49 protein-coding genes, 2 tRNA genes, 2 pseudogenes and 1 CRISPR repeat array (2 of these 54 running past the window's edge) are annotated in these 57,487 nt (G+C 66.8%); of the genes and pseudogenes, 9 read left to right on the top strand and 44 right to left on the bottom strand.

What is annotated here, in order from left to right:
* The 6 genes from CWT10_RS05190 to CWT10_RS05165 all read right to left on the bottom strand — a co-directional run.
* A protein-coding gene (locus CWT10_RS05190) for an ABC transporter ATP-binding protein/permease (protein ID WP_103063889.1) crosses the window boundary here: on the bottom strand, positions 1–1,541 show its 5' portion. Its footprint begins 343 nt before the window's first position; 1,541 of the gene's 1,884 nt are visible here — the first part of the coding sequence; the start codon lies at positions 1,539–1,541; the stop codon falls past the left edge of the window.
* Entirely contained in the window at positions 1,534–2,754 is a 1,221-nt protein-coding gene (locus tag CWT10_RS05185) for a peptidoglycan-binding domain-containing protein (protein ID WP_128683295.1), read from the bottom strand. The genes CWT10_RS05190 and CWT10_RS05185 overlap by 8 nt, the downstream gene beginning before the upstream one ends.
* Positions 2,751–3,617, bottom strand: a complete 867-nt coding sequence (locus CWT10_RS05180; protein ID WP_128683294.1) for a hypothetical protein — start codon at positions 3,615–3,617, stop codon at positions 2,751–2,753. The genes CWT10_RS05185 and CWT10_RS05180 overlap by 4 nt, the downstream gene beginning before the upstream one ends.
* A gap of 153 nt (positions 3,618–3,770) precedes the next feature.
* Complete coding sequence (locus CWT10_RS17900; protein WP_103063892.1) at positions 3,771–4,229, bottom strand: peptidoglycan-binding domain-containing protein; 459 nt, start codon at positions 4,227–4,229, stop codon at positions 3,771–3,773.
* A gap of 184 nt (positions 4,230–4,413) precedes the next feature.
* Positions 4,414–5,463, bottom strand: coding sequence for an ornithine carbamoyltransferase (gene argF / locus CWT10_RS05170; RefSeq protein WP_103063893.1), 1,050 nt, complete (start codon positions 5,461–5,463; stop codon positions 4,414–4,416).
* A gap of 310 nt (positions 5,464–5,773) precedes the next feature.
* Positions 5,774–7,162, bottom strand: coding sequence for an arginine deiminase (locus tag CWT10_RS05165; protein WP_103063894.1), 1,389 nt, complete (start codon positions 7,160–7,162; stop codon positions 5,774–5,776).
* A 394-nt stretch (positions 7,163–7,556) separates the two neighbouring features.
* Between CWT10_RS05165 and CWT10_RS05160 the strand changes: the two genes are divergently transcribed.
* Genes CWT10_RS05160 through CWT10_RS05150 form a run of 3 tightly spaced genes read left to right on the top strand, consistent with a single transcriptional unit; the run spans position 7,557 to position 10,231 of the window.
* On the top strand, positions 7,557–8,462 hold the full coding sequence (locus tag CWT10_RS05160) for a sensor histidine kinase (protein ID WP_128683293.1): 906 nt from the start codon (positions 7,557–7,559) through the stop codon (positions 8,460–8,462).
* Positions 8,455–9,123, top strand: a complete 669-nt coding sequence (locus CWT10_RS05155; RefSeq protein ID WP_103063896.1) for a response regulator — start codon at positions 8,455–8,457, stop codon at positions 9,121–9,123. The genes CWT10_RS05160 and CWT10_RS05155 overlap by 8 nt, the downstream gene beginning before the upstream one ends.
* A 34-nt stretch (positions 9,124–9,157) precedes the next feature.
* Positions 9,158–10,231, top strand: a complete 1,074-nt coding sequence (locus CWT10_RS05150; RefSeq protein ID WP_233188283.1) for a 1,4-dihydroxy-2-naphthoyl-CoA synthase — start codon at positions 9,158–9,160, stop codon at positions 10,229–10,231.
* Here the strand turns inward: CWT10_RS05150 and CWT10_RS05145 are convergent.
* Entirely contained in the window at positions 10,222–10,767 is a 546-nt protein-coding gene (locus CWT10_RS05145; protein ID WP_103063898.1) for a hypothetical protein, read from the bottom strand. The two genes, CWT10_RS05150 and CWT10_RS05145, sit on opposite strands and share 10 nt — an antisense overlap.
* A gap of 181 nt (positions 10,768–10,948) precedes the next feature.
* On the opposite strand from CWT10_RS05145, the gene CWT10_RS05140 reads away from it, so the two are divergent.
* The gene (locus CWT10_RS05140) at positions 10,949–11,536 is read left to right on the top strand and encodes a YagU family protein (protein ID WP_103063899.1); all 588 of its coding nucleotides are present in this window, start codon (positions 10,949–10,951) and stop codon (positions 11,534–11,536) included.
* Positions 11,537–11,611: 75 nt separating this feature from the next.
* Here CWT10_RS05140 and CWT10_RS05135 read toward each other — a convergent pair whose 3' ends face one another.
* The 4 genes from CWT10_RS05135 to CWT10_RS05120 all read right to left on the bottom strand — a co-directional run bounded on the left by CWT10_RS05135 (position 11,612) and on the right by CWT10_RS05120 (position 16,158).
* Complete coding sequence (locus CWT10_RS05135; RefSeq protein ID WP_103063900.1) at positions 11,612–12,526, bottom strand: ABC transporter ATP-binding protein; 915 nt, start codon at positions 12,524–12,526, stop codon at positions 11,612–11,614.
* 2 nt (positions 12,527–12,528) lie between these two features.
* Complete coding sequence (locus CWT10_RS05130) at positions 12,529–13,620, bottom strand: ABC transporter permease (RefSeq protein WP_174721937.1); 1,092 nt, start codon at positions 13,618–13,620, stop codon at positions 12,529–12,531.
* Positions 13,617–14,828: an ABC transporter substrate-binding protein gene (locus CWT10_RS05125; protein ID WP_103063901.1), complete on the bottom strand. Its 1,212-nt coding sequence runs from the start codon at positions 14,826–14,828 to the stop codon at positions 13,617–13,619. The genes CWT10_RS05130 and CWT10_RS05125 overlap by 4 nt, the downstream gene beginning before the upstream one ends.
* Positions 14,829–15,249: 421 nt before the next feature.
* Complete coding sequence (locus CWT10_RS05120; RefSeq protein WP_233188293.1) at positions 15,250–16,158, bottom strand: 1,4-dihydroxy-2-naphthoate polyprenyltransferase; 909 nt, start codon at positions 16,156–16,158, stop codon at positions 15,250–15,252.
* Between the two features lie 459 nt (positions 16,159–16,617).
* Between CWT10_RS05120 and CWT10_RS05115 the strand changes: the two genes are divergently transcribed.
* Together CWT10_RS05115 and CWT10_RS05110 are read left to right on the top strand one after the other, a co-directional pair.
* On the top strand, positions 16,618–17,178 hold the full coding sequence (locus CWT10_RS05115) for a zinc ribbon domain-containing protein (RefSeq protein WP_174721936.1): 561 nt from the start codon (positions 16,618–16,620) through the stop codon (positions 17,176–17,178).
* A gap of 144 nt (positions 17,179–17,322) precedes the next feature.
* The gene (locus CWT10_RS05110; protein WP_103063903.1) at positions 17,323–17,880 is read left to right on the top strand and encodes a mycothiol transferase; all 558 of its coding nucleotides are present in this window, start codon (positions 17,323–17,325) and stop codon (positions 17,878–17,880) included.
* Between the two features lie 48 nt (positions 17,881–17,928).
* On the opposite strand, the gene CWT10_RS05105 is transcribed toward CWT10_RS05110, so the two are convergent.
* The 20 genes from CWT10_RS05105 to CWT10_RS05010 all read right to left on the bottom strand — a co-directional run bounded on the left by CWT10_RS05105 (position 17,929) and on the right by CWT10_RS05010 (position 38,640).
* Positions 17,929–19,095, bottom strand: coding sequence for an N-acetylglucosamine-6-phosphate deacetylase (locus tag CWT10_RS05105; RefSeq protein ID WP_233188295.1), 1,167 nt, complete (start codon positions 19,093–19,095; stop codon positions 17,929–17,931).
* A gap of 203 nt (positions 19,096–19,298) precedes the next feature.
* On the bottom strand, positions 19,299–20,546 hold the full coding sequence (locus CWT10_RS05100) for a DNA glycosylase AlkZ-like family protein (protein ID WP_103063905.1): 1,248 nt from the start codon (positions 20,544–20,546) through the stop codon (positions 19,299–19,301).
* A gap of 65 nt (positions 20,547–20,611) precedes the next feature.
* The gene (nucS, locus tag CWT10_RS05095) at positions 20,612–21,307 is read right to left on the bottom strand and encodes an endonuclease NucS (protein WP_103063906.1); all 696 of its coding nucleotides are present in this window, start codon (positions 21,305–21,307) and stop codon (positions 20,612–20,614) included.
* Positions 21,308–21,426: 119 nt separating this feature from the next.
* The gene (locus CWT10_RS05090; protein ID WP_103063907.1) at positions 21,427–22,299 is read right to left on the bottom strand and encodes an SDR family oxidoreductase; all 873 of its coding nucleotides are present in this window, start codon (positions 22,297–22,299) and stop codon (positions 21,427–21,429) included.
* A 1,139-nt stretch (positions 22,300–23,438) separates the two neighbouring features.
* On the bottom strand, positions 23,439–23,840 hold the full coding sequence (locus tag CWT10_RS05085) for a DUF2550 family protein (protein WP_103063909.1): 402 nt from the start codon (positions 23,838–23,840) through the stop codon (positions 23,439–23,441).
* A gap of 9 nt (positions 23,841–23,849) precedes the next feature.
* Complete coding sequence (locus tag CWT10_RS05080; protein WP_103063910.1) at positions 23,850–24,200, bottom strand: F0F1 ATP synthase subunit delta/epsilon; 351 nt, start codon at positions 24,198–24,200, stop codon at positions 23,850–23,852.
* Positions 24,200–25,654, bottom strand: a complete 1,455-nt coding sequence (atpD, locus tag CWT10_RS05075; RefSeq protein WP_103063911.1) for a F0F1 ATP synthase subunit beta — start codon at positions 25,652–25,654, stop codon at positions 24,200–24,202. The genes CWT10_RS05080 and atpD overlap by 1 nt, the downstream gene beginning before the upstream one ends.
* A 75-nt stretch (positions 25,655–25,729) precedes the next feature.
* Positions 25,730–26,674: a F0F1 ATP synthase subunit gamma gene (locus CWT10_RS05070; RefSeq protein WP_103063912.1), complete on the bottom strand. Its 945-nt coding sequence runs from the start codon at positions 26,672–26,674 to the stop codon at positions 25,730–25,732.
* A 5-nt stretch (positions 26,675–26,679) separates the two neighbouring features.
* Positions 26,680–28,311 (bottom strand): F0F1 ATP synthase subunit alpha, encoded by a 1,632-nt coding sequence (gene atpA, locus CWT10_RS05065; RefSeq protein WP_103063913.1) that lies wholly within the window; start codon positions 28,309–28,311, stop codon positions 26,680–26,682.
* Between the two features lie 85 nt (positions 28,312–28,396).
* Positions 28,397–29,221, bottom strand: coding sequence for a F0F1 ATP synthase subunit delta (locus CWT10_RS05060; RefSeq protein ID WP_103063914.1), 825 nt, complete (start codon positions 29,219–29,221; stop codon positions 28,397–28,399).
* Entirely contained in the window at positions 29,218–29,802 is a 585-nt protein-coding gene (locus CWT10_RS05055; protein ID WP_103063915.1) for a F0F1 ATP synthase subunit B, read from the bottom strand. Before CWT10_RS05055 ends, CWT10_RS05060 begins: the two co-directional genes overlap by 4 nt.
* A 14-nt stretch (positions 29,803–29,816) precedes the next feature.
* On the bottom strand, positions 29,817–30,023 hold the full coding sequence (atpE, locus tag CWT10_RS05050; RefSeq protein ID WP_103063935.1) for an ATP synthase F0 subunit C: 207 nt from the start codon (positions 30,021–30,023) through the stop codon (positions 29,817–29,819).
* A gap of 65 nt (positions 30,024–30,088) precedes the next feature.
* Positions 30,089–30,916: a F0F1 ATP synthase subunit A gene (atpB, locus tag CWT10_RS05045; RefSeq protein ID WP_103063916.1), complete on the bottom strand. Its 828-nt coding sequence runs from the start codon at positions 30,914–30,916 to the stop codon at positions 30,089–30,091.
* A 324-nt stretch (positions 30,917–31,240) separates the two neighbouring features.
* Positions 31,241–31,687: a hypothetical protein gene (locus CWT10_RS05040; RefSeq protein WP_174721935.1), complete on the bottom strand. Its 447-nt coding sequence runs from the start codon at positions 31,685–31,687 to the stop codon at positions 31,241–31,243.
* A 44-nt stretch (positions 31,688–31,731) separates the two neighbouring features.
* Positions 31,732–32,898 (bottom strand): MraY family glycosyltransferase, encoded by a 1,167-nt coding sequence (locus tag CWT10_RS05035; RefSeq protein WP_103063917.1) that lies wholly within the window; start codon positions 32,896–32,898, stop codon positions 31,732–31,734.
* Positions 32,895–33,578, bottom strand: a complete 684-nt coding sequence (locus CWT10_RS05030) for an L-threonylcarbamoyladenylate synthase (protein ID WP_103063918.1) — start codon at positions 33,576–33,578, stop codon at positions 32,895–32,897. The genes CWT10_RS05035 and CWT10_RS05030 overlap by 4 nt, the downstream gene beginning before the upstream one ends.
* A gap of 162 nt (positions 33,579–33,740) precedes the next feature.
* The gene (locus CWT10_RS05025) at positions 33,741–35,096 is read right to left on the bottom strand and encodes an AAA family ATPase (protein WP_103063919.1); all 1,356 of its coding nucleotides are present in this window, start codon (positions 35,094–35,096) and stop codon (positions 33,741–33,743) included.
* A 202-nt stretch (positions 35,097–35,298) separates the two neighbouring features.
* On the bottom strand, positions 35,299–36,330 hold the full coding sequence (ilvC, locus tag CWT10_RS05020; protein WP_103063920.1) for a ketol-acid reductoisomerase: 1,032 nt from the start codon (positions 36,328–36,330) through the stop codon (positions 35,299–35,301).
* An 8-nt stretch (positions 36,331–36,338) separates the two neighbouring features.
* On the bottom strand, positions 36,339–36,851 hold the full coding sequence (ilvN, locus tag CWT10_RS05015) for an acetolactate synthase small subunit (RefSeq protein ID WP_103063921.1): 513 nt from the start codon (positions 36,849–36,851) through the stop codon (positions 36,339–36,341).
* 4 nt (positions 36,852–36,855) lie between these two features.
* Positions 36,856–38,640, bottom strand: coding sequence for an acetolactate synthase large subunit (locus CWT10_RS05010; RefSeq protein WP_103063936.1), 1,785 nt, complete (start codon positions 38,638–38,640; stop codon positions 36,856–36,858).
* A 371-nt stretch (positions 38,641–39,011) separates the two neighbouring features.
* Here CWT10_RS05010 and CWT10_RS05005 point away from each other — a divergent pair, with 371 nt between their 5' ends.
* Positions 39,012–40,625, top strand: a complete 1,614-nt coding sequence (locus tag CWT10_RS05005) for an aspartate:alanine exchanger family transporter (RefSeq protein ID WP_103063922.1) — start codon at positions 39,012–39,014, stop codon at positions 40,623–40,625.
* Positions 40,626–40,870: 245 nt separating this feature from the next.
* Positions 40,871–42,124: direct repeats of the CRISPR family, unit length 36 nt; unit sequence GCCTCAATGGAGCCCGGCCTTGGAGACCGGGAAGAG.
* 168 nt (positions 42,125–42,292) lie between these two features.
* Here CWT10_RS05005 and cas2 read toward each other — a convergent pair.
* The 6 genes from cas2 to cas7g are packed head-to-tail and all read right to left on the bottom strand — an operon-like array spanning position 42,293 to position 50,797.
* Positions 42,293–42,583 carry a CRISPR-associated endonuclease Cas2 gene (gene cas2, locus CWT10_RS05000; RefSeq protein ID WP_103063923.1) on the bottom strand — a complete coding sequence of 97 codons (291 nt, stop codon included), beginning with the start codon at positions 42,581–42,583 and terminating at the stop codon, positions 42,293–42,295.
* On the bottom strand, positions 42,580–44,265 hold the full coding sequence (gene cas4g/cas1g, locus CWT10_RS04995) for a CRISPR-associated endonuclease Cas4g/Cas1g (protein WP_199176375.1): 1,686 nt from the start codon (positions 44,263–44,265) through the stop codon (positions 42,580–42,582). The genes cas2 and cas4g/cas1g overlap by 4 nt, the downstream gene beginning before the upstream one ends.
* Positions 44,262–45,194 carry a type I-G CRISPR-associated protein, Cas3-extension family gene (locus CWT10_RS04990; protein ID WP_103063924.1) on the bottom strand — a complete coding sequence of 311 codons (933 nt, stop codon included), beginning with the start codon at positions 45,192–45,194 and terminating at the stop codon, positions 44,262–44,264. The genes cas4g/cas1g and CWT10_RS04990 overlap by 4 nt, the downstream gene beginning before the upstream one ends.
* On the bottom strand, positions 45,191–48,205 hold the full coding sequence (cas3g, locus tag CWT10_RS04985; protein WP_103063925.1) for a type I-G CRISPR-associated helicase/endonuclease Cas3g: 3,015 nt from the start codon (positions 48,203–48,205) through the stop codon (positions 45,191–45,193). Before cas3g ends, CWT10_RS04990 begins: the two co-directional genes overlap by 4 nt.
* On the bottom strand, positions 48,202–49,650 hold the full coding sequence (csb2, locus tag CWT10_RS04980; RefSeq protein WP_103063926.1) for a type I-G CRISPR-associated protein Csb2: 1,449 nt from the start codon (positions 49,648–49,650) through the stop codon (positions 48,202–48,204). Before csb2 ends, cas3g begins: the two co-directional genes overlap by 4 nt.
* Position 49,651: 1 nt before the next feature.
* Positions 49,652–50,797: a type I-G CRISPR-associated RAMP protein Csb1/Cas7g gene (gene cas7g, locus CWT10_RS04975; RefSeq protein ID WP_103063927.1), complete on the bottom strand. Its 1,146-nt coding sequence runs from the start codon at positions 50,795–50,797 to the stop codon at positions 49,652–49,654.
* Between the two features lie 751 nt (positions 50,798–51,548).
* Between cas7g and CWT10_RS04970 the strand changes: the two genes are divergently transcribed.
* Both CWT10_RS04970 and CWT10_RS04965 read left to right on the top strand, forming a co-directional pair.
* Positions 51,549–51,863 carry a helix-turn-helix domain-containing protein gene (locus CWT10_RS04970; protein WP_244936779.1) on the top strand — a complete coding sequence of 105 codons (315 nt, stop codon included), beginning with the start codon at positions 51,549–51,551 and terminating at the stop codon, positions 51,861–51,863.
* Positions 51,864–51,904: 41 nt separating this feature from the next.
* Positions 51,905–53,202, top strand: a pseudogene (locus tag CWT10_RS04965) (IS3 family transposase).
* Positions 53,203–53,256: 54 nt separating this feature from the next.
* Here CWT10_RS04965 and CWT10_RS17895 read toward each other — a convergent pair.
* From CWT10_RS17895 to CWT10_RS04930, 7 genes and pseudogenes are all read right to left on the bottom strand, one after another.
* A pseudogene (locus CWT10_RS17895) lies at positions 53,257–53,718 on the bottom strand (nucleotidyl transferase AbiEii/AbiGii toxin family protein); the annotation flags it as partial.
* Entirely contained in the window at positions 53,715–54,047 is a 333-nt protein-coding gene (locus CWT10_RS04955; RefSeq protein ID WP_103063546.1) for a transcriptional regulator, read from the bottom strand. The gene CWT10_RS04955 and the pseudogene CWT10_RS17895, both read right to left, overlap by 4 nt.
* 1,077 nt (positions 54,048–55,124) lie before the next feature.
* Positions 55,125–55,197: transfer RNA gene (locus CWT10_RS04950), tRNA-Ala, on the bottom strand.
* Between the two features lie 36 nt (positions 55,198–55,233).
* A tRNA-Ala gene (locus CWT10_RS04945) sits at positions 55,234–55,306 on the bottom strand.
* 134 nt (positions 55,307–55,440) lie between these two features.
* Positions 55,441–56,061: a histidine phosphatase family protein gene (locus CWT10_RS04940; RefSeq protein ID WP_103063545.1), complete on the bottom strand. Its 621-nt coding sequence runs from the start codon at positions 56,059–56,061 to the stop codon at positions 55,441–55,443.
* A gap of 36 nt (positions 56,062–56,097) precedes the next feature.
* Positions 56,098–56,478 carry a ribosome silencing factor gene (gene rsfS / locus CWT10_RS04935; protein WP_103063544.1) on the bottom strand — a complete coding sequence of 127 codons (381 nt, stop codon included), beginning with the start codon at positions 56,476–56,478 and terminating at the stop codon, positions 56,098–56,100.
* Between the two features lie 119 nt (positions 56,479–56,597).
* Positions 56,598–57,487: the 3' portion of a hypothetical protein gene (locus tag CWT10_RS04930; RefSeq protein ID WP_103063543.1), read on the bottom strand. Its footprint extends 769 nt past the window's final position; only the last 890 of its 1,659 coding nucleotides appear in the window; its start codon lies beyond the right edge, outside the window; its stop codon occupies positions 56,598–56,600.

The raw sequence follows: 57,487 nt of genomic DNA, 5'->3' as shown, positions 1-57,487 counted from the left end.
GCGGCGACGGCGGTGAGGGTGTACAGGACGGCTCGAATGGAGTCCTCCACCTCCGCCCGGAGTGTCATCGGATCCGGCGGGGCATCGACGGTCACGGACTGCGGCGCACTGGGGATCCAGGCGACGGGCGCCTGCTGGGCCACCTGTTGGGCGGCTCCGGGGGCGACCCGCAGCTTGACCGAGGCGTACTGGGGCTGCGAATAGGAGACGGCCTCGGATTCGGGCACGATGACCGAGTCAAGCAGGCCGACGTCTAGGCCCGCATCAGTGAGGATTCCGACGACGACCCGGGGCCTCCCGTCCAGCCATATCACCGGTGAAGCGATTAGGGGGCCGATCTGCAGGCTCTGGGCTGCGTGCGAGCCGAGGATGGCCTCATCCTCGCCCAGCGCGGACAGGGGCTGCGGGGAGGTGACCGTAAACAGTGATTGTGGAAGTGCCTCCGATACGTTACCGATGAGCTGAAGCGGAGTGGTGGTCGCGGAGGGGCGCGACGCGACCTCGACCGACGAGTGGGTAGCGAGTACGGCAAAGTCGCGCACACCGGCCAGGTCTCGGATACGCGCAGCGGAGTCTGCGGACAGGGCCTGCTCGGCAGCCGAGACATCGGTGGTGGCGGCCGCCAAGCCGACGAGTTGGTTGCGTCTGGAGTCGAACACGTCGGACACCTGGAATCGCGCGGTGGTGGACAGCCCGGTAGTCGTCGTCGCCAGCGCCACTGCCAGGGTGATGCAAGCGACCAGGGCCGCCGAGCGCGCTCGTCGGGCACGCAGGCCGTGCCATACGTCGCTCAAGGCGTCGGGCAACCGCAGGCGGGAAGCGCGCCCGCGCATCGCGGAAGGTTCCTTCTCGGAAGCATGTGGTGCGGTTCGGTTGAGCTCCTCCACCCGGCCGTCCACGACCCGCAGATGCCGCGAGGCGTAGGAGGCGACATGGTCGTCGTGAGTGACCACGATGACCGTGGCACCCCGCCGGTTCAGCTGCGCGAGCAATTCCATGATCTGCTCGCTGCTGCGCGAATCCAGGTTGCCGGTGGGCTCATCGGCGACGATGACCGGTGCACCCGAGGCGACGGCTCTGGCAATGGCGGCGCGCTGGCGCTCTCCACCCGAGAGTTTCTCCACCTTCTGCGAGCGCTTGTGCTGCAACCCGACGAATGCGAGTGCCTCCTGGGCGGTGTCAACTCTCCGCTGTCGGTCCAGGCCCCGATACAGCAGGCCGAGGGCGACGTTCTCCACCAAGCTGCGTCCCTTGAGCAGGTGGAAGGACTGGAAGACGAAGGCGAAGTTCTCCGATCTCACCGTGGCACGCCTGCACTCGCTCAGCCTGCCCACGTCGACGTCGTTGATTCGGTAATCGCCGCTGGTCGGGGTGTCCAGCAGTGCCAGCTGGTTGAGCAGAGTGGATTTACCGGCCCCCGACGGCCCCTGGATCGAGATGAACTCGCCCTGACGGATGGTCAGTGTGACGTCGCGGAGCGCTTCAAGGGGCACTTCACCTCCGTAAATCTTCCCGACGCCGCGCAGCCGTAGCTCAGCCATCGACCCGTACGCTCATGTCCTCGGTGAGGGTGCCGCCCTCGGCGTCCACGGCGCAGGTGCCCGCGACGCATCCAAACTCAGTCACCACCACTTGCGTGAAGGAACCGTCCTTCTGCTCAACCAGAACGCTGGTCACTCCTTTGATGTCGGCGGAGATGGCTCGCTGCGGGACCAGTAACGCATCACGCACCGGCTCAGAGAGGTTGAGGGTGATTAAGATATCGCTGCGCCCCACCCACTCGTCAGGGATCTGGCCACTGCTCGACCGCAGGATCACGGAGGCCTTGGCGGAGTCGGCGTCCTCCTCCGGATCCTGCTGGGTCTTCGCCGAGTCGTTCTGCTGCGGGGAATTCACCTGTGCCACGGCGACGTCGATCGGCATATCCGCGGACTGTCCTTGAAGACTGGCAGTGCCGGCCAGACCAGACGTCAGCCGCGCCTGTATGGCCGGTGGCACCGTGGCCGTGAGCGTGATCTCCTGGGCGCTGAACGTTGCCGCGGCCTTGCCGTCCACTGCGGTACCGGTCGTGGGGACCGAGGTGAGAACCGCGGGGAGCGTCGGCACAATCATGACCTCTGAGGCGGACAGTACAAGGGTCGACCGTGCCTGGGAGGCGGCCGCCGTCGGCTCCGCGGAGGGCGCGGGCTCGGCGGCGACAGCGCCAGTGGGTGACTCATCGGAGTCCTGCGGGGACTGGGCTCCGGCACTCCGGTACAACTCGCGGATGGCGGCGGCGGTTGCCGTCCCGAGTTCCCCGTCCGCGCTGACGGCGTAGCCGAGGTCGGCCAGGGCCTGCTGGATCATGCGGACGTCGTCGCCCCGGGCTCCCAGGTACAGGTCGCGGTAGAGGGCGAACTCGCCCTTGAGTGCGATCACCGGGCGGCTGTTGACCCAGATGACCACGCTGCCCGAGGATACCGAATGGCCAGCGGCCGCAGCCGAGCGGGTGACCACGCCCTGTCCCTCGGTCGGGGTTGGAACGGCGACAGTTACGTTCTCGGAACGAACCGCGGTCGCAAGAATGGTGGTCTGCTCGGTGAGGTCGCCCCGCGTCACCGCGACGGTGACCGGTCTGGCCGCCGGCGGCGCCGCGGCCGCCTCCCGCTGAGCCGGTGACTGGACACGGGCGGCCACGAGCCACGTACCGACGACGAGCATCACGGCACCTACCAGAAGGGCGGATATGAGCAGAGACCTGCGTAACCGACTCACGGCGTTCCGCCGGCCTCGATAATGATGGAACGCATGCGCTCCGCCTCGGCCTCGTTGCCGGCCACGATGCTGTTGATCTCCGTTTCATTGGCGGCGACGAATGCCGCCTGCTGGTCCCACGTCGCCTCGTACAGCAGCCTAGTCCAGCCCGAGGACTCCCGGCACTGCGCGTCCGCAGTGGCAACCGCGATCTCATCCGCGGAGGGATCGCCGGTCGGTTGATAGTCGAGCCTCGTCATAAGCGACTCGGGAAGTTGTAGCGTTCCCGCCTCCCAAGGCTCTTCGGGAAGGTCGGCGATACCTTGCGGCGCCATGCAGGTGCGCCACTGTTCTGCGGCCTCCCGCAACTGCGACCCCGAAGTGTCTACGAAGAACCGGTTGAGTTGGGACTCGATTGGAATGGGTCCATTCTCGTCAACCTCTAGGTACTCGGTTGGGGAGGGCCCGTGAAGCTGCAACTGGACCTCGTCCAGGCAGTCGTACCATTGGTTCTTGAAAGACTCCGGTTTGTCGTCGTAATAGCCGCCGCCCTGGAGATCGATTTTCTCCCAGGAAATCTTGTATGAAGGATCGGGCGCCATCCGGTAGCCGTACTTCTGGGCGATCGCCACGTTGAACAACGTCGCGTTCCCGTGCGGCGAGGTCTCGGGGAATGGAACCGCGGAGCTATTCATAACTTCATAGTCATCTATTCCAGCCTCCGCCATGCACCGGTCAACCAGCAGGTCGCTTGCATGAAGCTCCAGCCGGGTAAGACTCCCGTCGAGCACACGATCGAAGGGCAGCGACCAGGTCAGCGGATCCTTGACCACCCCGAGCACCTCGCTCGGTGCGGGCGTGGCCGATGCCTGATAGGCGGGCACACCCCCGCCCCCCACCTCAGCGCCAGTGTCATGGGCCTGAGACCCACCCTCGGCGCAGGACGCGAGCACAAGGAAAGTGGCAAGGAGGGCCGCGAAGCGAATCCGGACCGCTCTGGAGCAACGATCAGACACGAGGGCACCACACTCCTTTGTTCAGACCCAACGGCCGCACCACTGTTTTCTATCGTACCAGTAGCACCACGTAATAACCGAACCAGTGCGCGGGCCATACACACCATCAGCAGGAAGCCTGTTCTTCGCCTGCACGTTGACGACCGCCGTCCGAGTAATATTGCCGAATATTCCATCGGCATACAGGCTCTGTCCAGAATTCTGAAGGCCATACTGAAGCCTTCTAACCTCTTGACGCACACGCGTGGAAGTAGTGCGCTCGAGCCAACAATTCCGGGTGCTCGCACCATTGGCCGAATATGCGGGTACATACACGGCCGAACCACCTCCGCCGACCACCTCGACATTATAGGTCCACCCGTTATTGCATTCTCTGTAGGGAAGGGCCTGAGCGGACGGCGAAGCAACCAGTGTGGCTACAGCCAGCACGAGAGACGCGACAACAACGTGCAGGGTGCGGATGGTGGATTGACGTTTCATCGGGACCTCGGAGAAGACCCCATGATGAGGGTGCTGTTGGTGAATGGATGCGGGTTGGGTGGGTTGGGAACAACGATGACTCGTCAAGTGTGGGTCACCCCACACCTAGTCGTCAATCCGCCGATCGGCTACCCGCGCGCCGCAGAGGTCGGCCAGACGGTATAGCCAACTGGCTGGCGTCGGCTCAGCCCGCCGTCGTCGCCGGGGCGCCGAGGGTGGCGACCATGACGGCCTTAATGGTGTGCATGCGGTTCTCGGCCTGGTCGAAGACGATGGAGGCCTCGGACTCGAAGACGTCCTCGGTGACCTCCAGGCCGTCCATGCCGGTGGCCTGATAGATCTCCTCCCCGATCGTGGTCTCACGGTTGTGGTAGGAGGGCAGGCAGTGCATGAACCTGGCCTGCTCCCCGGCCTTGGCCATCAGGGCGGCATTAACCTGGTAGTCGCGCAGCAGCTCGATGCGCTGCTCCCAGACGTCCTTGGGCTCCCCCATGGAAACCCAGATGTCGGTGTGCACGAAGTCCACCCCGGCCACACCCTCGTCCACGGACTCGGTGAGCTTGATGCGGGCGCCGGTGTCGGCGGCCACGGCCTGGGCGGCGGCGACGCACTCGTCGTCGGGCCACAGCTCCTTGGGGGCGACGATGCGCACGTCGGCGCCGAGCAGGGCGCCGGCCACCAGCAGGGAGCGGCCCATGTTGAAGCGGGCGTCGCCGATGTAGGCGTAGGCGATCTCGCCCGCGGGCTTGTCGGTGTGCTCCAGCATGGTCAGGCAGTCGCACAGCATCTGGGTGGGGTGCCAGTCGTCGGTGAGCCCGTTCCAGACGGGCACGCCCGACAGCTCGGCGAGCTGGGCGACCTTGGCCTGACTGTCACCCCGGTACTCGATGCCGTCGAACATACGTCCCAGCACCCGGGCAGTGTCCGCCACGGACTCCTTGTGCCCGATCTGGGAGCCGGAGGGGTCCAGGTAGGTGGTGTGGGCGCCCTGGTCGTGGGCGCCGACCTCGAAGGAGCAGCGGGTGCGGGTGGAGGTCTTCTCGAAGATCAGGGCGATGTTCTTGCCAGCCAGGTGCTGGGCCTCCCGCCCGGCCCGCTTGTCGGCCTTCAGCTGCGCCGCCAGGCCGATCAGCGTCATCCATTCCTGCGGCGTGAAGTCGAGCTCACGCAGGAAGCTGCGGCCCCTCAGCGAGGCGAGGACGGCGGGGTCGGGGGCGGGGATGGCGGCGGGCATACGGGGGTCCTTTCGAGGCGTGAGCTCAGGGGACGATCGTAGGGCATGCTCGGCCGGTGGCAGCCGCGCACACCGCGATTATCAAGCGACTACACGCCTAATCCGTCTGGTACGAGCTTTTGTACCCTGGTGTGAGGCGAATTCCCATACACCGGGATACAAAAGCTCGCAGTAGCCGTGGGACCACGGCGGTGGCGGCGGGCAGGCCTCTTGCCCTCCGGCCGCCTCAGGCGGCGTCGCGGGTGTACGGCAAGGCCTCTCACGCGACTCAATCGCCTCGGACACCCGAGCAAGCTCGGCGTCACTCGGCTCAATCGCGCGTGACCGGGCAGGTCATGCAGTGGGCGCCGCCGCGGCCGCGCACCAACTCCACGCCGGGGGTCTCGATGACCTCCACGCCCGCCCGACGCAGCACGTCGTTGGCACTCTGGTTGTGGGCGTAGCCGATGACCCGCCCGGGCGCCAGGGCGACGACGTTGCAGGAGTCGCGGGACAGTTCGCGCAGCGCCTCTGCCTCGTCGGACATGTCGGGGCTGATCACCTTGAAGGCGTCGATGCCGGCGGCCCGGGCCAGGACGGCGTCCATGTCGCCGCCGTCATGGACGGTCACCCGCAGGGCGGAGCCCTTGCTGGAGCCGTGGTTGGCGCCGGGCTCGATCTCCACCGTGGTGACGTCGTTGAAGCCGGAGAAGCGCAGGTAGGTGTCCGGGGCGACCATGGTCATGAGGGTGTCCAGGTGCATGACGGCGTCGAGTTCGGTGTAGAAGGCGCGGTCGGGCATGTGGATGCCGATGACCCGGTCGGCGACGCCGTCGGCGAAGAGCCGAGTGGCCAGGCGCTCCACGCCGGCCGCGCTGGATCGGTGGGTGAGCCCCATAACCAGGGTGCGGTTGCCCAGCACCTGGAAGTCACCGCCCTCGACGGTAGCCGGGGAGGCGCCGTGCGGCTCCACCCACAGCGGGCCGCGCTCACCCGGCGCCCGGTCCGACGACGTCGCCCCTACCCCGCTCGAGACGGCGCCGACTCGGCTGGCGAAGGCGGGGTGGAAGCGGTAAACGGCCTCGTAGTTGACGGCCTCGCGGCGGCGCGGGGCGAGCGCCATGGTGTTAACGGACACGCCGCCGTACAGCCAGGCGGAGGTATCGCGGGTGAACAAGTGGTTGGGCAGGGGGGTGACCACGAACTGCCCCTCCAGGGTGGACAGGTAGGTGGTGGCGAACAGGGTGGCGGCATCGGCGGGATCCAGGCGCTCACGCAGCTCATTGCGGGTGATGCCGGCCAGGAGAACCTCGGCCAGCTCGGCGTCGGGCAGGCCGCCCAGGAAGTCGATGAGCACCTCGGAGGTGGACACGCCGACCGCCTGCGGGCCGACCGTCTCCTCCAAGACCAAGTGGCGGGCCTCGGGGACGGCGAGGGTCTCAGTGAGCAGGTCGCGGAAGTCGTGAACGATCACACCCTCGGCGCGCAGGATCGCGGTGAAGGCGTCGTGCTCGGCCTGGGCGCGAGCGATGTTCAGGGCGTCGTCGAACAGCAGGGAATCGGCGTTGATCGGCGTGATGCGGGCGATCTCCCGCCCGGGACGATGGACGATGACCTCCCGCAGACGACCAGTCTCGGAGTCGACGCGGCCACCGCCAGCCGAGCGCGCGATGACCATACGATCGGCGGGATCCGAGACGGTTTGGGGACTGGGCGTCATGAGCGTCATGGGCACAGGCTAGCCGGGTCGAGCGGTTGGCGTGTGCGGGAGCACTGTGAGCCGGGCAGGTTGCGCGCCTCGGGCGCCGCGCCGTGGGACGGAATGTCCGAGTTCGGCACAAACGACTCCGACGTTTCCGGAGACCGTGGGTAAAACGTTGGAATCATGCGGTTTCAGAGACGGACCTAGCGATCGTTAACGGCCTTTGTGCCGATCCTGGACACTTTGGGGCGCTACGTGCGGGACTCGGCACCAAAAGTCAGCTGCGTGGGCGGGCAGGCCTCACCGCGCCCGATGTCACCCCGGACTCCAGCACCACGCCCTCAAACCGGAAGAGCCCCTTTTACTCCCTGACGCATACCTCGTTTGGACACCAGTTCTCGCCTACGTGGTGGTGATTGACCTCATTGCGCGGCGACGAGTACTCGTCGCCGTCGCGGTCTTCCTCACCGTCCACATCACCCAACTCCCATGGGCAGATGCACCCTCGGAGATCCTCGCTCCAATGGCGCTCTGGGCGGTGATCTGCGCCGGTGTGGGGCTGCTACTCCAATGGGCAGGCGGGCGAATGAATGCACTTGAGCGGGAGGCCAAGGCGTCTCGCGAGGCGGCCGATACGCTCAACCGCCAACTGCGCCGTGACATGGCCGACACCCTGCACGACGACCTCGCTGCGGACCTGACTCACCTCCTGATCCTGACTCGCCGGCTGCGGGAGGCGGTCCCGGAGCACGATTCCGAGGCCGCCGCCGTCGAGGCGAACGCGCGGAAGTCGCTCGTTCACCTGCGCGCGCTCATCGACAGCCTCGCGACATCCCCGCCTTCCCAGGCCGAAGAACCCACCATACCCGAACTCATCGACACCAGCAGGAAGGCACTTGCGCAGCGTTCCATTACCCTGGACGCGGATCTCGTGGACGTCGAACGCCTCCTACCACGGTACGGTCCGCAGGCGGTTCGATTGCTCGAGGCACTCATTCGCGAGTGCACCGTCAATGCACTCAAGTACAGCGACGACGGCGATCTGCTCTCGCTGGTAGTCGAGCCGACCGAGGAACACCTGGCGATCACCTTCACCGCGCCCTGGCGCGACCGTGAAGTCCCCACCGAACTCCACGGCGGACACGGCCTGTCCACCCTGGCGAGCCGTTTCGAGAAGGCCGGTGGCGAACTCGTCGCCAGTAGGGTGGGTGAGTCTTGGACCGTCCTGGCAACCATCCCGATCGCCCCATCCTCACTCCATACTGAGAATCCCGACAGCACCGAACTGCCGGAACGCACGGGAGCGTCCCATGTCTGACGTAACCCCATCGCTGCGGATCATGATCGTGGACGACGATCCGCTCATCCGCACCGTATTCGCCGAGCAGATCGATGCGCAGCCGACCGTCGCCGTCGTCGCCACCGCCGAGAACGGGATGACCGCACTGGAGCTGCTGAGCCGCGGCAATCTGGAGATCGACGTGGCCCTCGTCGACATCGACATGCCCGGGCTGAGCGGCCCCCAAACCGCGCGCGCCATCATTCAGAGCCATCCCGGCATCGCGGTCGTCATGTTCACCGTATTTCGGCGTGAGGACGCCCTCAGAGATGCCCTTGCCGAGGGAGTCAGCGGATTCATAACCAAGGACGAGCCACCGGAGGCGGTCGCCCACGCCCTGGTACGCGCCGCCCGGGGCGAGCCCGTCATGTCCACCCGCCCCACCGAGCTGCTCGTCGAGGCCTACCGGGTGCAGCAGGACCGGAGCGATGCCGTGCGGCAGGTGCAGGCCGCAGTCGAGAAGCTGCCGCCGCACCTCCAAGCAGTCCACGCCTGCCTGTTGCAGGGCTTGACCAACAAACGGATTGCGACTCGCCTGAACCTCTCACAGAACACGGTCCGCCTTTACGTGTCAGATGTGCTCCGCGAGCTCGGCTACAACTCGCGCACCGAACTCATGGCCGCCTACATCACCGGCTGACAAGATCGGTACGCCGCACCCTTACCCTGTGTGCATGACCGACCACTGCCCCACCGCATCGTCGCCCCACCCGCTGCCGCAGCGGGTCTCGGAGATCTTCGATCCTCTCTGCTGGCGCGACGTCGCCGGATTCGCCAACCGCGGCGACGGCCCGGGCGCGCTCACCGACGTCACCTACCACCGCGGCTGCGAGCGCGACGCCGACGGCGCCTGGGTGCGCGACCTGCCGGTGGCGCGGGTGGCGCTAGACCGCCCCGAGTTGCGCAACGCCTTCCGCCCGCACACCGTCGACGAGCTGTACCGGGTCCTGGACCACGCGCGCATGAGCGGCGACGTCGGTGCCGTCATCCTCACCGGCAACGGCCCCTCCCCCAAGGACGGCGGTTGGGGATTCTGCTCCGGCGGCGACCAGCGGGTGCGCGGCCGGGACGGCTACCTGTACGAGAAGGCGGGCGACGACGTCGAGCATGCTTCCCCCGTTAGCGAGGCCGCGCCTACCGACAACCACTACGCCGCCGTCGCCGCACAGCGAGAGCGCCTGGACGCCGCCCGGGCGGGGCGATTGCACATCCTGGAGGTGCAGCGGCTCATCCGCACCATGCCGAAGGTCGTCATCGCGGCCGTCTCCGGCTGGGCGGCCGGCGGCGGCCACTCCCTGAACGTGGTCTGCGACCTCTCGCTCGCCTCCGCCGAGCACGCCCGCTTCAAGCAGACCGACGCCGACGTGGGCTCCTTCGACGCCGGCTACGGCTCCGCCCTGCTCGCCCGGCAGGTCGGGGACAAGCGGGCCCGCGAGATCTTCTTCCTGGCCCGCACCTACGACGCCGCCACCGCCGAGCGCTGGGGCGTGGTCAACGAGGCCGTCCCCCATGCCGAGCTGGAGGAGCGCGCCCTGGAGTATGCGCGCATCGTGGCTGGCAAGTCGCCGCAGGCGATCCGCATGCTCAAGTACGCCTTCAACCTGGCCGACGACGGCCTGGCGGGCCAGCAGGTCTTTGCCGGGGAGGCCACCCGCCTGGCCTACATGACCGACGAGGCCGCCGAGGGCCGCGACGCCTTCCTTGAGCGCCGCGAGCCGGATTGGTCGCCGTTCCCCTACTACTTCTGAGCGTCCGTGCCCGGCTCCGTGGCCGCCTGGCAGCGCCTCTTAGCCGCGTCCGCACGCGCCCACTCACAGGCCGCCCAGACCTGTTCCAGCCGAGCCTCGACGGCCTGACGCGCGACGGCCGGGTCGTCGTACTGCTTCATATTCTCCAGTCCGCGTATGCGTACACGCCCAGACGAGGTGTAGTAAACGGCACGATGGTGAGGGCGTCTGGCCAGACGCCGCTTCTCGACAACGAGGAGTTCCTCGCGCCGACGCGGCCAGGGCAGGTAGTCCCTGGCAATGTGCATGCCGCGTTCAGTCACCTGCACGCTCCGGGGCGACAGCAGAAAACGGTGGGCGCCATACCAGGCGGCTCCAAGCGCCGCGAAGTAGCACAACAGTACGAATGCCCCCGTGGCCGCCACGTCCACAATGACAAAGAGCGCGGAGAGCATCACCGCCAGCCGCAGACCACACACCAGAACGACCGCCAGGATGGCACTGACAACACCCAGTGCGGTTCCGCCGTGCTCATCGTCCCTTTGGTAGTAGATCACACCTTTACCCTATGCGCTTGCTGGAGTTGTGTTGACGAGTTCGACGCCCGCCTTCGCCGCCGGGTCGCTTGGACACCGGCGCTACGCCGTGAAATCGTTGGTCGACCCCGATGAGCACGCGCCGAGGGCGCCTGCTCATCATCGCCGCGGCGACCCCGCCGCAATACCCGGAGGTTCCCACATGCCCGCCTGGATCACCCACCTGCTCGGCTCGACCGAGCCGTCCCGCCGCCGCCTCGGCGTGGCCACACTCGTCGGCCTGATCGCCGGCGCCTTCTCCGCCCTGGTCAAGTTCGGCTGGGAGGTACCCTTCCCGCCGCGCACACCCGGCATCCGCTCGGACACGAACCCGCCCCAGGCCATGCTGGAGTGGTTCGGCATGTCCCCGGAAACCTCGCACCTGACGATCACGTTCTCCAACAACGAGCTGCCGATCATGTCCTTCATCGTGCACTTCAGCTTCGCGATCGTCTTCGGCCTGATCTACTGCATCGCCGCCGAGTACTTCCCACGGATCAAGCTGTGGCAGGGTGCCGTCTTCGGCGTCTTCGTGTACGTGGGCGCGCACGTGATCGTCATGCCCCTGCTGGGCTGGGCACCCAACCCCTTCCCCTGGATCGATGGCGCCCAGACCTGGTCGGAGCACTTCTCGGAGTTCTTCGGCCACATCGTGTGGATGTGGTCCATCGAGATCGTGCGCCGCGACCTGCGTAACCGCATCACCCGCGAGCCCGACGCGGAGTTCGCCCTGGAGGCTGCCACTCGCTGAGTGAGCCCGCGCGCTTCTCGACGACGGCGCCCGTCCCGACTCTCCTGCCGGGGCGGGCGCCGTCTGTGGTCCCGGTCAGCGGCCCAGAAGCGCGAGGATGTGGCGCCGCAACCGCTGGAACTCGGCAGTGGCCTCGTCGCTCCCCAGCCCCTCGGGCACGCGAATGTCCTCCACCACGTGCGCGGGCCGCTCGGAGAGCACGATGACGCGGTTGGACAGGCGCAGCGCCTCCTCCACGTCGTGGGTGACCAGCACCGCCGTGAAGCCCTGGGAGGCCCACAGGGAGGCGATCTCATCCTGCAGGGTCAGCCGGGTGAGCGCGTCGAGCTTGCCGAAGGGCTCATCCAGCAGGAACAGGCGCGGACGGTTGACCAGGGCACGGGCCAGGGCCGCGCGCTGCGCCATACCACCGGACAGCGTGGTCGGGTAAGCCTCGGCGAAGTCGCGCAGCCCCACCACTTCCAGCGCCGCCTCGACCCGCCGCGGCTCCGTGCGGCCGCGCGCCTGCGGACCCAGAGCGACGTTCTCCCGCACCGTGCGCCACGGCAGCAGCGTGGCGTCCTGGAAGGCCAGGGCCCGCTCGGGGGCGGTGCCGGTCACGGCCTCGCCGTCGACGACTACACCGCCCCGGCCGGGGATCTCCAGACCCGACAGCAGGCGTAAGATCGTGGACTTGCCGCAGCCGGAGGGGCCCACCAGGGAGACAAACTCACCCGGCGCGATGTCCAGGTCGATGCCGTCCAGTACCGGCAACTGATCCGGCTTAGCGGCCTCGGCCGCGTGGCGGGCACGGGCGGCGGGAGAAACCAACCGCATGAGGGCCGGCACCCAGCCGTGGTCTACATCGTGTCGCAGCGGGTAGTGGTGGCTGATACCGGTCAGGCGCACCCGCGCCCCGCGGCCGGTGGGGACGGTGGCGGGAGCGTACGCGGTGTCCGCCTGGGATGACGCAGAAGTCGCGGCGGCAGCGGAGGGTGTCGAAGCAGTCATCGTTACCACCTCACCAGGTTCTGCTGCCAGGCCAGCAGCGAGGAGCGCAGTTTGAACAGCAGAATCATCAAGGCGCGGCAGAAGATGATCAGTACCGCCAGGCCCACATACATGCGCGGGTAGTCGGCCCACCCCTTAACCCAGTTGATGTACCAGGCCAGCCCCTGGTCGACCCCCACCAACTCCGCCGTCATCAGCGCCGCCAGGCTCGTGCCAAGGCCCGTGAACAATCCGGTGAGCATTTCGGGCAGGGCCGCCGGAATGGCGATGCGACGAACCAGGAAGGACTCGCCGGCCCCCAGTGTGCGGGCGACGTCGAAGTATGAGCGCGGGACCGCATGCACACCGGCACGGGTCATGGTCGCCATGGGGAACCAGGCCCCGAAGGCGACAATGAAAGCAGCCGATGTGTACGTCGTCGGCAGGATGAGCACCGCCAGCGGCAGCAGTGAAGCCGCCGGAACCGGCCCAACCGTCTGCAGCAGCGGATGCAGCCAGTAGTCGGCCCTCCGCGACCAGCCCATGAGCAGGCCCGTGACGAAGCCGAGTACCGACCCGACGGCGTAGCCGGTCAGGAACAGCAGCGCGGAGGAGCCCAGGCAGCGCGCCAGCAGCGTCCAGTCGCCCAGGAAGGCCTCGATAAGCACCTCCGGGGCGACGAAGTAGGGCGGGTCCAGCAGCCCGGACTTCACCGTGGTCAGCTGCCAGACGATGAACCAGGCCCCAAAGAAGATGATCCAGGGCAGTCGGTGCGCGAGTGCCCCCGCGGCGGAGGTTCCCGGGCGAACCAGGGCTACCGCCGTCCACACCCCCAGCGCCACAAGCCAGGCGCCGACCAGCGCCAGCAGCGGCGTCGTGCTGGCCGTGCGCGCGTCGGCCGCGTCGGGCACCGCCGCGACGACGGCGGCATACAGGACCCAGATGGCAAGCGCCGCCCCGGCGAGCCGGCTCAGGCGGGCGCGCCGGTGTGCCTCCGCGGAGGGGCGCGGTGCCGCTGGGCGGTCGGGCGGCGTCGCAGCAGCATCGGCCGAGGCCGAGTCTTCAGCGGGGACGGGCTGCCCCGCCGCCGCATCCGTCTGTGCTTGGGCGCTCACCGGTTGATCCCCAGGTCCGTGTACACGGTGTCGGCGAGCTCGGCGGCACCAATGCCGGCGTCGATATAGCCGGTGAGCTTGAAGTCCTCGATGCCCGGTTCGATGGCCTCGCGGAAGGCAGTGGCCGAGGCCTCCCAGCCATAGGTCTCCAGCACCTGCTCCACCAGGGACTGCTCGGCGGCCACGTAGTTGTTGTCGACCTCGATCTTGGCGATCTCCCGGCGGTTAGCCTGCGAGGCCGCCAGGTAGTCCGACCCCTTCAGCCACGCCTCCGTCAGCGCCTTGGCGTCCTCGGGTCGGTTGGCCACGAAATCGCCGTTCAGGGCCACTGAGCAGCAGAAGGGCTCATCATCATTGGACTCGATCACATGGGCTGTGCCGTCGAATACGGGCAACAGCGGGGCCGGATCCGAGCCCATGATCGCATCGACGTCGCCGTTGGTCAGGCGTGTGCCCAGGGAGTCCTCGTCGATGGTGGTCCACGTGATGTCACCGTGCTCGGGGTCGACGTTGATGCCGGCCTTGGCCAGGCCGATCGAGAAGTAGGCGAAGGCCGAGGAGGCCAGGGAGGGGACGCCGATGGTGGCTCCCTTCAGGTCCGCGTAGGAGGAGATCGGAGAGTCGTTGTTGACCACCAGCTGCAGGCAACCGGAGTGGAAGCCGGCGGTCAGCTTGGCGTTGATGCCGTTGTAGATGGGCTCCAACCAGGAGAAGAAGATGCCGGGGGCGCCGATGTACTTCCCGGCGCTGAGGGCGTCCTTGGTGTCCTCGGTGCGCTGAGTGCGGGCCAAGGTGACGTTCAGCCCGGCGTCGTCGAAGTAGCCCTGGTGGTAGGCGGCGTAAAGCGGGGCGGCGCAGATGTCGCCGCCGATCACCAGCGGCAGCTGTTCGGCCGCACCTACAAGGCCGGAGTTGGTGCGGCGCAGCGTTAGCCAGGCGGCGCCGCCGGCTACGGCCGCAGCGGCAAGCCCGCCAACGGCGAGCAGGCGACGGCGCGACAGGTGAGCGCGCGCGCTGGCTGACTCGGTGGGCTCATTGGCATCATCGGAGGCTAGGATCGCGGCGGCGTTCTCGGCGGTGACTTCGCCGGCGACCGCGGCCTGTCCGACCCCGCCGGTTTCGGGGGCGGAGGCGTTCTCCGTGGGTGCGGTAGCGGCGTCGTCGGCGGAGTCCTGGCCTGGGGTGGGGGCGTTCTCAGGAGTGGACATTTGGGTCTCCTCAATACATTTGTGCGGGCGTCAGGAAGGCGAGTCGGCGGATGAGATAGAGGGGTGTCCGGGCGCGGGGGTATTCGCGGGGATACTGCCAGGCGTGGGGCGCGGCGCCGCCGTCGATGCTTCCCTGCGGGGAACTCACCGCCGTCTGCGGGGCTACCGACGGTCTTAGCCCGCTGTACCGGGGCTTTAGGACGGCAGGATCTCGAGAAGCGGGGTTGAGCGGAGAGCGTCGTCGTGCCTTAGGGACGGATTCAGAGCGCCTGGCAGCATGGACACACGCACCCACGACACATGACCGCGAGCGCCTGCGCGCTACCAGCGGTCCGGTTCATCGAGTGCGTGTTCGCCATACCAGGACGCTAACGCGCTCCTATGATGCGACGCAAACCTTTCCGCCCCGATCAGGCCAATCTCACGCCGCCGCGATCAATGCGAGTGCCAGGGCTCCGCCATAGGCGAGTTCGTACAGCCCGGCGTCGCGTAGTGCCGGAATGAGTGCGCGCCCGGTCGCCCCGGACAACACCGGCCGCAGCGTGCGGGCGGCCATGACTGCCAGCACCCCTACCAGAAGTGCAATAACGCCCGGCCAAGCCCATGACGAGCCGCCCGGTGCCCGCACCATCAGATCAGCGCGCGCCCACACCACGGCCACGACCGCCAGTACGACCGGCACCGTCACCATGACCACGAAGGCACCCCGGGCGCGGCGATCCCCCAATCGCACGGCCAGTGTCATCTTCCCGTGGCGCGGATCGGTAGTAATGTCACGCAGATTGTTGACCATAAGCAGGGAACAAGCGATCAGGCCGATGCCGCAGGCCGCAGGCCATAGCCACCCGGGCACGCCCCCGGCCTGCACATAGACGGTTCCGCAAGTCGCCATCAAACCGAAGAAGATGAAGACGAAAACCTCACCGAGTCCGGCGTAGCCGTAAGGATGCGAACCTCCGGTGTAGAACCACGCGGCCGCCACCGCTGCCGCCCCTGCCCCCAACAGCCACCACTGGCCGGCCAGGGCCACCAGCACGAGTCCGAGCACGCCGGCAAGGCCGAAGCAGCCGAAGGCCGCGTATTTTACCCTGCGCGGGTCGACCCGGCCGGAGGCGGTCAGCCGGGGAGGACCGGTGCGCTCGTCATCAGTTCCGCGTACGCCATCGGAGTAGTCGTTGGCCAGATTCGAACCGATCTGCAGCGCTAGGGCAACGCCCGCCGCCAGCAAGACTCGAGGCCCGGATACCGCCCCCAAAGCCGAGGCGGCGCCTGCTCCAAGGATGACCGGAGCGACGGCCGCGGGCAGCGTGCGCAGGCGCACCACCTCCATCCAGCTGGTGGCATCCGGCCCGGTGGTGGTCAGAGCGCCGCGGCTTTCGACTTCGCCGCCGCGCGCAGCCAACCCATCCCCGTCCACCGGCTGCTGCAGGCTCATGTCTCCCCCCTCACTCCCGGCGCGCTGAGCCTACCGTAGAACAGGTGTCACAGAATGCAGCACTTTCCCGAGCCAACGATTCCCTCCGTGCCGGCATTCCCCGTGATCATGCGGGTTTGGCCACGGTCGGCTCTCCCATGCGCAGGGAAAGTGCTGCATTCTGTGCCACCCGGGACCGTGCACTCACCTTCTGACCGACCTCTAACCCACGGACCTGCCGCATTCCGTGCCACCCGGGACCGTGCCCCTCACCCTGCACGTGGGCGCCGGCCCATTTCGTTCCTCGTTCCCGATTCGTGATTCTGTGAGCCATCGGTTAGAGTGAAGCGTCCTTCCCCAAACGGAGGCCCTCGCATGACTAACAGCCCGGTACCCGACCAGCAGTCGCCCTATCAGCAGTCCCCGTACACGAACAACGGCGGTCGTCCGCGCAGTTATGACGTGCCGACCTGGCGCAAGGTCGCCTACTACGGCGGGGCCGTGCTTCAGGGCGTGGGACTGATCATGTTCTTCAGCGTCTTCATCGTCGGCTTCAGCGTCTTCTCCGGATTCGGTACTTCAGACGCGGGCGAAAACATCGGCCGCATGTTCCGGTCCTTCCCCCTCTCGCTCGCCGGTTTCATCCTGATCGGGATCGGCCAGTGGATCCGACGCGTCGGCAAGGAGGGGCTGGCCGGCTCCGGCGTGCTGCTGTCGCCCCAGGGTGAGGCCCGCGACGCCGAACCGTGGAAGCGGTCGCAAGGCGCCCAGGATCAGATGCGGCTGGAAGAGATTCCCACTTTGGAAACGGCGCTGGGCGGCTCTTCACGGCCAGTGGGCTCCCCGGCCGAGGTGGTCCGGCTGCGTTGCCGCTCCTGCGGATACCTGGAGACCGAGGACGCCACCTTCTGTTCTCAGTGCGGCCAGCGTGTCTGAGGTCGCCTCGCCAGGACCGCGTCACCGAGGCCTGCCCACCGGGTCCTCCGCCCGGCCAGGCCACACCGGCAACTATCCAGAGCCTCGCATGGTCCCTCAGCACGGCCCCTGGTCACCCCGCCCACCCACGGCTACGGTGGAGTCATGAGCGAGCCCGCCGCCACTTCTGCATCCGCCGCCCCCTACATCGAGCTGTTGTTGGCCTCACTGGATCGCTCCCGCGAGCGCTTTGACCGCGCCTTGGAGGGCGTGAGTGTGGAGCAGGCCAACACTCAACCGGCTCCCGAACTGGCTCCACGCATCGACTCCCTCACTTGGTTGGCTTGGCATACCGCCCGCGAGATCGATATGCAGATCTCCGCCCTGGCCGGTGACGAGCTGCTGTGGACCGCTGGCGGCTTCAAGGAGCGCTTCGCGCTGCCCCTGCCCGATGACACCGAGGACTGGCGCCACACCCCCGACCAGGCGGCGCTTGTGCGTGTGAACGACCTTGATGCCCTAATCGAGTACCTTGACGCCGCCTATGCCCTCGCCCGTCACTACCTGGCGGCGCTGGCGCCGCAGGCGCTGGAGGACGTCATCGACCGCACCTGGACGCCTCCCGTCACCCGCGCGGTGCGGTTGGCCTCGATCATCGACGACGCCGCCCAGCACTCCGGCCAGGCCGTGTACACCCGCAGGCTGCTGGGACTGTCGGGCTGAATACCCCTGTATCTCTCGGTCAGTATCTCCCATTGCCTCTAGGCCGCGTCAGTCCACGAGCTCACCGCGGCGTATAACCGTTACCGGATTCAGGTCGGCATCGGTGACCACCACATCGGCCCACCCTCCGGGCTCGAGCGCGCCAACGGAGTCGTCACCAAGGATCTCCGCGCCCTGGCGGGAGGCGGCGAATACCGCGTCGACCAGATCGATCCCGCCTCGCCAAGTGTCTCGCACGACATCAATCAAGTGCGCCGTGCCGCCAGCGATGGCGCCGCCCTCGGTCAGGCGGGCGACACCGTCGGCGACAGTGACGGCCTGAGAGCCAAGCACATAATCGCCGTCCGGCATGCCAGCGGCGGCCATAGCATCGGTGATCAGGACGATGCTCTCCCGCCCCAGGGTTTCAAAGATATCCCGCACCATCGCAGGCGCGACGTGTAGGCCGTCGCCGATCAGCTCCACGATGCATTCACCGCGTGCGGCCGCGGCCAGGAACTCCGGTACGGGCCCCGGCCTGCGATGGTGCATGGGCCGCATGCCATTGAAGAGATGGGTGGCGGTGACTCGGGTGGAGCGCACCGGCTCACCGTTGTCCAAGCGAGCTCCAATGCGCGCCGAGGCATCGGCGAGGCCTGCTCGCACGGGAGCGGCCTCGGAGTCGGTGTGACCGAAGGACGGCAGCGCTCCGCCCTCGATCAGGGTTGTGATCACGCCGTCATCGCCGGTGATATGGGGTTTTTCCGGCGCAATGGTCATGGTGACCACGTGCCCGCGTCCCAGTTCGAGCAGCTCACGGGTCAGCGCGACATCGGGATCAATGATGTAGGTGGGATCCTGGGCGCCGCAGCGCTCGACGGAAACGAATGGCCCCTCGAAATGGATCCCAGCAAGTTCACCCGCATCACACAGGTCGGCCAGCATCCGCGCGCGGGCCCTGAGCACCTCCGGCGCCGCAGTGACGCAGGAGGCGACCAGGGTCGTCGTGCCGTGTCGACGGTGCTCCTTAACGGCGATCATGGCCTGCTCGGGAGTAGTGGCATTGGGAAATGACTGCCCACCGCCGCCGTGGCAGTGCACATCTACCAGGCCCGGCAGCAAGTAGCCTCCCCGAGGAGCTGTACGTGCGGCGCCCAGCAGGTCCGCCCAACCGGCCCGCGCCGCCTCGGCTGCCTCGCCGACCCAGCCGATGTGACGCCCGGCGATCACAACCATGCCGTCGTCAATGACATACAGCGGGGTAACCACCCTCCCGCGCAGGGCAAAGGGGGCGCCAACGGCTTCGGGTGGGATAACTGCCGGTGAGGAGTCAGCGGACGTGGCGGCGTTGCTCATGGGGCGAGCCTACCGCAACAACTCTGAACATCAGACGTCTGTTGTCTCACGGCACCAGCGCTTTGTCGGTCCGGTGGCACCGCTCATCCAAGCAGCCGGCGCTCCACACGCCGCACCGCCCGCTCCACCGCGGTCTCTAGCCGAGCCGAGCGGCGCGCGTCCTCGGCCCACAACAGCCCCTCCCCCACGGGCCGCACCGCCACTACGCGCCCGCGGTCCACCAGCAGCGGCCGGAACATGCCGTTGGCCGCCGGGCAGATCAGCCGCTCGCCGGCGGCGTCCGTCAGGCAGAGCCGGTCCTTGTAGCCCACATGCAGCTCGTCGAAGGAGGGCAGGAACAGAGTGCGGCCGACGGCGCGGCGACTGTTATCCAGCAACTCAGGCAGGTCGGCGCGCAGATACAGCACCTCACGCGCCGGCCTCGATTCTCCGGCTCCCAGCAGGCGCACGCTCCCCCGCAGCCCGCCCTCCGCGCAGGCACGCGCCAGTGGAACGCGGGCGGCCGTCAGGTCCGTCTGGTGGGCGGCGGCATTGGTGATCTCGACGGCGTCCTCCAGGGCACGGGTGGCCTGAGCAAGCGGCAGCGTGGTCCAGCGGGCCAGGTCGGCCGCCCTCACGGGCCCGTGACTGGTGGCGTACCGCCTGGCGATCTCCGCCAGGGCGGCGCGATGCCCGGCGGCGCCCTGTGCTACGCCCCCGCCGCCACCAGGCCCCGTGTCCGCGCCCGGCAAAGAGCGGGCGTCGATGACCAAGTGCTCATTGCCGCGCCTGGGGCCCTGCACGAGGATGCCCTCGCGCTGCAACCGCACCAGCAGGTGCCGCCGATGCCAAGAACCGGCGGCGGACGTCCCCCCGTTCAAGCCGCCATCAAGTAGGCCGATCTCCTGCCAGGCCTCAATCAACCGCGCGCGGGTCACCGGTCCCTCTTCCCCGATCAGTGCCAGCGCGGCATCGGCGGCGCGTCCTACGACGGAATCGTCAATACCTAGGCGCTCCTCGCTCTGTCGTGTCCAGGCGTCCGTGCGATGCATGAGCGCCACCCGCAGCCAGTGGTGATCGGCAGCGGTGGTGATGTGGACGGTGCCACGCATGGGCCAGGAGCGCACCAGTTGTCCAGCAGCGAAGGCGGCATCGACGCCGGAGCTCGTGGCGCCGTCGGCCCGGACAATCAGCGCATGCGGGACCGCGGAAGGCTGCTGCCCTTGCATGGCCAGCTGGCGGCGCACCGCCTCAACGACATCAGGGGCGGTGGTGGCGGGGACAAGCCCCTGGGCCAGGATGCGCAGGTAGGACATCTCGCGCGGGGCGGCGACAACGCGTGCGTCGGGCATGTACAGATGCTAAACGCTGGGGCGGTGGACAGTTCACGGGGCGCCTTATCGGCCACACAGTCCAATCAGAACAACCGTGAGGAGGGATCATCCAGGCCGCGCATGGCGTCGTAGTCCAGCACCACGCAGCGGATGCCGCGGTCCTCGGCCAGCACCCGCGCCTGCGGCTTGATCTGCTGGGCGGCAAGGATACCGCGCACCGGAGTCAGCAGCGGGTCGCGATCGAGCATATCCAGGTAGCGGGTCAGCTGCTCGACGCCGTCGATGCCGCCCACGCGCTTGACCTCCACGGCGAAGGCGGCGCCGGCGGCGTCGCGCACCAGCAGGTCGACCGGACCGATGGGGGTGGGATACTCGCGGCGCACCAGGCGGAAACCGGGGCCCAGTACCTCCACCTGCTCGGCGAGCAGTTCCTGCAGGTGGGCCTCGACCCCGTCCTTGGTCAGTCCGGGGTCGGCACCGAGATCCACGCTGGCGTCAGAGATGATCTCGAAGAGCCGGATTACCAGGCGGTCATCGGTCTTGGCGGCGGTCACCTCCCACCGGGCGGTGACGCCGGCCTCGGCGTCCTCCTCATCGGGGGCGACCTCGGCCAGCCGGGCGGGCGGGCTCATCCAGTTCAGCGGCTTGTAGGAGCCGCCGTCGGAGTGGACCAACACCGAGCCGTCGGCCTTGACCATGATCAGGCGGGTGGCCCGGGGCAGATGGGCGTCCAAACGGCCGGAGTAGTCCACGGAACAGGAAGCGATGACGACGCGCACCCCGGCAGCCTACCCGCACCCCGCATCCCTCACCCAGGTACCCCTACCCGGCGCTCCTCCGCCGAGGTCGGTAGAAGTAACCGCCGAGATCGGTCGATATGACGCAACAGCCGCGTTACTCAGTTCGCTCCGCCCGCCGACAGTGGCCCGTAATACCAGGAGGCCGTGACACCGCCGTCGGCCAGCACATCAGCGCCGTTGATGTAACCGGCCTCGGGCCCCATAAGGAAGCCAGCCAGCGCGGCGATCTCATCGGGTGTGCCCGCGCGTCCGGCCGGGGACAGCTCAAGCTGCTTGCGGTAGCCGGAGCCACGCGGACCCTCAAGCTCGTCGCGTGCCAGCGGCGTAATGACGATGCCGGGGCTGATGGCATTGATGCGGGCGCCGCGCTCACCCCAGGTGACAGCATTCGCCCGCACGCGCAGGCCGTTGGCACGCTTGGCTATCTGGTAGGCGTGCAGGGTGGAGGTGACGGCGCCGTCGGCGAGCAAGGGCAGTGCAAGCAGCTCGTCCACGGAGGTGGTCGCCAGCAGGGCGTCTTGCTCACGGGTGAGCGCGGGCATGCGGTAGCCGGACTGACTGGAGATGACGACGCCGGAGCCTCCCGGGGCGACGACCTTGCCGAATTCCTCCATCGCGACGGCGAAGCCGTACAGGTCTACCCGCAAAATGGTGGGGATATCGGCCTGCGACGGCGACACCCCGCCGGCGAGGATGACCCGGGTGACCGGCCCGAGCGAAGCGGCGTGCTCCGCCAGAGCCCGGGTCGAGACAGGATCTGCCAGATCCGTCGTCATCGCCTCGGCGCTGTAGCCGGCGTCGAGCAGTTGGTCGCGGACCTTTTGTGCATTCTCAAGCCGCAGGTCGGCAACGACGATCCGGCCTCCGTTGGTGACGCGACGGGTGATCGCGGTGCCGATGGCTCCGGCGCCGAACAGCGCGGATAAAGGGGGCGATGCCGTCCCGGTCTCGAACCGTGCTGGGAGCCTCATCAACCATATTGGGCTCTTGGGTTTGAGGGTGTGGCGGTTTGGGCGAGCGGAGTCGTGCTCGGGCGAACGAGGTCGTCTTCGGGCAGGCGGGGTCTGCTCGGGTGGGCGGGAGTGTTTTAAGTGTCGGGGTGGCAGTGGCTCCAGGACGCGAATTAGCCCTGCAAGGCCCGGGGTAGCCGTCGAGTACACACTGCCGAGCAGCGCTCTAGAGGGCCCGGGGACTCGGGTCAAACATGGTGCTATAGGCCAGCGTGTCACAGGGGCTGCTCCTATGGGCGCCACCACGACTTTGGTCGCGCCCTTGGATGAGGCGTGCTCAGGACGGCAGTAGCACCGCCACCCAAACAGCCAGAACTGTCACCGATGTCCTGAGACAGAACTGTCACCGATGTCCTGAGACATAACAGCGCGTTTCAGGGGGTCCAACGGCAGCCAGACGGTCCAACCGCAGACAGGTGGTCCATTGGTATACCGAACAGGGAACGCTCCCAGGCCAATGAGGAGGATCCCGACTCGGTGGGGAGACTCTCGGGCCGGCGGGGAGACTCCCGGGCCGTTAGGGAGGTTCTCGGGCCGGTGGTGTTGGCGGCCGGCGACGATTCAATGGAGTCATCCCAGTCATACCAGCCCCGCAGACGCGGGAACCAGACCTGTGGCTCTCCACGTATACCGGCCAGCGGTGAAAGCGCAGGTCCCGGCCCCCAACCGTGCGGCTGTCCACGTACACGAAGCCAGCGGGTCCCGCGGCTAAGGAAATACGCCTACCTGAACCCCAATCCTCCAGCTCGACCGCGCGCCTCCAGCCGGACCCCGATCCTCCAGCCCGACCGCAGTATCCCCAGCTCAACCGCCTGAAACTGCGTCTCGGGCGATCCAAGTACAGCTAGACGGTCCCAAGACGGTCCAAGCCACGAACCGTCGACACGAACCCACCAACCACCACCACTCGTCAACCCACCACACCCCCAAATACGAAGAGCCGGTTATACCGACCGAACTCGATGGTTATACCGACCGAACTCGATGGTTATACCGACCGAACTCGATGGTTATACCGACCGAACTCGATGGTTATACCGACCGAACTCGATGGTTATACCGACCGAACTCGATGAGGGGCGGGGCTGCAGTTGAAACAGCTAGAAGAGGGCGGGTTGGGAGGGGGCCGCGGACTCGATCCAGGCGACCAGCGCGGAATGCGAGTCTTCCACCATCGCCAGCTCGAAGCGCTCGCCACGGTAGCGGCATGGCACGTCCACCACGTGCCCGCCCTGACCGCGGTGGTGCACTGGACCGAGATCGAGGTGATCGCGCCTGAAGCGACGGCGGCGGCGTAACCCGAAGGAAACGAGCCTATGCCACTCCAGATCGTCATCGCCGAATACCGCAATGCCGCTGATCCAGCGCGTGCTCCCGTGCGGACGCAGCGCGCATTCGAAAGAACCGACCCGCCCGGCCAGCAGACGCAGCCGCAGGAGGAATCCTCCGGTGAGGGCGATGACCACTAGCGCCACGGCGACGACCACTTCCCACACCGGCATGTTCCCACCTCAGTCCCGTATACCTATGCCCGGAATCATGATGGTCTCTGCAAGGACGTCACTGACGGCGACACCAGAGTCGTTTGTCTCCGCCCCGGCGGCGTCCGCAGCCACGGTGACCACATCGCCGTCTACGGAGCAGAAGCCACCGGCCACCGGCACGGCGACCTCCTGGTCGCCGTCAGTCGGGGTGATGCGTACATTGCCGCGCCCTAGAACCGCCAGGATCGGCTGCCGCCCGGGCAGCACGCCGAGCTCGCCGTCGGGCAGAGGAACCGAGACCCGGGTGGCCGTGCCGGCCCAGGCCTCGCCCCCAAACCGGGAGACGACCTCCACCTTCAGACTGCGCTCGCCGGGCATCAGGCATCCACCATCTCTGCCGCGCGGCGCTCGAGGTCCTCGATGCCGCCGATGTTGAAGAAGGCCTGCTCGGGCAGATGGTCGTAATCGCCCTCGGTGATGCGGCGGAAGGCCTCAACGGTCTCCGCCAGCGGCACCGTGGAACCTGGCACGCCCGTGAACTTCTCCGCCATATAGGTGTTCTGAGACAGGAACTGCTCAATGCGCCGCGCCCGCCCAACGGTAACCCGGTCCTCCTCGGAGAGCTCATCAACACCGAGGATCGCAATGATGTCTTGCAGCTCCTTGTTCTTCTGCAGGATGGACTTCACGCGCGTGGCGACGTCGTAGTGCTCCTGACCCACATACTGGGGGGCGAGCAGCCGGGAGGTGGAGGCCAGCGGGTCCACCGCCGGGTAGATGCCGCGGGAGGCGATGTCGCGGGACAGCTCCGTGGTGGCGTCCAGGTGGGCGAAGGTGGTGGCCGGGGCGGGGTCGGTGTAGTCGTCGGCGGGCACGTAGATCGCCTGCAGGGAGGTGATGGAGTGGCCCCCGGCGGAGGTGATGCGCTCTTGCAGCTGACCCATCTCATCGGCCAGGTTGGGCTGGTAGCCGACGGCGGAGGGCATGCGGCCCAGCAGGGTGGAGACCTCCGAGCCGGCCTGGGTGAAACGGAAGATGTTGTCGATGAACAGCAGCACGTCCTGGTGCTGCACATCGCGGAAGTACTCCGCCATGGTCAGCGCGCTCAGCGCTACCCGCAGACGGGTGCCCGGCGGCTCGTCCATCTGCCCGAACACCAAGGCGGTCTTGTCAAATACGCCGGCCTCCCCCATCTCCCCGATCAGGTCGTTGCCCTCTCGGGTGCGCTCGCCTACACCGGCGAACACGGACACGCCCCCGTGGTTCTGGGCGACGCGCTGAATCATCTCCTGGATGAGGACGGTCTTGCCGACGCCGGCACCACCGAACAGGCCGATCTTGCCACCCTGCACATAGGGGGTTAGCAGGTCGATGACCTTGATGCCGGTCTCAAACATCTGCTCCTTGGGCTCGAGCTGTTCGAAGGTAGGCGGCTGGCGGTGTATGGGCCAGCGCTCGTTGATCTCCAGCTGCTCGCCCGCGGCGAGGTTGAGCGCCTCACCGGTGACGTTGAAGACGTGGCCCAGGGTGACGTCCCCGACAGGCACGGAGATGGGTGCCCCGGTGTCACGCACTTCAGTGCCGCGCACGAGCCCGTCGGTGGGCTTGAGCGAGACGGCACGCACGATGTTGTCGCCCAGGTGCTGTGCCACCTCGAGGGTGATCTCCTGAGCCTCGGTGCCCTCACCGGTGGCGTTTACGGCCACCTTCAGCGCGTTGTACATCGCCGGAATCGCATCCGGCGGAAACTCAACGTCGACGACGGCGCCGATGATCCGGGTGACGTGCCCGATGGCGGGGGCGGTGGTCCCTTGGGGGGTCGTGTCGGTCATAATGCGTTCTTCCGTATCCGTTCTGCCAGAAGCTGCGGGGCGGTGGCTGATGGGTTATGGTGCCGGGCCGGGTCGCTATTGCGTACCCAAGGCATCGGCACCGGAGACGATCTCAGTGATCTCCTGGGTGATATCGCCCTGACGGGCGGCGTTGGCCAGACGCGTGTAGCTGGCAATGAGGTCCTCGGCGTTGGCCGTGGCCGTATGCATGGCCTGTTGTCTGCTGGCCAGCTCGGAGGCGGCGGCCTGCAGCAGCGCATTGCGGATGCGGCTGCGCACGTAACGGGTGAGCAGGGCGTCCAGGACGGCGTCGGCGCTGGGAGAGAACTCGTACAGGGCCTGGGCGCCGGTCCTTTCGGCTCTGACCCGCTCGACATCGGCAGCCAGGTCCTCGCGGCTGAGCTCGCCGGGGCCGTCCATGTCCACGACCTTCAGTGGCAACATGCGTCGCACTTCCGGAACCTGCGAGACCATTGACACGAAACGCGTGAATACGGTGTGCACCTCCGCCACACCGCCAGCGTCGGGGCTGGACAGGAAGTAGTCCAGCATGACCGTGGCGACCTCCTCAATGGAGGCGTCACTGGGCCGGTCCGATTCACCGCTCCAGGCAAACTCCACGGGCCGGCCCCGGAAGGCGAAGTACGCGCTCGCGCGACGCCCGTAGGTGAACAGGACCGGCTCCTTGCCGGCCTCCACCAGTTGCTCAATGAGTCGCTCGGTCTCCCGCAGGATGGTGGCGGAGTAGGCGCCGGCCATGCCCCGATCCGAGGTGAGCACGAGAACGGCGACCCGTGAAGTGTCTTCGCGTTCCCGGGTGAGCGGGTGGTCCAGGTCCGCGTGGCTGCCGACTGCGGCGACGGCCTGGCTGAGGGCGTGGTCGTAGGGACCGGCCTCCTGGGCATGGCGGCGTGCGGAACCGATCCGGGAGGAGGCGATCAGCTCCATCGCCCGGAAGACCTTCTGCAGCGTCTGGGTGGACCGGATGCGCTGCTTGTAGATGCGCTGGCTCCCTGCCACGTCTGTCAGCCCCTCTTGACCACGATCTGCTCGGCGGTGTGCTCCGCCGGAGTCTCCTCTTCCGGCGCCTCGACCTCGCCGGAGAGCATGCGCCCGCCGGCCAAGTAGGTGGTACGGAAGGACTCCACGGCCCTACGCAGCGCCGCCTCGGTGTCCTCATCCAGACGGCCGGTTTCTCCTATGGTGGTGAGGATGTCGGTGTTGCGGCGCAAGTGGTCCAACAGGCTGCGCTCGAAGGGCAGAACATCCGCGACGTCGAGGTCATCCAGGTACCCGTTGGTACCCGCCCACACGGCCGCGACCTGCTCCTGGACGGGGTAGGGGGTGAACTGCGGCTGCTTGAGCAGCTCCATGAGCCGTTCGCCGCGGGTCAACTGCTGGCGGGTGGCAGCGTCCAGGTCGGAGGCGAACATGGCGAAGGCCTGCATGGAACGATACTGGGCCAGCGTGATCTTCAGCGTGCCGGCCACGTCCTTCATTGCCTTGATCTGGGCGTCCCCACCCACGCGGGAGACCGAGATGCCCACGTCGACGGCGGGGCGCTGGTCGGCGTTGAACAGGTCGGACTGCAGGAAGATCTGCCCGTCGGTGATGGAGATGACGTTGGTGGGGATGTAGGCGGAGACGTCGTTGGCCTTAGTCTCGATGATCGGCAGGCCAGTCATCGAGCCGGCCCCCAGCTCGTCGGACAGTTTGGCGCAGCGCTCCAGCAGCCGGGAGTGGAGGTAGAAGACGTCACCCGGGTAGGCCTCGCGGCCCGGCGGACGGCGCAGCAGCAGGGATACGGCGCGGTAGGCCTCCGCCTGCTTGGACAGGTCGTCGAAGACGATCAGCACGTGCTTGCCGCCGTACATCCAGTGCTGGCCGATGGCCGAGCCGGTGTAGGGGGACAGGTACTTGAAGCCGGCCGGGTCGGAGGCCGGGGAGGCCACGATCGTGGTGTACTCAAGGGCGCCGCGTTCCTCCAGGGTGGCGCGCACGGAGGCAATGGTGGAGCCCTTCTGCCCGGTGGCCACATAGATGCACCGCACCTGCTGGTTCGGGTCGCCGGTCTCCCAGGCCTCCTTCTGGTTCAGGATCGTATCCAGGGCGATGGCGGTCTTACCGGTCCTGCGGTCGCCGATGATCAGCTGGCGCTGACCGCGACCGATGGGGATCATCGAGTCGATGGCCTTTAGACCCGTTTGCAGCGGTTCATGAACGGACTTGCGGGCCATGACACCGGGCGCCTGCAACTCTAGGGCGCGCCGCCCCTCGGCGACGATCTCACCGAGACCGTCTATGGGACGTCCCAGCGGGTCCACGACGCGTCCGAGGAAGGCATCCCCCACCGGGACCGAGAGCACCTCACCGGTGCGGTGCACGACCTGGCCCTCGTCGATGCCGGAGTAGTCGCCCAGAATGACCACGCCGATCTGCCGCTCGTCCAGGTTCATCGCCAGCCCGGCGGTGCCGTCCTCGAAAGTGAGCAGTTCGTTGGCCATCGCCCCGGGCAGGCCCTCCACGTGGGCGATACCGTCGGCGGCGAAGACCACGTACCCGATCTCATCGGCGGCCACCTGTGCCGGCTGGTAGGAATCGACGAACTCCTCCAGGGCGGAACGGACGTCCTCCGCCGCGATGGTCAAGTCAGCCATCTGTCGTCTCCATTCGCTTCGCTGTGGCTTGCTGCAATTCTCGCAGCTGTTCGTTTGGCTTGTGTGTGCGGTGCCCGCGGGCCCGTCATCCGGTCAGGCTGGTGCGCAGCTGCGCCAGCGATTGACGCACGGTGTTGTCCATGACCAGGTCACGCACCACAACCCGCACGCCGCCGATCACCGCAGGATCGATCTCCAGGTTCAGTTCCACGTCAAATCCCAGCCGCCTGGCCAGGATCTGACGTAGTCGGGTCTGTTGCGCCGTCGACAGCGGCACCGCCGTGACGACGTCGGCAATGACCCGGTTCTGCATGGCGGCGGCCAATTCGGTCACGCGCCGCAAGTTGTAGCCCACCCCGCCGACGGCGAGCTCCGGCTGATGGCGCACACACCAGACGATCAGCGTCATCGCCGGGCCGGAGACGAGCGGAGCGAACAGACGCTGTGCCAGCCGCACCCTGGCGTCGGTACTCGTGTGCCGAGCCGGTTCCAGAGCCTGCCGGATCTCCTGGTTGCTGGCCACCTCACGGGCTACGGCCAGCACCTCCTGCTCGACGTCGTCGAGCGTACCGCTGGCCTGGGCGCCTGAGAGGATCGCCTGAATGCCGAGGTCGTGCAGTGCGCTGATCAGGTCGACCGCCCGCGACCAGCGTCCGCGCACCATTCCCTGCACGAGCTCCACCACGCGCGCATCCGCCCGCCCGGTGAACAGGCGGAAGGCAAGAGCGGACTTGTCATCCGGCTCCCGGTTGGGATTGGTCAGCGGCCCGCGCAAAGGGTTGGAGGCTATTTCGTGGGCGACGGCGAGAATCTGCTCGCCGAGCTCCTGCCCCTGCGCACCGGCGGCGACCAGGACGGGTGTCCAGGCCTGCTCGGTGAGCGCGCGGGTGGCGGAGGTGCCTGCTTTCACCGCACCGCTCCCGCTCTCGCGGACCAGGCGGGGCTAACCGGCGTGTGCTCGAGCTCGTCGAGGAAACGATCGATCACACGCCCGGACAGTTCGGCGTCGGCCAAATGCTCACCGACGAGTTTCTCCGCCAGGTCCGTGGCTAGCAGGCCGATGTCGGAGCGCAGTGAGATCTGAGCTGCCTGCTTGTCGGCCTGGATCTGCGAATCGGCGGACTCCATGGCCCGTGCGGCCTCAGCGGCCGCCTCGACACGGGCGTCGGCGATGATGCTGTCCGCCTCCGCCTGAGCCCGTTCACGGATCCTGGCGGCCTCCAGGCGGGCATCCTCCACCAGGCGGGCGGCCCGGGCGGCGGCGTCCGCCTGCTCCTCCTGGGCCCTTTGCGTCAGAGCCAGCCCCTCCTCGATCTTGGCGGTGCGCTCGTCGAGCACCGCGTTGAAGCGCGGCAGGGCGTACTTGATCAGGACGACGGCGATCACCAGGAAGCAGAGCGTGCCCCACACCAGGTCGGCCATATGCGGCACGAACAGGAAGATCCCCTCCGGGGCCCCGGCCTCGGCCGCCATGACGGCACCGGCAGTCATGCTGGTCACATCCGTCAGTTGAAGACGAAGCCGGCGGCGAAGCCCAGCAGACCCAAGGCCTCGATCAGCGCCGCACCAATGAACATGTTGGTGCGCAGCACGCCGGCCACCTCGGGCTGGCGGGCCGTGGACTCCTGGGTCTTGGCCACGACCATGCTGATGCCGAGGGCGGGACCGACGGTGGCCAGGGCGTAGCCGATCGTCGCGATAGATCCGGTGATTCCCATGTGTGGATTCTCCTCGTGTTGGTAGGTGCCGATACGGGTAGTGGGTGGTTGGACTGGGGTCAGTGCGTGTGCACCGAGGACTCTATGTAGACCGCGGACAGCAGGGCGAAGATGTATGCCTGCAGGGCGGCGACGAATGCCTCCAACAGGATGAAGACAATACCCGCCACAAAGGTGATCGTGCCCAAGACCTTCAGTTGGGCCGTGGCGTAGACGAACAGGGCGTTGGTGGCCAGGAAGCACAACGACAGCAACAGGTGCCCGGAGATCATATTCGCCATGAGACGGATGGTCAGCGTCAGCGGCCGCAGAATGAAGGTGGACAGGAACTCCACCGGCACGATCAGCGGATACAGGAATCCGGGCACACCAGCAGGCACCAGCGCGCTCTTGACGAACCCACCCACCCCGTTGGTGCGTATGCCCGCATACACGAAGGTGAGGTAGGAGGCCATGGCGAAGACCAGTGGCATGCCGACCACGCCGGTGGAGGCGATCTGCAGACCGGGGAGGATTCCGGAGATGTTCAGGAAGAACACCCCCAGGAAGATCGTGGTGATGATCGGGGCGTAGCGCGCACCGTACTTGTCCCCGAGGATCTCCACGGCAATGTTCTTGCGCACGAACTCCAGGATCATCTCCAGCACGTTCTGCATGCGTCCGGGCACGACCCTGGCCCGGGCGGCGCCGATGCCGAATACGGCTACCAGCACGAGCGTCATGATGATGCGCACCAGCATGACGCGGTTGAGCTCGAAGGGCGTGCCCGCCAGCGCGAAAGCCGCGGGGTAGAAGTCGTCGAGTGAGGGGGGCTCGAATCCGCCTCCATCGCTCGCCGCCGGTGCGACGACGGCCAAGCCGGCCGCCAGGGTCGCGCTCGTTGTCACCGGACCTCCTTGGGAGCGATTACTGACTGCGGGGAACTTGCGCCGAGTGCCACGGCCGCCTCCACAGGCATTCGCGGCGGCCTCCGGCTCGAAAGCCTGGAGGCCAGGTTACTCTCCCCACGAGGATAAGACCTTACCCGTCTTCGGCCCCGGCCGCACGCCCATACCACCGATGTCGGTCCGCCGAGGGCTCGAGTTCCACAGCCTCCGCGTCTGTGCCGTTTCGATGGCGGCCGGTGCACAGCATGGCACGCCACCGGGATCGCGCCCGCGCGGGATTTTGGGGGCCCACCCCGTGCGCACCTGCCGATCTTCCCGGAGCGCTTACGCGCGATCGTCTGCTGATTGATCAGTTGCATCGCCGTCCGCATCTAAACGCCCGGAAGGCGCATGGCTACCGGAGCCGAGCGAGACCACCTCGACGACCGTCACTGCTGTCATAACCGCTGCGAAGGCACCGAAGAACCAGCCCGGGGCCAGTGACTGCCGGTGCGCTCCAAGAAGCAGCACTACCCCGATCATCACCAGCACCTTCCCGCCGAAGGAGGCCATAACGCCGGTGGAGGCCAAAGTGGGGAAGCGCTCCCAGGGGACTAGCAGTGCGGAAACGGTGATGCCGGTCAATACCGCTCCGGTCAGCGACCCCCAAAATGCCCCTATCCAGGCGCTTCCGCCCGCCAGGGCGCCGGCACTCATGGCAATCGCGGTGAACGCGCCGCCGGTCCAGGCGACCCGCGTGGCGGTGCGGCGGAACAGGTACTGCTGGGACATGCGCTGCGACAAAGACCGCTTCCGGATCTGTTTGGAACTCCGCTTCAACGGCGACCTCCCCGAGAGTGCCGGGGACCGGCATGGCGGGCCTGGTGGGCGTGGCGGGCTCCCAGACGGCGCACCCACGCCTGGCGGACACCGGGCATCAGATCGATTGTGACCACCACGGCCAGGGTAACGCCGACGGCGGCTCCCAACAGCACCCGGCTCAGGGGGAAGAAGGCCATGGCCGCCACGGAGTAGGCGGCGACGGCGGCCCACACGTACATGACCAACACGGCACGACGATGGGAATGGCCTGCGGCGAGTAACCGGTGATGCATGTGCATGCGGTCGGGATGGAAGGGGCTGTGGCCGGCACGGGTGCGTCGCACAATCGCCATGATCATATCCATCAGCGGCAGCAGCAGCACCGCCAGTGGAATGAGCACGGGCAGGAACACGGGAACCGCGGTGGGGCCCTCGAGGGCTCCCGGGTCGATCTGGCCGGTGACGATGATTGTGCCGGCAGCGCTAATCAGCCCCAGCTGCATGGAGCCGGAGTCGCCCATGAAGATGGTGGCGGGATGAAAGTTGTGGGGCAGGAAGCCCATACACATGCCGATTAGCGCCGCCATGAGCGTGGCTGCCAGGGAGGTGTAGGACTCCGGGGAGGTGTGCCGGGTGAGCACATAGACGTACAGGAAGAATGCGGATGCGCCGATGCCGATGATGCCCGCGGCCAGCCCGTCCAGGCCGTCGACGAAGTTGACGGCGTTGATGACCGCCAGAACCACGATGATCGTGGAGAACAGCGACAGCCGTGAGGAGCCGATCGTCAGCCCGCCGACGGGAAAGGTGATCAGTTGGACTCCCTGCCAGGCCATTACCCCCGCCGCCAGCACCTGTCCCACGAGTTTGGTCATCCAGTCCAGTTCCCATAGGTCGTCGACGACGCCGAGCGCGCACACCAGTCCAGCGCCCAGCACCACGGCCCAGGCCGAGGAGTCAATCACCCGAGACAGGTAGGGAACCCGCGAGGCTATGACCATCGCCGCCAAGAAGCCGGCGAACATGGCCACGCCGCCCAGCCGTGGGATGGGAGTAGCGTGTACGTCCCGCGCCCGCACCGGGGTCAGCGCACCGCTGACCAGTGCCAGGTGGCGCACGATCGGCACAGCCACGTAGGTGACGGCCGCCGCGACCAGCATCACCAGCAAATAGACCTTCACGCGCCCACGCCCTCCAGTTGCTCCCGGGCGATTACGCCCTCACGCAGAACCTGAGGGGCCTGCGCGGCGGGCCCGACCAGGGAGACGATGGTGGAGGGAACCGGCCCGCGGGTAGGGCCGCCGTCCAGCAGCAGTATCGGCGCAACGGCGGCCGCGTCCACGACAGCGGCGTCCACGACGTCCACCACCCGTCCCGGGAAAGCGGCACGCACCCCGGCGGCGTCGGTGGCCGGAGGCCGACCCGTAGCATTGGCGCTGGTCACGGCCATGGGGCCGGTGGCGCGCAGCAGGGCCAGGGCTAAGGGATGGTCGGGCATGCGCACGGCCACGGTGCCATCGGTGTCCCCCAAGTCCCAGTCCAGATCCGGGGCGGCGTCCAGTACCAGGGTCAAACCGCCCGGCCAGAAGGCCTCCATGAGGGCGTGAGCGGCATCCGGAACATGGGCGGCGATGCCGTCGAGCCGGGCCGCCTCCCCGATGAGCACGGGCGGCGGCATGGCGCGGCCGCGGCCCTTTGCGGCCAGCAGCCGACAGACGGCGGCAGCGTCGTCGGCACGCACGCCCAGACCGTAGACGGTGTCGGTGGGAAGGGCGAGCAGCCCACCGGCGGCTACGTACGCGGCAGCCCTGGCGATCTGCTCGGGCATCGACTGCTGGGCCTGCTCTGTCACGTCCGCCATCCTCGCATGAATCACCCCGCCACGCGCACACGCACCTCGGCCGCCAGAGGCTTGGCGCCGGTTATAAAGGTGACCGGCTCCATGACGCGTCCGTCACCTTCCTACACCATTCGGCACCGCATCAATCGCCAGCGGACCGAGGTCAACGGCCCGCCCCGTGACTCACCCGATTGCTCCGCGGGGACCGTTCAGGTAGTCCTCCACGGCGTCGCGGAGGACCGGCTCCAGGCCACCATGCGGGATCCGCGCGCGCCAGGTATCGGGCAGCGGACGGAAATCCACCGCCCCGGGCCGGGCGCCCGGGCCGTGTTGCTTCGACCGCCCGACGGCGCATAGGACATCGTCATCATCGGCGCACTGGAACAGGAAGGGAGAGTGGGTGTTGACTACTACCTGCCGCAGATTATCCCCGGTGGGGGTGGACAGGGCGCGCAGCAGGTCGCACAGGTCGGCGATCTTGGCCGGGTGCACACCGTTCTCGGGCTCCTCCAAGAACAGCATGCCGGAGTAGTCCGCCGCAGCGCCTATGGCGGCGAGAGTGAGCAGGCGCAGCGTCCCGTCCGACAGCGCCCGCGCGGGCAGTTCGGGCGAGTTCCCCACCTGCGCACGCAGCTCCAGGGCCTGCCGCACCGGATCCTCCGTGATCGTCAAGTTGCGCACATCAATGAGCGGGGCGACGGCGTCGCATACGCGGCGCAGCACCGCACCGTTACGCCCGGCGGCAAGATCCTGCCGGTAAAGCGCCGCCGGCACATGCGCACCGGAGGCGGCGATGGGGCGTCGCTCCATCAAGTCGTCAGGGGCCCGCATGGCGCTGGGTTCCAGCGCCAGGAATCGCCATGACGCCATTTCGGTGCGTGCGGCCAAGATGGTCGGATACTCCGCACTGGCGACGGCGGAGAGCACAGTGCGTTGAGCGCCGTCGGCAAGCACCTGCCGGGTCCTGCCATTGGTCTCCCGGTGGACGATCACCACACTCTTGCCATCGGACTGCTGATAATCCAGGTAACATCCGTCAGAATCCGGCGGCCGACAGTCGATGAACCGCTGGTAGCTCGCCGCCTCCGGGAAGTGTAAGTCGCCTTCGGCGCCGTCCAGTGCGTACAGTCGCTCCCCCGCCAGGCGCAACCGCAGACCGCCGGGGACGGTTGTGTCCCGTCTTGCGACGATCTCCACCTCGTAACGCACACGACCGCACGACGGCGCCACAGTCTGCCCGAACTCGTCCTCCGCGTGGGGCGGCAGGATCATCTCAGCGGCCAGGCTCAGGCTGGCGGCGCCGGTCAGCACGTCGGCACTGAGCAGTGAGGCGACGTCGACCTGCTGCTGCGCGGTGGGGCGGACCTGGACACAGGCGTCGTGGAAGGAATTGCAGCTGAGCAGGGACAGGAACTCGATGGCATTGAGCAGGTTGGATTTGCCCGCCGCGTTGGGACCGACGACGCAGGTGAATGGACCAAAGTCAACCTTCACATCGACAAGGTTCTTAAACCCCGTCACCTCGAAATGGGTGAGCACGCCGCCCCCTCGTATTATCCGACCACTGGCCCTTTCAGTTTATCCTCAGCGAACAGTCCCCATGCGAGAACGCGACGACGTAGTCAAAACGCGACTTTAGCGGCATTCTATAACGATTAGACGCAGGGAAAGAGGTGGGGGCGACGGGTCCGCCCCGCCGCCCCCACCTGGGACGCATCTGCCCCGAGCAGTCGCCAGTCGCTCAGCGCGCAGCCGAGCCCTCGGTGTAGTCCTTGTCAAGGTCGGCGCGCCAGGCGAACATGGAGCGCACCTCGCGGCCGGTGGCCTCGATCGGGTGAGCCTCGCCCTCGGCGCGCAGACGCTTGAACTCCGGAGCTCCGGCGGCCTGGTCATCCATGAAGCGCTTGGCGAAGGAGCCGTCCTGGATGTCGGCCAGGACCTCCTTCATGTGCTCCTTGACGTCGGGAGTGATCACCCGCGGGCCGGAGATGTAGTCGCCATACTCGGCGGTGTCCGAGCAGGACCAGCGCTGCTTGGAGATGCCACCCTCATTGATCAGGTCGACGATGAGCTTGAGCTCGTGGCAGACCTCGAAGTAGGCCATCTCGGGCTGGTAGCCGGCCTCGACCAGCGTCTCAAAGCCGTACTGGATCAGCTTGGACACGCCACCGCACAGGACGGTCTGCTCACCGAACAGGTCCGTCTCGGTCTCCTCCCGGAAGGTGGTCTTGATGGCGCCGGCGCGAGTGCCGCCGATTGCCTTGGCATAGGACAGCACCAGCGGCCAGGCCTGGCCGGAGGCATCCTGCTGGACACACACCAGCACGGGCACGCCCCGGCCGGCCTCGAACTCCCGACGCACGGTGTGGCCGGGTCCCTTGGGCGCAACCATGACCACATCGACATCCGTGGCGGGAGTGATGTAGCCGAAATGGATGTTGAAGCCGTGGGAGAACAGCAGGGCGGAGCCAGACTTGAGGTTGGGCTCGATCTCCGTCTGGTACAGCTCGGCCTGCACCTGGTCGGGCGCCAGCACCACGGTGACGTCGGCCTCCGCCACGGCCTGGGCGATCGGCTTGACGGGCAGGCCCGCCTCCTGCGCCTTGGCGGCGGAGCCGGACCCCTCGCGCAGGCCGACGACGACGTCCACACCGGAGTCGCGCAGGTTCAGGGCGTGAGCGTGCCCCTGCGAGCCGTAGCCGATCACGGCCACCTTCTTGGACTGGATGACCGCCAGGTCGGCGTCGTCGTCGTAGAACTTCTCAGCTGCCATATGGGTTCTCACTTCTCCTTGAGTTGATCGGTGATGGAACGGGGACCGCGCGAGATCGCAACCGCGCCGGATTGGACGATCTCCTTAACCCCGTGGGGGGCCAGGGCGTCCAGGAGCGCCTTGACCTTGGACTGCGAGCCGACGGACTCGATGACGACCGAGGTGGGAGACACGTCCACGACGTGCGCCCGGAACAGGTCGACTATCTGGAGCACGGCGGTCCGGTTGGAGTCGTCGGCGCGGACCTTGATGAGGTAAAGCTCACGACCGACGGAGGTGTCCGGGTCCAGCTCGACTATCTTCAAGACGTTTACGAGCTTGTTGAGCTGCTTGGTTACCTGCTCCATGGCCGGGCCCTCGGCGTCGGCGATCACCGTGATGCGCGAAACGTCATCGTGCTCGGTGGGGCCGACGGCAAGGGAATGGATGTTGAAGCCGCGGCGGGTGAACAGTGCCGACACGCGCGTGAGCACGCCGGGCTTATTCTCCACCAGAACGGACAGCGTGTGCTTCTCGCTCATGGTCTCAGTCCTCCTCCCACGCCGGGCTCATGCCCCTAGCGTGCTGAATCTCGTCATTGGACACGCCCGCGGCGACCATGGGCCACACCTGGGCATCGGCGGACACGATGAAGTCGATGACGACGGGACGGTCGTTTATGGCATTGGCCTGGGCGATGACGTCGTCGACGTCCTCCAGCCGCTCGCAGCGCAGTCCGACAGCCCCGTAGGCCTCGGCCAGTTTGACGAAGTCGGGGACACGCTTGGTTCCCGCACCGGTGTGCAGATCGGTGTTGGAGTAGCGCTCCCCGTAGAAAAGGGTCTGCCACTGCCGCACCATGCCCAGGGACGAGTTATTGATGATGGCTACCTTGATGGGGATGTTGTTGAGCGAGCAGGTCGCCAGTTCCTGATTGGTCATCTGGAAGCAGCCGTCGCCGTCGACCAGCCAGACGGGACGGTCCGGGCAGGCCGCCTTGGCCCCCATGGCCGCCGGGACACCGTATCCCATGGTGCCCGCGCCGGCGGAGGTCAGCCAGGAGTGGGGGCGGTGGAAGTGCAGATAGTGAGCCGCCCACATCTGATGCTGGCCCACACCGGTGACCCAGATGGTGTCTTCGCTGGCAGCCCTGTCCAGGTGGGTGATGACCTCCTGGGGCTGAAGCAGGCCGTCGTCGGTGTCGGTCCAGTCGGTGGGGTAGGTGGCACGAATGTGCGCCACCTCGGTGAGCCACTGGTCGATCTCCGTGCGGGGTTCGGCGGTGAACTGCTCGCGGCAGGCCGCCGTCAGCGCAGGTACGACGTCCTTCAGATCCCCGACGATCGGCACGTCCGCGGTGCGGATCTTGGAGATCTCGGCGGGATCGATGTCGACGTGGATCACGGCGGCATGGCGGGCGAAGGTGTCCGGTTTACCGGTGACGCGGTCGTCGAAGCGGGCACCGAGGGTGATGATCAGGTCGGCGCGCTGCAGGGAGCCGACCGCCGCGACGGTGCCGTGCATTCCGGGCATGCCCAGGTTGAGCGGATGGTCGGTGGGAAGTACGTCCAGGGCGGTGAGCGTAGTTGTGAACGGGGCGCCTACCAACTCCACCAGTTCTTTCAGCTGTTCAGCCGGGACGCCGGCGCGGTTGAGGCCGCCTCCCAGGTAGAAGACCGGTCGTTCCGCGGAGGCGATGGCCTCGGCGGCCTGGGCGATGCGCCGCTGGTTGGGTCTGCCGGGCAGACTGTAACCGGGCAGGTCCATGCGGGGCGGCCAGTGGAACTCGGCTTCGCCCACCTGTGCGTCCTTAGTGAAGTCGATAAGCACCGGCCCGGGGCGTCCGGTGGAGGCCAAGTGGAAGGCCTCCGCCACGCGACAGGGGATCTCATCGGGCGAGGTGATCAGGAAGGAGTGCTTGACGAAGGGCATGGTGGAGCCGACGATGTCCGCCTCTTGGAAGGCGTCGGTACCGATCGCGGCGGTGCCCACCTGCCCGGTGATGGCAACCATGGGCACCGAGTCCATATGGGCGTCGCCGATGGCGGTCACCAGGTTGGTGGCGCCCGGCCCGGAGGTGGCCACACACACTCCGACCTTCCCCGTGGCCATGGCGTAACCTTCGGCGGCGTGTCCGGCACCCTGTTCATGGCGCACCAGCACGTGGCGGATCTTCTCACTGGCCAGCAGCGGATCGTAGAAGGGGAGGATGGCTCCGCCCGGCATGCCGAAGATGTAGGTGACGCCGATCTCCTCAAGGGAACGCACGAGCGCCTGAGCACCCGTCATCACTTGTTGGTTCTGGCCCGGGGAACTGCTGTCACGAACCATCATCCGCCCTCCTATCCGTGAGATCCGAGTGTTGGCGCATTGGTTCGACCGGCGCGAAGGCCGGTGTGGGAGGAACCGTATGTCGGGCCGAGGCACGCCGTCGATTCCGCCGTCCGTGATCTCATATAGTGGAATCACGTAGCCTGAGGAGACGATCGAACGACGGCGCCGGATTCAGACTGGGAACGAGCGGCACCGGATTCGAAGAGGGCACACTGCAAGCGATGTCAGATGCCTCTCGCGGCGGCGCGGTCTTTGGTCCGCCGGGAGCCATCGGGACGGATGCGAGAATGTCCTGGCAACTCAACCGCACCGCCGTGGCGTACACGTGTTCGCCACGGCTGGAATGATTCGGAAGGCGGCATTCGCGCGTGGCAATCGGACTGCTAAACGCCTTGGCCGAGAACCCGGTTCTCGTCCTGTTCCTGCTGATCGGGATCGGCATGCTCATCGGCCGCATCAAGGTGGCTGGCGTCAGCCTGGGAGCGGCGGCCGTGCTCTTCGCCGGGATCGTCCTGGCTGCCTGGGGCACCGCCGAGGGCATCACCATTGAGATCCCCGCTCAGATGGGCACGCTCGGACTGGCGGTCTTCACCTTCGCCATCGGCATTCAGTCCGGCCCCAACTTCTTCCACGTGCTGCGAACCGCTGCGGGCCCTCTGGCGATCATGTTGGCGGTACTGGTGGTGGGCGCAGGCGCTGGCGTTGGTGTGGGGCGCTGGCTGGGCATGGATCCGGCGATGATCGCCGGCACTTTCGCAGGAGCTCTCACCAACACTCCCGCCCTGGCGGCAGCCGGCCACGCGGCCACCGCCGCCGGCCATGCAGACGGCATGGCGATCGCTACGGTCGGATACGCGGTGGCCTATCTGTACGGTGTCATCGGCATGCTGTTCTTCTGCCTGTTGGCCCTGCGCTACCGCCGCTCGGACAAGGACGCCCCCTCCCCCTTGATCAACCGCACAGTGCGAGTGGAGCGCGAGGACGGTCCGGCATTGGGTGACATCACCGAACGCGTGAGCGGGGAGATGAAGTTCTCTCGCCTGCGTCGCGGCGAAACCGGGCCCATCACCCGCCCGACCCCGACTGACAAGATTTACAAGGATGACCTGGTCACCGTCGTCGGCACGCAGGATGCCGTTAATCAGGTCATTCGTGAGATCGGCCACCCCTCCTCCCACTCTCTGATTGAGGATCGCAAATTCCTGGACTTCCGCCGGATCACGGTCTCCGATCCCAAACTTGCCGGACATACCGTGGCCGAGCTGGACATCGATCGTCGATTCGGCGCCACGGTCTCGCGGGTGCGCCGCGGAGATGTCGACATGGTGGGCACCCCCGAGGTGGTGCTGCAGCTGGGTGACCGGGTGCGCGTGGTCGCACCGACCGGACGCATGGCCGAGATCTCCAAGTTCTTCGGCGACTCCGCCCACGGTCTGTCCTCCATTAACCCGGTGGCCATGGGTCTGGGAATGGCTGTGGGCATCATCATCGGTGAGTGGGCCATTCCGTTGCCCGATGGTTCGACCTTCTCCATCGGCTCTGCGGCGGGCACGCTGATCATCGGCCTGATCTTCGGACGCATCGGCCGCATCAAGGGTTTTGTGACCGCCATGCCGTTCACCGCCACGGCGGTGCTCGCCGAGCTGGGTCTGCTGATCTTCCTGGCGCAGGCCGGCGTCCGCGCCGGCGGTCAGATCGCCAATGCGTTCACCGGCGGCGACTGGTGGCGCATCCTGATCACCGGGTTCATCATCACCACGATTGTGGGCTTCGGAATGTATGCGTCCATGCGTTGGATCGTGAAGATGGGGGGCACGCGCCTGTCCGGCCTGATCGGTGGTTTGCAGACCCAACCTGCGGTTCTGGCCTTCGCCAATGAGCGCACTGGCTCCGACCCGCGCGTGGCACTCGGCTATGCGATGGTCTACCCCGTGGCCATGATCGTGAAGATCTTCATCGCCCAGTTCCTGGGCGGGATGTGATCCACCCAGGTACAAGCCGGAGCCGAATACCGAGCAGCAGGGCCCGAGCCGCGTTCCGGCGGCCCGGGCCCCTGCAGTCGCCCGATTTGCCCGTGGGCCTGCGCCCGCACAGCCGGCGCAGGGGCGGTGTGGCCGACGGCTGTCGACCTGCGGCATCGGCTTGCGCCAATGCCGTCCAATGGAGCCCGGTCGCGGGGACCGGGAATAGTACTGCTACTGCACCCGGCCAGCGCCGGCCCAGGTCTGTCTCAATGGAGCCCGGCCTTGGAGACCGGGAAGAGGGACCGGTCCGTGGTCTTCGACGTGTCGTCACTGATGCCTCAATGGAGCCCGGCCTTGGAGACCGGGAAGAGTCGACGGCTTGGTCAATGCGGGTCTCCTGACGGACGAGCCTCAATGGAGCCCGGCCTTGGAGACCGGGAAGAGACGCCCCCACGGCGAGCAGGTGACTGTGCTGCACCGGCCTCAATGGAGCCCGGCCTTGGAGACCGGGAAGAGGTCCCAGTCCGAGCTCGCCGCACACCTGGGCGTAGGGGCCTCAATGGAGCCCGGCCTTGGAGACCGGGAAGAGCTGGTAGTCCTCGTCGGCCCACTGCACCTCCTCGCTGCCTCAATGGAGCCCGGCCTTGGAGACCGGGAAGAGAGGAAGACATTGAGAGGGGGAGCCTTGGACTACAAGCCTCAATGGAGCCCGGCCTTGGAGACCGGGAAGAGCGAGAATTCTCTGTCGACATCGGCCTGTTCAACCAGCCTCAATGGAGCCCGGCCTTGGAGACCGGGAAGAGAGGCCCGCGCGCTCACCGACGCGCTACAAACAGCCTGCCTCAATGGAGCCCGGCCTTGGAGACCGGGAAGAGCGGTGGATGATGAGGGTTGGCGGCGGATGGTCCGGCCTCAATGGAGCCCGGCCTTGGAGACCGGGAAGAGTCCGCGCCGCAACCACCACTAGAGCGGCTGTCTTGTGCCTCAATGGAGCCCGGCCTTGGAGACCGGGAAGAGCGCGGCGTCGACCGGCCGAACCGGGTAGCGCCGGGCCTCAATGGAGCCCGGCCTTGGAGACCGGGAAGAGTTGAGGTACCTGAGGGTGCGCGAGCGTGATCGGTCGCCTCAATGGAGCCCGGCCTTGGAGACCGGGAAGAGCTCGGCTCACTAGCTGAGTTCATCTACGACGACGGGCCTCAATGGAGCCCGGCCTTGGAGACCGGGAAGAGACCTACGACCGCGAGCACGCGGGCGAGCTTGTGGAGGCCTCAATGGAGCCCGGCCTTGGAGACCGGGAAGAGCCGAGTTCGTCGAGCTGTCGGCCACCTCCGCCACCGTGCCTCAATGGAGCCCGGCCTTGGAGACCGGGAAGAGGCCGGCAGGGACGGGTTACGACCCCGCTATTTCGCCGCCTCAATGGAGCCCGGCCTTGGAGACCGGGAAGAGCACAGGCTGGCGTTTCGGGCTACCGTATTGCACGTGCCTCAATGGAGCCCGGCCTTGGAGACCGGGAAGAGAGCTCGCGGATTTTGCCGCGGCTGGTCAAGGATTCTACGTGGTCTCGCGAGCGCTAGTGTAAAAACGAGCTGCCCAATCGCACAAGCTCATCCTCCAACTGCCGGAAAACCGCGCCGTACCACGCTTTCGAGCGCTCCCCGGGGATCGGGGCGGCACCGGAGCGCTCGCTAAACAATCTGGGCCCCCTGCGTGGGCAGTCCTGCGCGCCGACCGACGAACGTGAAGCGATCCTCCCCCAACTCGCCGAGGTCGACGATCACCACCGAATCCTCGTCGAGGTTCATGATCTCCTCACTGTCAGCCCTCAAATGGATCAACTCGGTCCGGTTCAGATCGCAGATGAACACAGAGTACTGGAGCCGTTCACCGTTAGCCTCCATCAACTTGCAGATTCGGCGCAGCCGCACGGGCTTGCGGATGTCGTACGCGATGAGATACCGGCGTCGGTTCGTCCTCATCTAGTCACCATAGCCGTGTAGTCATCCAGCTCTCCCAGCACAACTGCGCCCAGCATCCGCGCCTGGATGTCCATGACGCGACGGTACGAAGCCTTGTAGCCGAACTGCGGGTGCGTAATCTCCTGGTCCAGCCTCCGCTCGTACGCCCTGAGCACGGCCTTGCGACCACTCGCCTCCAGCATGCATCCGCCGCCCCGACTCTGAAAGTCCTGCGGACCGACCTCACCGTTATTCAGCACTTGCAGCACCACGCTCTCTGCTACCAGGGACCGAAACTCCTCCGCCAGGTCCAACGCGAGCGCAGGGCGCCCGAACCGGGGTCTATGGAACATCCCGTAGTAGGGGTCGAAGCCGATCCCCATGAGCGTGACAGTCAGGTCCTTTACCAGCAGCGTGTAGCAGAAGGACAGCACTGCGTTGAGTGGATCCTTCGGCGGCCGCCGCGTGCGCCCGTTCTCCTGGAAGTCCGAGACGTCCACACGTGAGTTCTTCCCGACCATGGCCGGAAAGCTCCCGAAGTACAGGCGTGCGGCCGTGCCCTCGATACCGAGCAGTTGCTGCGAAGACTCAGCCTGCATCGCCTGGATGGCGAGCTGCTTGAGTTGCTCGCCAACTCGAGACATCTCGCCACGCGCATTTCTGCGCAGCATCGTGCGGCTGTTACGGATCTTTCCGGAGATCATCCGGCGCGCGATCTCAAGCTGCTGCTGCTCGGAGGCACGGAACTGCGCGATCCGCAGGTCCACGTTCTTACCCGGAAGTCCTTCAGCAATGCCGGAGAACCAGCCCCCGTAGCTGAACCACAGCACCGGGATGTCACGTGAAAGCAGGCTCCTGACAGCCTGGGCGGACACCGTCACGTTCCCAAAGACGCACACCTGGCTAACGTCTATCAGGCGATAGCTGGCCTTCAACTCGCCCGACAAGCGCACCTCCAGCCGGTCGCTTCGCACGCCGACCACCGCGCCTTGCAACGTCACGTAGACCGGGCGCCCCTCCAGAATCGGCGCCATCAACCGCTTCAACGGCCTGCGCTGCTTCGGAGGCGTCTGCAAAGCGTCCAACTCGTCGGGCAGACATATGCCCACCAGCGAGCAGAGGGCACACTTCGGGCTGTCGCGCAACGGCGGGGGTGCCGACGGGTCGGCAGCAACCTGCCATGCGCGCGTCACGATCTCTGTGACTTCTTGCAGCGCCGCGTAGTCCACGGTGATGTGGACACGCTGCCGGGTCTCGGCGTACCAGATCTCCGCCCGTTCAACGGCGTAGCCCTCCTCGCGCAGCAGCAGTGCCTGCACCAGTGACTGCACACGGTCGCTGGGCCAAGCACCACCATCCTTGTTGGGGTGCCCCTTCTTGTAGTCGACCGGGACGACAGTCCCGTCCCCGCCGTCCTCCACGAGGTCCAGCCTGGTGGCCAGTCCGAGCCTCGGTGAAGACAACGAAACGGATCTGGCGACCCGCCCGTTCCACGCCTCGGACTTATCCGGCAGGTCCCCCGTTTCCCGGTCAACGACCCGGTGCAGGTACAGCCCCTCCTCGACGTCGTCACTGGTGGCGAATTGCTGCTGCACCCATTCCAGGTGGAACAGCCGGGGACAGTACACGAACTCGTTCAGCATGCGTGCGGGCACCGTCTCCGGCAGTCCCGGCAGGTCAGGCCTGGTGGTGCCGACGCTCATGGCAGCGGCACCAATACACCCGCAGACTTCCCACCTTCCGCCTTACGACGATGCGCACGGCACACATAGAAGATCCCCATGACGCGAAGCTTGTCCTGCTCCACGGCGTCCCACTTTCCATCCAGGACCGGGTCCTCAACCAGTGCCTTCACCGCTGCCAACCCCAACGGCTCTCGCCATAAAGGCAGCCTCAGTTCAGGAGCCGAGCGACGGTAGTCACGACCGACCGGCTGGCTGTGCCACCCGCTGGTGCGGGGCAGCTTCCCAGCGGCCGTGGTAGTCCACAACGGGTAGGACATGAGCGCTAGCCATGTCGCCCCGGGCACGCCGCGCATCTCCGCCTTGCCCCTGCCGTCCTCGCCACTGTCCCAGTTGGCACGGTGATCCAGGTACTCGCCGGTTACGCCCGACACTCTGCGCCAGCCAACCAGGGCCTGACGCAGATACTCAGGCTCGGATTGCACCAGCCGCAGGGGTTTCTCCAGCATGGTCGACATGGACTGCTTCCCTGCGGGCGCGGTGAACTGGCTGATAGCACCGCGCCCCTTGTCGTCGGTGACGAGGTCCGTAACCAAGCTGGCGAGCCATTTCTGCACTACGAGCGACGGAGGATCGCCACCGAAGCGTTCAAATAACTGTCCCTGTTTCAGCCGCAACTTGTCAGGCGCTTCCCCGGGAGGCGGAAACCCCGGAGGTCCTCCGGGCACCAGCACGTCCTGGGGCATCTCGGCGACGATTTCCGACAGCTCCTCAGCGACGGCGTCAACCGATGCCAGCTTCGAGTGCAGCACCGGTGCGCGGTCGTCCAACGCCCAGGCCAGTCGAGCATCGTCATCGACGAAGTCATGGATCAGCCGAAATGTACCGATGGCGGCGAGAATGGCCAACGGCGATTCGCCGACCAGTGCAGGAAACCTGACTTGGTTCATGATCCCTCCGATGAAATGGTCATGTCGGCGCTGCGCACCACGGACTCCAGTAGCGCCAAGCCCCACCGGCCGTACCGGTCATTGAGTCGGGCGAATCGATCCGCGTCGGTCAGATGCAACTCGACCGGCAACGGAACCTCGGCGTTGATGTCCCCGATCGCCGCGCGAAGGACACCATCTCCCTGGTCATCGACGGCCGGTAGAAAAGGCCGGGCGCGGCCGTGGTGGCTGGCCACGAGATGTTGGAGCAGCTCGACGTCGCCCGGGTAGGGCTCGGTGAGCCGCTCCAGGTGGGCGGCGACGATCGCCTCGGACCACGCCTCGTGCCTGGCACCGCGAGGCAGGCCACTGAGCCGCAGCGCACGCCGACGCCGGCCACGGTCCCCGGGCGGCATGCCGGACTTCGCCAGCGGCTCCCTCGCAAGCTCCGCGGCGACTCGGGACCCGTCGAACAGCATGGTCTGGAAGCGCAAGTCCACCTTGCCCAGGTCGTGCCAGCGGGCCGCGTCGACGACGACGCGCCGCAGCTCCTCCGGCAGCCCCAAGTTGGTGACAATCTGCTGGGCGCGCTCGCTCACCGCCGCCAGATGCTCCGCCAGGGTTACCCGCCTGTTGAGGCTGGAGCTGCCTTCCGTGTCCTCTTCATCGACGGCACGCCACGGCACTGATGACGCGGCATTACCGCCCACGATGCCTCCGCTCGTGCCGACGGTCCGCCAGTCATCTGCGGGAGCGGTGCCACGCAGCACAGGAATCGGTTCCTCCGAACCATTGTCGGCGGGCCCCCGGCTCCTGCCACGATAGCTCCGGTCCACGCCGGTTGCGACGAAGGCACCGCTATGCCCAAAAGCGTTCTGCAAGCACTCGATGTCCTCCGGCGTCCAGGGATACTCGGGGGCGCCGGAGGAACCCAGCCACTGGCGTGCCGCCTCTACGAGGGCGCCCTGATAGGCGTCACGGTCCTCCGGCTCCTCCGCATTTCGCCAGTCGGCCACCAGTTCCCGCAGCCCCTCGAAAGGCGGAATCCCCAGTCGGAGACCCGGGTCAGAGTCCAGGCGCAGAATGGGCTGCCCGCGTCGCAGGGAGGCAAGTTCGGAGATGTCCTTTACGGGTTCCTTGCTGGAAGGGTTCCAGCCGAAGCGGTCCAGACCGCCGTACTCAGATGGGACAACGATCGTGTCTCCCGGCTTGAGACGGGAGGCATAGGCCGTCTCCCACCTTCCGTCCGCCCCTCGGCGCAGCACCTGCCGGTCACTGTCGTCTTCTTTGAAGGGGATATCGTCGAAGCCATCGTCGTCATCGACATCGGCCAGGTTCTCCGGCTTGCCCTTTTGCAGCCAGGCGCGTACCGCCATGAGCGATACCTCCACGCACTCCTCGCTCCGAAGCGGCACAGCATCCACCACGGCCCCGGCATGATCTGCGGGCAGCAGCTTCCGTGCGTCGGCGCCGTCTTCGTTGCTGTCCTTAATCACCAATCCTGCCCGCCAGGCAATGGTGACCGGAGGCGTGGACTTGTCGATTCCGTGCAGGTAGGGGTCGACCGGCGGATCGTTCACCGGAGCAGGGTTCGTCCTCGCCCAGGCGTCCAGATGGGCGGGAAGCAGCAGCGGGAGCGGGGGCCGCGGAGCGCTCAGCCCTTCCGGCACCTCCAGTTGGCGCAGCGCCAAGGGCGACACATCCAGGCCGTCCTGCGTTGCATCACGCAAGAAATCCGCCGTGGACTTCTTGGCGTCCCCGTATACGGGAGGCTTCTTGGCTTCATCCTCCACCACCGTGACTTTCGCCGCGCCAAATTCTCCCCGCCGATTGACCCGGCCGAAGCGCTGTACCAGCGCGTCCCAGGACGCGGTCTCGGTGACCATGTCCGTGGCGTCGAGGTCGATGCCGACCTCAATGGTCTGGGTGGCCACCAGCACCGCCTTGTGGTCACTTGGTTCCCGGCCAGCACCGAACAGCTCGGTAACCCGCTCGGCGATCCCCTCACGGTCCAGTGGGCGCGAACGCCCCATGAGCAGCAGCACCTCGACGTCGCCGAGCTTCGTCCTTCCGGTGGTGAGTGCCTCATACACTTCCCGGGCGCGGACGACCGTATTGCACACCACCAGCACCCGGTGGTCATCGGGCTTTTCAGACTGATCAGACTTATTGAACAGGTCCCATACCAGGGCAGCCATGTCCTTGACGATCTTCTTCTCGGTGGATTTGAGGAACGTCAGGTGCTTAGGCGCGGTCAGCCTCTGTTTGGCGGTCTCATTCCGTAGATGCGCGTCCTCATCGAATGACGCCTCCCAGGCATCGGGGTTCTTCCCGGGCCTCTCCGCGCTAGTCGCGCTCAGGTGAATCACCGAACTCTCCGGCAGCCCCAGCCCGCTGGTCCGGTCGGCCTGGCGGGCGGAGGCCAGCGAAGTGGTGAAGGCCTGTGCCAGGTGGGCCTCGTCAATCATGATGACCGAGTCGGTTCCCACGAGCGCGGCATCAATGGGCCGTCGTCCTTTGCTGACCCCGTATCCGCGGAAGAACAGGCGGCTGCCCACTTGGTCGACAGTGCCGGTGATTATGGCGGGCAGGTCGGGACGCGGCAGCCAGGCGGCGTCCCAGGTCGTGCCTCCGCGCATCTTGACCACCCGCAGCGCCGCCTCGCCCTGCGATGCGCCGAACAGGCCCCGTAGTCGCCGGGCAACCTCGAGCGCGGTTCCTTCGGTTGCACTCTCCAGCTTATCGGCAATGCGCTTACCGTGCGCCTCGGCCTGGTCGACCACGATGCGACGATCCACCACTAGGAAGATACGTCGGCGCCCCAGGCCTGCGGGGGCCTCGTCTCCGGCGCTAAGCGCCAGGAGGAACACGGCCACGTCCAGCATGGAGGTCTTGCCCAGGCCCGTGGGCACGTCCACCACTGCGGGCCAGCTCCCCTTTTCCACGGCCTGCTCAACCACGGCTGACTGCCAGGGGAACGGATCATGCCCGTGGACTTCCCGCATGAACTGCTCGAAATCGGTGGCCTTCATCGCCGTCCCTCCCCATACTCGGGGGCGAACAGCCCGACGCCGAAGTAGCGCCCCGCCCCCGCCAGAATCGGCCCGTGCACGGGACGGTCGAAGGTGACGCGCGCATGCGTGTACAGACGGCCTTGGCAGCGCTTGGGCAGCTCCCGTGGCTTCAGCCGCACGGCCCCGTACATCATCGGCTCCTTGCTCACCTCAACCTCACGCGGCTCCGGCAGGCCGGCGGTGACTAGTGACTCGGCCACTGCCGTGGCGAGGTCACCGCGCTTCGGGAAGCGGTCCAGGACCAGTGGTGTTGCCGTCGCCCACGTGCGAACTGGCCCCGTCCAACGTTCGACCGTGGCAGTGAAGGGCCGCATCTCATCCGGCACATACCGGAGTCGAAAACTCTGTTTGAATCCGTTAACGCGCAGCAGGACGTCCCGTTCGGGATCATTCCCGACAATGCCCCGCAGAATGCGCAGACGTTCATCATGTTCGAGGCCGGGGATCGCCACCGCCAGGGCCATGAGCTGCCCGTCGGCGTGCTCGTTGCCCACGAAGGGCAGCCCCAGGTAGGCCACATGCGGCAGTCCGGGCGTGCCGTGGCCGTGCAGTGCAGGAGGCAGCGGGTCCTCCGTCCGCCCCATAACCTTGCGGCGCAGGGCCTCGGTGAAGATGGAAACCAGATTCCCTGCGGGTCGCAGTTCCTCGAACCTGAGAATCACCAGGTCCGGGTAGGGGGAATCGATCTCGTCCATGACGGGGATGTCCTCGTTGCTCTCATCACTGCTGTGGTCACTGGTCTCGCCAAATCCGACCTCGCGGTAGAAGCGGCGCGCACGCGGACCGGCGGCCTGCCATGCGGGCTGATCCTCCTGATACAGCGCGTCGAGCTCATTGAGATAACCGGGGTAGGGCACCCGGATACTCAGGGGGCTGCGTCCTACCGTCGGCTCATAGGTGGTCAGGCCCGGCAGCGGCGAAGGATCGTCCACCCGGCTGAAGGCGAGCGTTACCGGAGACGTCGAGCGACCGAGGTACGGCACGCGCCGGGCAAGGCGATCTAGCTCTGCCACGGCGTCATCGGACAGCGTGCTGTCATCCAACCAGTCGAACTGGACGCGGGCGTCTTCGGGCAGACTGCTGGTGCGCTGCCGCAAGACGCTGGTGCGTGCGGGATGGGTCTGGTGTCCTCCCTTTTTGTTCTTCAGCTCGCTGATCGTTAGGTCGTGGTTCGTCACCACAAACCCCCGAGAACGCCGCGTCTCCGCCCTGGAGGCATGGATCAGTGGCGGCGCCAGGCACTCCAACTTCTCCAACGGTCCTAGTTCATCCTCACCGGCTACGGCGCGCAGAGCCGCGAAGACCCGGGCCGGGTGGGGAGGCCATTCTGCGGCACGCGGGTCCTCCCCTCCCCCGGCGTCGTAACGCTCGCTCAGGAGCGTGATGTCCAAGCGGAGGGTCATGTCACTCCCCCGTGGACTCGGCCTTGGTCAGGCTGAAGTCGATCGCCTTGCGCAGGGCTTCGTTGGGAACCAGCTCAACGGTCTTCAGGTGCAGTGGCATCCCGGCGTCCAGCGCCGCCTGCAGCGCCTCCTCGTACAACCGGACCGCCCCACTCGGGGACAGTGCGAAGGACTCCGCCACTCCACCACGGCCGATCCACTCCAGCTGCTCGGTCAGCACGACCAGGTCGCAGCCGCTGCGCAGCCAAAGGCCCGCGTCACCAAAGGCGAGCCGGTCCCCCAAGAGCCCGAGTGCGACGAGCAGGGCTCGTGCGGCCTCGACGGCCGCGGGATCCATGGAGCCGAAGCCCAGGCGCCGGGTGGCGGTGAGGCTGAGGACGGCGGTGCGAGTTGCCTCGCTAATGGTGACACCGCCGTGGGCGTCACCCGGGGCGATATTGCCGTGCCCAATCTCGCTGAGCTTCGTCCCCTTCTTCCCTTCCGAGGACGAGTACGTCCACTCATCGCCTTCGCCCTTGCGCGATCCGGTCAGGTTCGCAGGGTCCATGCGCCCGGCCTTGCGCTCACCCTCAACCGGGTCCCAACCGATCATCTCGCTGGCGTACAGGCGCGGGAACTTGGACTGCCGTCCCTTGCGGTGGGAGTTCCAGCCGCCGTAGACGAGCGTGGCGGGGTCATAGGTCAGCAGCGCCGTCGCATCCTCCAACGACGCGGCCAGAATCGCCTTTCCGATCTCGGACCGGTCGAACTTGACGCGGTCAAGCTCGCAGTCACGCCAGTAGGCGTCGAAGGCGCGGTGGGGTGCCTCCAGGCCGATGAGCTCGAAGCTCGCGGCGCCATCGTGCCTCATCCGCAGCATGGGCATACGGATAATGCCCTGACGCCAAGCCTTCGCCTCGGCTTCCTCGCAGCGGTTGTTCTGGGCCGGCACCTGGTCGAGCACCGTCGCCTTACGAACCTGACCATCGCAGCGCCGATCCTCCAGCAGATAGGGAGAGTTCTCCCCATTGGTGGGGAAGGTTGGCGGATACACGCGCGCGCCCGGACCTCCGCTGGGCTGATAGGTGGCCTCCACGCGGACCGCAGCCCACTCCGGGTCCGCGAGCTTGCTCCGCAGGGTGTCCAGTGAGAGTTCAGTCGTCATCATCGTCTCCTAAACAAATTGTGGTGACTAATATGTGTGAGCGTGTACATGCTCCTGTGCGCCCCGACTGCGAGCGTAGACCGTCCGCAGGCGAGCAGAGGGATGGTTGAGTGAGAGATCCGGCCGACGTCCGACGGCGGCCACTGCCACCGGTCTGAACCGCCCGCGCACGCGCAGCCGGCCATCGCCTCAGCGTCTCTTCGGAGCTCTTCCCGTTCATGCAGCAGATGTTGCCAGGCACCTCCGACACGAATCGGAGGCCCTTAATCCGGTCGGCCCGAGTTGTAGGCGCGAGCGTGTTACTCAAGATCGAGTTATCGGCGTGAACGTGGTACTTAAGATCGGGGTTTTGGTGGCTCTTCGTGTTTGGGGGTGTGGTGGTGGGTAGTGGCGGGTGCGTGTGTCGCAGGGGCGGGTGTGGGTCGAGGTCCCCGATGATTGGGGTTCGCTTAACACCACCGATCACAGAGACCTCGACATGACTGACACTACCTTCACTGCTCCTGATCTTGCTAGTTTCCTGGGCCTGGACGCCCTGGGACTTACCGCCACCGGCCAGCGGATCACCCCTTGCGAGGCGCTGGTGGAGTGCCGGCTACGGGTGGCTGAGGAGGATGCGTTTTGTAGACGGTGTGGGGCCCAGGGCGTGGCGGTGGGGACCGTGTCCAGGCGCCTGGCGCACGTGCCGTTGGGCTGGCGTCCCACACACCTGCTGGTCCGGTCGCGGCGGTGGCGCTGCCAGGGATGCGATCGCGTGTGGCGCCAAGACTGTTCTAGGGCCGCGGCCAAGCGGGCTTTGCTGACCCAGGCGGCCAAGGAGTGGGCGATCCGGGCCGTGGGGGTGGAGTTCATGTCCGTGGCGCGCGTAGCAGCGTCGCTGGGGGTGTCCTGGCACACCGCCAATGAGGCCGTCCTTGAGCGGGCTAAAACCGCCTTGATCAATGATCCCGGCCGTCTGGCCGGTGTGGAGGTCCACGGGGTGGACGAACACGTCTGGCGGCATACCCGCAAGGGCGACCGGTACGTGACGGTGATTATGGGCCTTGACCCTGTTTGTTGGACACGCTGATTCCGGCCCTGCGGGGCTGGGGAGAGCGAGATGATCTGACTATGGTTATGAAGAGTTACTCGGAGGAGCTTGCGTCGTCAGGCGGTGGACTTGTACGAGACGACACCGGGGGCGACGCGTGCGCGGCATCGCCCAGGACCTGGGGGTCTGCCGGGGCACGCTGCGCGGCTGGCTGCACCGGTGGGGCACCGGAGGTAAGACCGGTCCGGATGGGGCACCGGCCCCCAGCCCGCTCAAACCCAAGACCGACCTCGGGGACAGGACCGGGACCCAGCCGCCAGCCGAGGAGTCGATGGAGGAGCGGGTCGCCCGCCTGGAGGCGGCCAACGCCGCCCTGCGGGCGGAGCGGGCCAAGCTGACCCGGGAGCGGGAGATCTTGCAGCAGGCGGCCAAGTATTTCGCGGGGGAGACGATCTGGTGAGCCGCTTCCAGTTCGTCGCCGACCATGCAGCCACCCATGGGGCGGGAGCGGCTTTGTGAGTTGCTGGAGGTAGCCCGCTCCTCCTACTACGCCTGGAAAGCCGGTGCTACCAGACGAGCCGAGCGGGCCGCGGCAGATGCCGCCCTGACCGAGCGGATAAGGGCCATCAATGCCGGTGACCGGGCCATGGGCGCTCCCAGGACCCGCCGCCGAACCAGGCGACCAGCAGGCCGAGTCCGGCGGGAGCAGGATCAACCGCAAGGCGGGTTGCCCGCCTGATGCGGGCCGGCGGCATTGTGGGGTATCGCAAACGGCGCCGGGTGCGTACCACCGTCCCCGACCAGGCGGCGTCGAAGTACCCCGACCTGCTGAAACGGGACTACCGCCGCCGATGCCCCCAACCGCAAGTACGTGGGCGACATTACCTATCTGCCGCTGGCTGACGGGAGCAACCTGTACCTGGCCACCGTCATCGACTGCTACAGCAGGCGCCTGGTCGGCTGGGCTGTGCGCGACCACATGCGCACCAGCCTCGTCGTCGACGCCCTACAGGCTGCCGCGCGTGAGCGCGGGAGCCTTAAAGGGGCTGTCTTCCATTCCGACCACGGCAGCGTCTACACGTCTTCGGCGTTTCACAAGGCCTGCAAGGACCTGGGGGTCACCCAGTCGATGGGCGCGGTGGGTACCAGCGCCGACAACGCCCTGGCGGAGTCCTTCAATGCCGCGTTCAAGCGGGAAGTGCTCATGGACCAACGCGCCTGGCCCGACGAGACCACCTGCCGACGGCAGGCCTTCAGGTGGCTTACTCGCTACAACACCGTACGACGGCACTCCTACTGCGACAACCTGCCCCCGAACACTTACGAGAACCACTACACACCCGCGACGCCAGCCACTATGCTGGAACACGCCGCATGAACCAACCCCTCGTGTCCACAAAACAGGGGCAAGCCCCAACAGCTCCTTGTCGCTGTACCGGCCGGAACGCCGGATTGCGTCCACGTCGAGATAATCGCGGGTCTCGGCCCGCGAGAACAAGGCACCCACCTTATTACCCACCGCATCCTCAACGGACAAGACGGGCCCCACCTCCAGCCGCACAGGAGGGTGAGCCCGCCAATCCACACCCAGATCCATGTCGGTACTGCGCCCTTGCGCACTGACGACGCTGAGTTGGGCGAACGTGTCCTGACGGCGACGGGTCTCCACGGTATAACCGGCCGCCCGCAGCGCGGCGATAATCCGGTCAAGCGAAGTGCCGAACTGGGCGCGAGCCTGCTCGACGGTGAATAGGTCCACATCCTCTGTAGGCCGGTCGATAAACCCATGCTCACGGATTGCGCCCGAGCCGGCCAAGGCGAAGCCGGCCTCGTCGCCGGCAGCCTCCAAGGCCAGGCGTGTGATGCGCCGCTGGTCCTCCTGGTCACCGCTCACACGGACACCCGAAGCTGGGGGAAGCGTCCCTCCCACAGGACGCGCACACGTGGATCCATGTTCAGGACCGGCCACGTCTCAATAAGCCGATCCCGATTCATCAAGCGGACCTGCTCCGTTACAGTCCCCTCGGCAAGCAGCGCCTGATAGGCCATACGACGCCAGCCCGGGTTCGACACGTCCACACCAAGCCGATCAGCCTGCCAGCGCACAGAGTGAGGCAGGTCGATGGGACCTTCATAGGGCCCGCGCAGCTCATCGAGCGACGCGGGCGCGTCATAGGGCTTGACGTCGCGGAACCGCACACGAGTCGCTGTCACTTCAACCATGGCCCACATCCTTTCATCTCAACATAAGTCTACCCGGCCAGGTCGAAAACGGTCTATCGCCAGTTTCGGTTTCGGCGGGGGTTTTGACCACGTCCTGCCAGCACCGACACGCGGGCCGCACCCCCCTCCTCCAGCTGGTTCAGAAACGATCGAATTCGGTCATCGGGCTTGAGCGGCCGGCCAACCACCCTGGTGCGGCGGGCGGACCAGTGCGTACGGATTCGGGCCGAGAATCAGCGTACGCGTGCTTCCAATGTAAACCGGCATTTGGGCGGCTTTGCTCGGGCGGCTGTGGTGTGCAGACCCGGCCGCCACGCCCCCGGTTGCCGGACAAGCCGGTGTGGGCAGGGCGACGCAGGCCGGTTCGAGGACGCGGGCAAGCCCGCGACAACGTGCCCCAGCCCTCCACCCACCCACACCCTCAAATCCGAAGAGCCGTTTTGGTTGGCATCGCGCGGCAAAGTCGGGGTGAACATGGTCTGGGAGGTTAACCCGCACCGGTGCTTGGCATCCGCGGGTAAAACACACGGGGCGTGAGAACACGATTAGCGCGGGCGGAGGGCCTGCCAGCGCCAGCTGCCCGTTGACGCTCCGACTCGCGACACACTGCCCACCAGCACAGCTCCGCCCGATCCGCCACACCCGACAAACCACTCCGCCCTCCCACCGCAAACACCCATCGACCACCTGGCTGCCGATGGACCGCCTAGCTGCCGTTGGACCACCTAGCTGCCGTTGGACCACCTGAAACGCACTCTCAGACGGTCCAACCGCAAAAGCGCGGTCCAAGCGCAGGAACGCGGTCCAAGTACGCGGACGGCAGCCGACCAGGCCCACACCCACCACCGCCAGCACGCACCCCACCGGATGGGGCACCACCCCCACCCCCGAAGAAGGCCTCTAGAAATACAAAGGCTGGGCCCGACCAACCAGCTAGAACACCACGACACGCCGGTCTAAAGCACCACGTTTGCGCCGATAACCCCCAAACCCGAAGAGCCGGATAACCCGATGGTCGGCTCCACCCGAGCATGAAAAAAGCTCCACCAATGGGAGGAGCCGGAAGCATGCACTGCGTGGAGCTAGGGGGATTCGAACCCCCGACCTCTTCCATGCCATGGAAGCGCGCTACCAACTGCGCCATAGCCCCGGGCAACCAACACACCGCTGATCGCGGTGGTGATCGTGGAGCTAGGGGGATTCGAACCCCCGACCTCTTCCATGCCATGGAAGCGCGCTACCAACTGCGCCATAGCCCCTCGCGGGCGTCACCCTCGCAGGCAACGACCAAACTCTACGAAGTCAGCGGCGTCTCGGGCAAATCAAAACAGCGTGCGGTGCCTCACCCGCAAACACGGCCCCCGCAATCACGGCCCCCGGACCACCTGCATGCTCATGCCACGTTCCACTCAACCAGCATCCATCCCGGTGCCCGCTCCCCCGGCGCCACAATGCCACGATGGCAGTTGTCCAAGCCGCGCAGCCCGAACCAGGAAGACAGGTCGAGTCCCAGCAGGTAGCCGACACCAAGCGTAATAGCGGAGCCGTGCGAGACGATTACCACGGTCTGCTCCGCCTCCGCGGCCGATGGCCCGGTCTCATCCGCAATGCGCTGAAATGCGCCGCCAACACGCAACGAAGCCGCCCGCCGCGTCTCCATACCGACACCCACAGGGTCCTCCCCGCGGCGCCAGCATTCATAAGCCTCGGGCCAGCCCGCCTCCACCTCCTGCCGTGACAGTCCTTCCCACTCTCCGAAGGCTCGCTCGAGCAGACCCTCATCAAATTCGACGTCGACGCCGGTCAACTCGGCCAGTGGCCGTGCGGTCTGCCGAGCGCGCAACAGCGGGGAGCAGATGATCCGCACGGGTTCCAAGGCGGCCAGTCCCTGAGCGGCGGATCGAGCCTGCTCACGGCCGGCCGCGTTCAAGGGAATATCGATGCGCCCCTGCACTCGCATCCCCGCGTTGTACTCCGTCTGGCCGTGACGCCAAAGAACCAGTCTGGTAGTCATCTTCTACCCCGTAGGAGTCCGACTTCCTGACCGACTTCAGCCCCGGGTGGCTGCCAGCTCGATAGCGGGAAGCGGCACCAGCGGGCAATCCTTCCACAGGCGCTCAAGCCCGTAGTACTCGCGGTCCTCCGCTTGGAAGACATGCACTACCACCTCGCCGTAGTCGAGAAGCGCCCAACGAAGCTCCTCGAGCCCTTCGCGCGCCCGTGCCTTGGCCCCTGCTTTAAACGCAGCCTCATCGACGGCGTCGACGACGGCACGTGCCTGGCGCTCATTGGCGGTCGAGACGATCAGGAAGACATCCGCGAAGGGGAGGCGATCGGACACGTCGATGGCGACGGCGCTCTCCGCCTTCTTCTCGGTTGCGGCGTGAGCCAAGACGGCGGCCAGTTCGGCGGCGTGTTCAGTAGCGGGCACGGGGCTCCTTCTCCGGCTGGTGCGGTGGCTTCAGCCTTCAACTCTACGTGCCGATCTACGGACCTGTGCATCCGGGCCAACGAGTGTGGCCAAGCCGACGCCACAGATCTGCGCCCCGGCTAGATGAGCAATCGTTCCCAGTCGCCCGCTACCCGCGGCACGGAACCGATGATGCCGTTGTTGTACAGGAACCAAACCACGGCGAGCACTACCAACGCCAGGACCACGGCGAGCAAAATAATCAGCAGTGTACGACCCGCACGTGAGCCGCCTTCAGCCTGAGCCTCCGACTCACCGGCAGCGGCGCTGGCCACGGCGGGTGACTTAGCACTTCGGCCGCCCACCGGCCCGCGCTCAGCCCGGTCGGCGGCATCTGCTGCCGAGTCCATGTCATTCAGGGAGCGCCACTGGGGATTGTCGATACCGCCGTAGACCTCGGCGTCCGCTTCCTCGGCGTCCGCTTCCTCAGCGTCCGTCTCGACGGCGGTGCTCTGCCCATCCTCCGCGTCCGACTCCGCGTCTTCCGTATCCGGCTCCACGTCGGCGCTGTCGGTCTCATCCGCCGTATCAGGAACGGCCTGCGGAATTTGCAGAGCGGCATCCGGCTGGATCACGGGCTGAACCGAGCTCAATTCGCCGGTATCCGCATCCACAGTACGCACGCCCTGGGCGGCGGCCGGGATCGGCACGATCGGTCGGCGCGGTGGCACCGCCGTGCCGACCCGTTCGGAGTCCGGACCCGAGTCGGCAGACACGACGGCGGCGTCCTGAGCCAGCTTCTCTGCTCGGGCATCGGCATCCTTCTCTGCTCGGGCATCGGCGTCGTCGGCGCTGCCGGCGCCGTCGGCACCTGTGGAGACCACATCCGTTGGGGCAGGGCCGGACCGGACCGCCGGGACGGACTCTGCCGTGGACTGTCCGGCCTCATAGGCGGCCAACCGATCCGTGAGGGTACGACGTACCGGGGCCGGACTGGGCGCTGCGGGAGGCGTCTGCACGATCGGCGCTT

The sequence above is a fragment of the Actinomyces qiguomingii genome, assembly GCF_004102025.1.
GTDB classification, from domain to species: domain Bacteria; phylum Actinomycetota; class Actinomycetes; order Actinomycetales; family Actinomycetaceae; genus Actinomyces; species Actinomyces qiguomingii.
This window is presented reverse-complemented; position numbering and strand designations above follow the sequence as displayed.

What these genes read in the sequence shown, in the direction of transcription:
- cas4g/cas1g (WP_199176375.1), bottom strand. Translation starts at nt 44,265, where the DNA reads ATGAGCGTCGGCACCACCAGGCCTGACCTGCCGGGACTGCCGGAGACG.
- CWT10_RS05155 (WP_103063896.1), top strand. Translation starts at nt 8,455, where the DNA reads ATGTCTGACGTAACCCCATCGCTGCGGATCATGATCGTGGACGACGAT.
- CWT10_RS05110 (WP_103063903.1), top strand. Translation starts at nt 17,323, where the DNA reads ATGAGCGAGCCCGCCGCCACTTCTGCATCCGCCGCCCCCTACATCGAG.
- atpA (WP_103063913.1), bottom strand. Translation starts at nt 28,311, where the DNA reads ATGGCTGACTTGACCATCGCGGCGGAGGACGTCCGTTCCGCCCTGGAG.
- argF (WP_103063893.1), bottom strand. Translation starts at nt 5,463, where the DNA reads ATGCCCGCCGCCATCCCCGCCCCCGACCCCGCCGTCCTCGCCTCGCTG.
- CWT10_RS17900 (WP_103063892.1), bottom strand. Translation starts at nt 4,229, where the DNA reads ATGAAACGTCAATCCACCATCCGCACCCTGCACGTTGTTGTCGCGTCT.
- CWT10_RS05080 (WP_103063910.1), bottom strand. Translation starts at nt 24,200, where the DNA reads ATGCCCGGCGAGCGCAGTCTGAAGGTGGAGGTCGTCTCCCGGTTTGGG.
- ilvC (WP_103063920.1), bottom strand. Translation starts at nt 36,330, where the DNA reads ATGGCAGCTGAGAAGTTCTACGACGACGACGCCGACCTGGCGGTCATC.
- CWT10_RS05085 (WP_103063909.1), bottom strand. Translation starts at nt 23,840, where the DNA reads ATGCCGGTGTGGGAAGTGGTCGTCGCCGTGGCGCTAGTGGTCATCGCC.
- CWT10_RS05135 (WP_103063900.1), bottom strand. Translation starts at nt 12,526, where the DNA reads ATGACTGCTTCGACACCCTCCGCTGCCGCCGCGACTTCTGCGTCATCC.
- ilvN (WP_103063921.1), bottom strand. Translation starts at nt 36,851, where the DNA reads ATGAGCGAGAAGCACACGCTGTCCGTTCTGGTGGAGAATAAGCCCGGC.
- CWT10_RS05010 (WP_103063936.1), bottom strand. Translation starts at nt 38,640, where the DNA reads ATGGTTCGTGACAGCAGTTCCCCGGGCCAGAACCAACAAGTGATGACG.
- CWT10_RS05150 (WP_233188283.1), top strand. Translation starts at nt 9,158, where the DNA reads ATGACCGACCACTGCCCCACCGCATCGTCGCCCCACCCGCTGCCGCAG.
- CWT10_RS04955 (WP_103063546.1), bottom strand. Translation starts at nt 54,047, where the DNA reads ATGGTTGAAGTGACAGCGACTCGTGTGCGGTTCCGCGACGTCAAGCCC.
- CWT10_RS05120 (WP_233188293.1), bottom strand. Translation starts at nt 16,158, where the DNA reads ATGGAGGTGGTGCGCCTGCGCACGCTGCCCGCGGCCGTCGCTCCGGTC.
- cas3g (WP_103063925.1), bottom strand. Translation starts at nt 48,205, where the DNA reads ATGAAGGCCACCGATTTCGAGCAGTTCATGCGGGAAGTCCACGGGCAT.
- cas7g (WP_103063927.1), bottom strand. Translation starts at nt 50,797, where the DNA reads ATGATGACGACTGAACTCTCACTGGACACCCTGCGGAGCAAGCTCGCG.
- CWT10_RS05090 (WP_103063907.1), bottom strand. Translation starts at nt 22,299, where the DNA reads ATGAGGCTCCCAGCACGGTTCGAGACCGGGACGGCATCGCCCCCTTTA.
- CWT10_RS05140 (WP_103063899.1), top strand. Translation starts at nt 10,949, where the DNA reads ATGCCCGCCTGGATCACCCACCTGCTCGGCTCGACCGAGCCGTCCCGC.
- CWT10_RS05115 (WP_174721936.1), top strand. Translation starts at nt 16,618, where the DNA reads ATGACTAACAGCCCGGTACCCGACCAGCAGTCGCCCTATCAGCAGTCC.
- CWT10_RS05165 (WP_103063894.1), bottom strand. Translation starts at nt 7,162, where the DNA reads ATGACGCCCAGTCCCCAAACCGTCTCGGATCCCGCCGATCGTATGGTC.
- atpD (WP_103063911.1), bottom strand. Translation starts at nt 25,654, where the DNA reads ATGACCGACACGACCCCCCAAGGGACCACCGCCCCCGCCATCGGGCAC.
- cas2 (WP_103063923.1), bottom strand. Translation starts at nt 42,583, where the DNA reads ATGAGGACGAACCGACGCCGGTATCTCATCGCGTACGACATCCGCAAG.
- CWT10_RS05055 (WP_103063915.1), bottom strand. Translation starts at nt 29,802, where the DNA reads ATGACTGCCGGTGCCGTCATGGCGGCCGAGGCCGGGGCCCCGGAGGGG.
- CWT10_RS04940 (WP_103063545.1), bottom strand. Translation starts at nt 56,061, where the DNA reads ATGACTACCAGACTGGTTCTTTGGCGTCACGGCCAGACGGAGTACAAC.
- csb2 (WP_103063926.1), bottom strand. Translation starts at nt 49,650, where the DNA reads ATGACCCTCCGCTTGGACATCACGCTCCTGAGCGAGCGTTACGACGCC.
- CWT10_RS05030 (WP_103063918.1), bottom strand. Translation starts at nt 33,578, where the DNA reads ATGGCGGACGTGACAGAGCAGGCCCAGCAGTCGATGCCCGAGCAGATC.
- CWT10_RS05040 (WP_174721935.1), bottom strand. Translation starts at nt 31,687, where the DNA reads ATGTCCCAGCAGTACCTGTTCCGCCGCACCGCCACGCGGGTCGCCTGG.
- CWT10_RS05100 (WP_103063905.1), bottom strand. Translation starts at nt 20,546, where the DNA reads ATGCCCGACGCACGCGTTGTCGCCGCCCCGCGCGAGATGTCCTACCTG.
- CWT10_RS04990 (WP_103063924.1), bottom strand. Translation starts at nt 45,194, where the DNA reads ATGAACCAAGTCAGGTTTCCTGCACTGGTCGGCGAATCGCCGTTGGCC.
- CWT10_RS05105 (WP_233188295.1), bottom strand. Translation starts at nt 19,095, where the DNA reads ATGGTTGTGATCGCCGGGCGTCACATCGGCTGGGTCGGCGAGGCAGCC.
- CWT10_RS05125 (WP_103063901.1), bottom strand. Translation starts at nt 14,828, where the DNA reads ATGTCCACTCCTGAGAACGCCCCCACCCCAGGCCAGGACTCCGCCGAC.